49 protein-coding genes, 2 tRNA genes, 1 pseudogene, 1 riboswitch and 1 other annotated feature (1 of these 54 running past the window's edge) are annotated in these 57671 nt (G+C 36.1%); of the genes and pseudogenes, 22 read left to right on the top strand and 30 right to left on the bottom strand.

The genetic code is table 11. The features are described 5' to 3' along the window. Window positions 1–106 precede the first annotated feature (106 nt). The gene (locus BU038_RS01320; RefSeq protein WP_107604472.1) at window positions 107–703 is read right to left on the bottom strand and encodes a histidine phosphatase family protein; all 597 of its coding nucleotides are present in this window, start codon (window positions 701–703) and stop codon (window positions 107–109) included. A gap of 296 nt (window positions 704–999) precedes the next feature. On the opposite strand from BU038_RS01320, the gene BU038_RS01325 reads away from it, so the two are divergent. The 3 genes from BU038_RS01325 to BU038_RS01335 all read left to right on the top strand — a co-directional run bounded on the left by BU038_RS01325 (window position 1000) and on the right by BU038_RS01335 (window position 3138). Continuing rightward, entirely contained in the window at window positions 1000–1956 is a 957-nt protein-coding gene (locus BU038_RS01325) for an NAD(P)-dependent oxidoreductase (protein WP_107604473.1), read from the top strand. Between the two features lie 12 nt (window positions 1957–1968). Next, on the top strand, window positions 1969–2328 hold the full coding sequence (locus BU038_RS01330; protein ID WP_107604474.1) for a cupin domain-containing protein: 360 nt from the start codon (window positions 1969–1971) through the stop codon (window positions 2326–2328). Between the two features lie 186 nt (window positions 2329–2514). Beyond that, window positions 2515–3138 carry a LysE family translocator gene (locus BU038_RS01335; RefSeq protein ID WP_107604475.1) on the top strand — a complete coding sequence of 208 codons (624 nt, stop codon included), beginning with the start codon at window positions 2515–2517 and terminating at the stop codon, window positions 3136–3138. Window positions 3139–3193: 55 nt separating this feature from the next. Here the strand turns inward: BU038_RS01335 and BU038_RS01340 are convergent, their stop codons facing one another. Beyond that, entirely contained in the window at window positions 3194–5497 is a 2304-nt protein-coding gene (locus tag BU038_RS01340; protein ID WP_241963127.1) for a CDP-glycerol glycerophosphotransferase family protein, read from the bottom strand. A gap of 318 nt (window positions 5498–5815) precedes the next feature. On the opposite strand from BU038_RS01340, the gene BU038_RS01345 reads away from it, so the two are divergent. Both BU038_RS01345 and BU038_RS01350 read left to right on the top strand, forming a co-directional pair. Continuing rightward, entirely contained in the window at window positions 5816–6340 is a 525-nt protein-coding gene (locus BU038_RS01345; protein WP_107604477.1) for a VOC family protein, read from the top strand. Window positions 6341–6466: 126 nt separating this feature from the next. Next, on the top strand, window positions 6467–7207 hold the full coding sequence (locus tag BU038_RS01350; RefSeq protein WP_107604478.1) for an SDR family NAD(P)-dependent oxidoreductase: 741 nt from the start codon (window positions 6467–6469) through the stop codon (window positions 7205–7207). A 373-nt stretch (window positions 7208–7580) separates the two neighbouring features. Here the strand turns inward: BU038_RS01350 and BU038_RS01355 are convergent, their stop codons facing one another. The 3 genes from BU038_RS01355 to BU038_RS01365 all read right to left on the bottom strand — a co-directional run bounded on the left by BU038_RS01355 (window position 7581) and on the right by BU038_RS01365 (window position 10102). Then, window positions 7581–8411 (bottom strand): CPBP family intramembrane glutamic endopeptidase, encoded by an 831-nt coding sequence (locus tag BU038_RS01355; RefSeq protein ID WP_107604479.1) that lies wholly within the window; start codon window positions 8409–8411, stop codon window positions 7581–7583. A gap of 42 nt (window positions 8412–8453) precedes the next feature. Beyond that, window positions 8454–8789, bottom strand: coding sequence for a helix-turn-helix domain-containing protein (locus BU038_RS01360; protein ID WP_107604480.1), 336 nt, complete (start codon window positions 8787–8789; stop codon window positions 8454–8456). Window positions 8790–8905: 116 nt separating this feature from the next. Beyond that, window positions 8906–10102, bottom strand: coding sequence for a PD-(D/E)XK nuclease family protein (locus BU038_RS01365; RefSeq protein ID WP_107604481.1), 1197 nt, complete (start codon window positions 10100–10102; stop codon window positions 8906–8908). Between the two features lie 334 nt (window positions 10103–10436). Between BU038_RS01365 and BU038_RS12405 the strand changes: the two genes are divergently transcribed. Both BU038_RS12405 and BU038_RS12600 read left to right on the top strand, forming a co-directional pair. Then, window positions 10437–10997, top strand: coding sequence for a hypothetical protein (locus BU038_RS12405; protein ID WP_107604482.1), 561 nt, complete (start codon window positions 10437–10439; stop codon window positions 10995–10997). Between the two features lie 39 nt (window positions 10998–11036). After that, on the top strand, window positions 11037–11609 hold the full coding sequence (locus BU038_RS12600) for a hypothetical protein (RefSeq protein ID WP_241963128.1): 573 nt from the start codon (window positions 11037–11039) through the stop codon (window positions 11607–11609). A 152-nt stretch (window positions 11610–11761) separates the two neighbouring features. On the opposite strand, the gene BU038_RS01380 is transcribed toward BU038_RS12600, so the two are convergent. Beyond that, on the bottom strand, window positions 11762–12955 hold the full coding sequence (locus BU038_RS01380) for an FAD/NAD(P)-binding oxidoreductase (RefSeq protein ID WP_107604483.1): 1194 nt from the start codon (window positions 12953–12955) through the stop codon (window positions 11762–11764). 316 nt (window positions 12956–13271) lie between these two features. Here BU038_RS01380 and BU038_RS12605 point away from each other — a divergent pair, with 316 nt between their 5' ends. Continuing rightward, entirely contained in the window at window positions 13272–13745 is a 474-nt protein-coding gene (locus BU038_RS12605; protein WP_241963129.1) for a GmrSD restriction endonuclease domain-containing protein, read from the top strand. After that, complete coding sequence (locus BU038_RS01385) at window positions 13746–14960, top strand: HNH endonuclease family protein (RefSeq protein ID WP_241963130.1); 1215 nt, start codon at window positions 13746–13748, stop codon at window positions 14958–14960. 200 nt (window positions 14961–15160) lie between these two features. Here BU038_RS01385 and BU038_RS01390 read toward each other — a convergent pair whose 3' ends face one another. The 11 genes and pseudogenes from BU038_RS01390 to BU038_RS01445 all read right to left on the bottom strand — a co-directional run bounded on the left by BU038_RS01390 (window position 15161) and on the right by BU038_RS01445 (window position 26010). Next, window positions 15161–16837, bottom strand: coding sequence for a trypsin-like peptidase domain-containing protein (locus tag BU038_RS01390; protein ID WP_107604484.1), 1677 nt, complete (start codon window positions 16835–16837; stop codon window positions 15161–15163). A 322-nt stretch (window positions 16838–17159) separates the two neighbouring features. Continuing rightward, window positions 17160–17435 (bottom strand): annotated as a pseudogene (locus tag BU038_RS01395) (MMPL family transporter); the annotation flags it as partial. Window positions 17436–17509: 74 nt separating this feature from the next. After that, entirely contained in the window at window positions 17510–18661 is a 1152-nt protein-coding gene (locus tag BU038_RS01400) for an AlbA family DNA-binding domain-containing protein (RefSeq protein ID WP_241963131.1), read from the bottom strand. A 230-nt stretch (window positions 18662–18891) separates the two neighbouring features. After that, the gene (gene rlmH, locus BU038_RS01405; protein ID WP_107604487.1) at window positions 18892–19371 is read right to left on the bottom strand and encodes a 23S rRNA (pseudouridine(1915)-N(3))-methyltransferase RlmH; all 480 of its coding nucleotides are present in this window, start codon (window positions 19369–19371) and stop codon (window positions 18892–18894) included. Between the two features lie 457 nt (window positions 19372–19828). Further along, the gene (locus BU038_RS01415; protein WP_031262349.1) at window positions 19829–20629 is read right to left on the bottom strand and encodes an MBL fold metallo-hydrolase; all 801 of its coding nucleotides are present in this window, start codon (window positions 20627–20629) and stop codon (window positions 19829–19831) included. 298 nt (window positions 20630–20927) lie between these two features. Beyond that, a complete protein-coding gene (locus BU038_RS01420; RefSeq protein ID WP_107604488.1) occupies window positions 20928–21716 on the bottom strand; it encodes a two-component system regulatory protein YycI in 789 nt (262 codons plus the stop codon). Further along, the gene (locus tag BU038_RS01425) at window positions 21713–23047 is read right to left on the bottom strand and encodes a YycH family regulatory protein (protein WP_107604489.1); all 1335 of its coding nucleotides are present in this window, start codon (window positions 23045–23047) and stop codon (window positions 21713–21715) included. Before BU038_RS01425 ends, BU038_RS01420 begins: the two co-directional genes overlap by 4 nt. Beyond that, window positions 23037–24773, bottom strand: a complete 1737-nt coding sequence (walK, locus tag BU038_RS01430; RefSeq protein WP_107604490.1) for a cell wall metabolism sensor histidine kinase WalK — start codon at window positions 24771–24773, stop codon at window positions 23037–23039. The genes BU038_RS01425 and walK overlap by 11 nt, the downstream gene beginning before the upstream one ends. Before the next feature lie 11 nt (window positions 24774–24784). Next, entirely contained in the window at window positions 24785–25483 is a 699-nt protein-coding gene (yycF, locus tag BU038_RS01435; protein ID WP_002480279.1) for a response regulator YycF, read from the bottom strand. Between the two features lie 374 nt (window positions 25484–25857). Then, window positions 25858–25930, bottom strand: a tRNA-Asp gene (locus BU038_RS01440). 5 nt (window positions 25931–25935) lie between these two features. Beyond that, window positions 25936–26010: transfer RNA gene (locus BU038_RS01445), tRNA-Glu, on the bottom strand. A 107-nt stretch (window positions 26011–26117) separates the two neighbouring features. On the opposite strand from BU038_RS01445, the gene BU038_RS01450 reads away from it, so the two are divergent. After that, on the top strand, window positions 26118–27011 hold the full coding sequence (locus tag BU038_RS01450) for a YitT family protein (RefSeq protein WP_107604491.1): 894 nt from the start codon (window positions 26118–26120) through the stop codon (window positions 27009–27011). Between the two features lie 112 nt (window positions 27012–27123). On the opposite strand, the gene BU038_RS01455 is transcribed toward BU038_RS01450, so the two are convergent. The 5 genes from BU038_RS01455 to BU038_RS01475 form a co-directional block, all read right to left on the bottom strand. Beyond that, entirely contained in the window at window positions 27124–28410 is a 1287-nt protein-coding gene (locus BU038_RS01455; protein ID WP_107604492.1) for an adenylosuccinate synthase, read from the bottom strand. Between the two features lie 383 nt (window positions 28411–28793). After that, on the bottom strand, window positions 28794–30191 hold the full coding sequence (gene dnaB, locus BU038_RS01460) for a replicative DNA helicase (RefSeq protein WP_107604493.1): 1398 nt from the start codon (window positions 30189–30191) through the stop codon (window positions 28794–28796). A 31-nt stretch (window positions 30192–30222) separates the two neighbouring features. Then, a complete protein-coding gene (gene rplI, locus BU038_RS01465; RefSeq protein WP_107604494.1) occupies window positions 30223–30672 on the bottom strand; it encodes a 50S ribosomal protein L9 in 450 nt (149 codons plus the stop codon). After that, window positions 30669–32636 carry a DHH family phosphoesterase gene (locus tag BU038_RS01470; protein ID WP_107604495.1) on the bottom strand — a complete coding sequence of 656 codons (1968 nt, stop codon included), beginning with the start codon at window positions 32634–32636 and terminating at the stop codon, window positions 30669–30671. Before BU038_RS01470 ends, rplI begins: the two co-directional genes overlap by 4 nt. A gap of 14 nt (window positions 32637–32650) precedes the next feature. Then, on the bottom strand, window positions 32651–33577 hold the full coding sequence (locus tag BU038_RS01475; RefSeq protein ID WP_199219675.1) for a DUF2232 domain-containing protein: 927 nt from the start codon (window positions 33575–33577) through the stop codon (window positions 32651–32653). Window positions 33578–33793: 216 nt separating this feature from the next. Between BU038_RS01475 and BU038_RS01480 the strand changes: the two genes are divergently transcribed. Both BU038_RS01480 and BU038_RS01485 read left to right on the top strand, forming a co-directional pair. Beyond that, complete coding sequence (locus BU038_RS01480) at window positions 33794–33985, top strand: hypothetical protein (RefSeq protein WP_107604497.1); 192 nt, start codon at window positions 33794–33796, stop codon at window positions 33983–33985. A gap of 137 nt (window positions 33986–34122) precedes the next feature. After that, entirely contained in the window at window positions 34123–34353 is a 231-nt protein-coding gene (locus tag BU038_RS01485) for a hypothetical protein (RefSeq protein WP_002480287.1), read from the top strand. Between the two features lie 278 nt (window positions 34354–34631). Here the strand turns inward: BU038_RS01485 and serS are convergent, their stop codons facing one another. Both serS and hutH read right to left on the bottom strand, forming a co-directional pair. Beyond that, window positions 34632–35918 carry a serine--tRNA ligase gene (gene serS / locus BU038_RS01490; protein ID WP_107604498.1) on the bottom strand — a complete coding sequence of 429 codons (1287 nt, stop codon included), beginning with the start codon at window positions 35916–35918 and terminating at the stop codon, window positions 34632–34634. Between the two features lie 99 nt (window positions 35919–36017). Then, window positions 36018–36222: a binding site (T-box leader), on the bottom strand. A gap of 89 nt (window positions 36223–36311) precedes the next feature. After that, window positions 36312–37826 (bottom strand): histidine ammonia-lyase, encoded by a 1515-nt coding sequence (hutH, locus tag BU038_RS01495; protein WP_107604499.1) that lies wholly within the window; start codon window positions 37824–37826, stop codon window positions 36312–36314. Between the two features lie 432 nt (window positions 37827–38258). Here hutH and BU038_RS01500 point away from each other — a divergent pair, with 432 nt between their 5' ends. Beyond that, window positions 38259–39083, top strand: coding sequence for an NAD(P)H-hydrate dehydratase (locus BU038_RS01500; RefSeq protein ID WP_107604500.1), 825 nt, complete (start codon window positions 38259–38261; stop codon window positions 39081–39083). Window positions 39084–39170: 87 nt separating this feature from the next. On the opposite strand, the gene gyrA is transcribed toward BU038_RS01500, so the two are convergent. From gyrA to dnaA, 6 genes are all read right to left on the bottom strand, one after another. Continuing rightward, window positions 39171–41858, bottom strand: coding sequence for a DNA gyrase subunit A (gene gyrA, locus BU038_RS01505; RefSeq protein ID WP_107604501.1), 2688 nt, complete (start codon window positions 41856–41858; stop codon window positions 39171–39173). A 61-nt stretch (window positions 41859–41919) separates the two neighbouring features. Further along, the gene (gene gyrB, locus BU038_RS01510) at window positions 41920–43848 is read right to left on the bottom strand and encodes a DNA topoisomerase (ATP-hydrolyzing) subunit B (protein ID WP_182676001.1); all 1929 of its coding nucleotides are present in this window, start codon (window positions 43846–43848) and stop codon (window positions 41920–41922) included. Window positions 43849–43860: 12 nt separating this feature from the next. Further along, window positions 43861–44973, bottom strand: a complete 1113-nt coding sequence (gene recF / locus BU038_RS01515) for a DNA replication/repair protein RecF (protein ID WP_002480293.1) — start codon at window positions 44971–44973, stop codon at window positions 43861–43863. Beyond that, complete coding sequence (yaaA, locus tag BU038_RS01520; RefSeq protein ID WP_199790672.1) at window positions 44970–45179, bottom strand: S4 domain-containing protein YaaA; 210 nt, start codon at window positions 45177–45179, stop codon at window positions 44970–44972. Before yaaA ends, recF begins: the two co-directional genes overlap by 4 nt. A gap of 367 nt (window positions 45180–45546) precedes the next feature. Continuing rightward, window positions 45547–46683 carry a DNA polymerase III subunit beta gene (gene dnaN, locus BU038_RS01525; RefSeq protein WP_057510713.1) on the bottom strand — a complete coding sequence of 379 codons (1137 nt, stop codon included), beginning with the start codon at window positions 46681–46683 and terminating at the stop codon, window positions 45547–45549. A gap of 257 nt (window positions 46684–46940) precedes the next feature. After that, window positions 46941–48305, bottom strand: a complete 1365-nt coding sequence (gene dnaA / locus BU038_RS01530) for a chromosomal replication initiator protein DnaA (protein ID WP_107604503.1) — start codon at window positions 48303–48305, stop codon at window positions 46941–46943. Between the two features lie 643 nt (window positions 48306–48948). Here dnaA and rpmH point away from each other — a divergent pair. The 9 genes from rpmH to BU038_RS01575 form a co-directional block, all read left to right on the top strand. Next, on the top strand, window positions 48949–49086 hold the full coding sequence (rpmH, locus tag BU038_RS01535) for a 50S ribosomal protein L34 (protein WP_000240855.1): 138 nt from the start codon (window positions 48949–48951) through the stop codon (window positions 49084–49086). A gap of 142 nt (window positions 49087–49228) precedes the next feature. Beyond that, entirely contained in the window at window positions 49229–49582 is a 354-nt protein-coding gene (rnpA, locus tag BU038_RS01540; protein ID WP_023014874.1) for a ribonuclease P protein component, read from the top strand. A gap of 133 nt (window positions 49583–49715) precedes the next feature. Continuing rightward, entirely contained in the window at window positions 49716–51095 is a 1380-nt protein-coding gene (gene mnmE, locus BU038_RS01545) for a tRNA uridine-5-carboxymethylaminomethyl(34) synthesis GTPase MnmE (RefSeq protein WP_096754688.1), read from the top strand. 15 nt (window positions 51096–51110) lie between these two features. Further along, window positions 51111–52985, top strand: coding sequence for a tRNA uridine-5-carboxymethylaminomethyl(34) synthesis enzyme MnmG (gene mnmG, locus BU038_RS01550; RefSeq protein WP_107604504.1), 1875 nt, complete (start codon window positions 51111–51113; stop codon window positions 52983–52985). Next, the gene (gene rsmG, locus BU038_RS01555) at window positions 52986–53708 is read left to right on the top strand and encodes a 16S rRNA (guanine(527)-N(7))-methyltransferase RsmG (protein WP_002480300.1); all 723 of its coding nucleotides are present in this window, start codon (window positions 52986–52988) and stop codon (window positions 53706–53708) included. A gap of 46 nt (window positions 53709–53754) precedes the next feature. Beyond that, window positions 53755–54597, top strand: coding sequence for a nucleoid occlusion protein (gene noc / locus BU038_RS01560; RefSeq protein ID WP_070625486.1), 843 nt, complete (start codon window positions 53755–53757; stop codon window positions 54595–54597). A 122-nt stretch (window positions 54598–54719) separates the two neighbouring features. Beyond that, a complete protein-coding gene (locus BU038_RS01565) occupies window positions 54720–55715 on the top strand; it encodes a hypothetical protein (protein ID WP_107604505.1) in 996 nt (331 codons plus the stop codon). Between the two features lie 238 nt (window positions 55716–55953). Beyond that, window positions 55954–56862, top strand: a complete 909-nt coding sequence (locus BU038_RS01570; RefSeq protein ID WP_107604506.1) for a hypothetical protein — start codon at window positions 55954–55956, stop codon at window positions 56860–56862. A 97-nt stretch (window positions 56863–56959) separates the two neighbouring features. Next, window positions 56960–57071: riboswitch (SAM riboswitch) on the top strand. A gap of 82 nt (window positions 57072–57153) precedes the next feature. Beyond that, window positions 57154–57671, top strand: partial view of an aminotransferase class I/II-fold pyridoxal phosphate-dependent enzyme gene (locus BU038_RS01575; RefSeq protein WP_057510716.1) — the beginning only. 643 nt of this gene lie beyond the right edge of the window; only the first 518 of its 1161 coding nucleotides appear in the window; the start codon lies at window positions 57154–57156; the stop codon falls past the right edge of the window.

The following is a 57671-nucleotide window of genomic DNA, read 5'->3' on the forward strand; positions in this document are numbered from 1 at the left end:
CTACTGATTGCCTGCAAACAAATGAGGGGAATAGTTGTTGGTAAAATGTAGATAATTTCCTTTATGAAAAGGAGATGGAAACCACTGTTATCCATCTCCTTTTATTTTACATAATTTTAATTTCCGTAGGATAAATAGCTTCCACAAATGTAAAAGTTTCATCCTCATATTCAAATTTTAAAATACAACAATTAGTAATCTTAATTTGTTTTACCGCTTCTATCGGTAAACAATAATGCGCAAATAAGAATAAAATATCTCCATGACTCGCTGCTACTACATTGCGATGGGTTGTCTCTTTTAAAACTTGATGCAATGTTTTTACAGTACGCGTTTGAACTTCTTCCATCGTTTCTCCGCCATATGCCGCAAAGAATGAACCAAAATCAACTACGCCATTTTGATGTGGCGGATTTAATAGTTCTGGCTCTCCTTCAAACAATCCATAATTCCATTCTTTAATCCCTTTCAATCTTGTATAGGGTTCATCTGGAAATAGAATTTCTATCGTATCAGACGCACGTTCTTGTGTAGAAGAAAATAATTCATAATCTGTCAGATTTAATTGATCGAAATACAACTTTGCTTGTGCTGCTTGTTGTTTTCCTAATTCTGTTAACGGTGAATCGGAAGCGCCTTGAATTTGATGTTTCTTATTAAACAATGTTTGTCCGTGTCTGATTAAATACAATGTCTTTTTCATGCTGTCTGCTCCTCACTTTAGTTGTTTCATAATCAGTATGTCTTTGTTTGTACTAAAAATGATTGTTGTTCCCTTTCATCATAGCGAATCTATTACACCTATAGTGAGGTACTTTATTACGAATTTGATACATCTTTTAGTGGGTTTTATCTGATTATGCAGTGGTTTTGTTCATTTCGCACAAAATAGAGGTGCGAGTTTAGCACTTTGTACACTTCTAATATTCTCGTTCCATGTTAAGCTTAAGATAAAGATTGTGAAAGTTTTCACAAAGTAAATAAAAGGAGCGATTGAGTATGACAAAAGTATTAGTAGCAGGTGCGATTCCAGAGGCGGGACTAAATCAATTAAAAGAACATTTCGAAGTAGATATGTATACTGGGGATAAATTAATCACTGAAGATGAATTGATTGAGCGTATTAAAGATGCGGATGGCTTAATCAGTTTATTATCTACAAATGTAAGTGAAAAAGTTATTGAAGCTGCACCGAACTTAAAAATTATCGCAAACTATGGTGCGGGGTTCAACAACATTGATATTCAAGCAGCAAGAGCACGTGGTATCGATGTTACTAATACCCCGATTGCTTCAACTAACGCGACAGCTGATCTGACAATGGGTATCTTATTAGCGGTAGCACGCCGCATCCCTGAAGGCGATCAGTTATGCCGTACAAAAGGATTCAACGGCTGGTCTCCTCTCTTCTTCCGAGGACGTGAAGTATCAGGCAAAACCATCGGTATCATCGGTCTAGGTGAAATCGGCTCAGCAGTGGCACGTCGCGCAAAAGGCTTCGATATGGATATTCTTTATTCTGGTCCATCTCGACATGAAGAGAAAGAACAAGAACTTGGCGCACGTTATGTATCACAAGATGAACTGTTGAAAGAAGCTGACTTCGTCGCAATCAACTGTTCTTATAACGAAAACATGCGTCACATGATTGATTATAACGAAATTAAAAAAATGAAACCAACAGCGTACTTAATTAACGCATCAAGAGGTCCAATCGTATATGAAGCTGAATTAGTTAAAGCTTTACAAGATGGTTTAATCGAAGGTGCCGCATTAGACGTCTTCGAATTCGAACCAGAAATTACTGAAGAACTAAAATCTATGGATAACGTGGTCATTACACCACATATCGGAAACGCGACATTTGAAGCACGCGATATGATGGCTGAAATTGCCGCAGGTAACGTTGTCAAAGCGCTCACAGGTGAAACACCGGATTATATTGTAAATAAATAGGAGTGATAATCAATGGTCGACACACACCAACGCTTTTTTAACATGAAAGATCTACCACGCTTCTCTGAGGAAGCAGCACAAAAGACAGTCTTTTATCAATCTGAACATTCAGCAGGTGCCGTTTGGTGCATGAAACCAGGCCAATCTCTACAATGTCATACCCACCAAAACGCAGATGATGTATGGATTGTGACACAAGGCGAAGGCACATTTTATACAAATGGCGGTCAGGAAAGAATCATCAAAGCAGGCGACATCATTGTATCACTACCTGGCGAAGCACACGGTATGACGAATACAGGAGACGAAGACTTTATCATGCTTGGTTTCGCAACACCCATGCCATTAGACTTTATTCCTTACGAACACTAAGTAAACCAACCCAAACTACTATATTAAAATAAACCATAACCTAACCCATCTTGAGATGAATGATATTACCACCCATAATGTCATTCATCTTTTTTATGTTTTGATACTATTTGAAATTTCTCATCTCATAGAATGATAAGTCATGCTAAGATAGAGGCATTACAATTTTCAAGGGAGTGCTCGATTATGGATTCACTGATCAGTTTCATTTTGATTTCATTGTTAATTATCGTTATTCCTGGCCCTGACTTCTTTATTGTGGCTACGAATACAATGAAAGGCAGTACTAAAAATGGTGTAATGTCCGCCTTAGGTATTTCTTCTGCACATGTCGTCTACTCTGCAATCGCGGCATTCGGTTTAATCTTTATTTTAACGAGCTCTTATTATGCATTTATCACAATTAAGTTTCTTGGTGCGATTTATATTGCTTACTTAGGTTTAAAAACTATCTTAAACGCACGTAAGACAAGCCATATTACTACATCATCAACTTATCCTATCAGACACATCAGTTTGTTTAAATCGTTCAGACAAGGCTTTATGAGCACAATTTTGAACCCTAAAGCGATTCTCTTTTACATATCCATCTTGCCGCAGTTTGTGACTAAAAGTGAAGGGTCTTTAAAAATCATTGCCCTATCGGCACTCTTTATCGCACTCGTATTCATTTGGTTTTTCATATGCAGTTTCTTATTTACGCATATCAAGAAACTCTTCAATCAACCTACTTTCAAAATGGTCTTTGACTATATCGTCGGTGTCATTTTAATCGGATTGGCAATCAGTATATTAAAATTTGAACAATAAAAAGTACGCAGATTCATCATGTGCGAATCTGCGTACTTTTATATCTATATTATTTCTACAACACACCATCATTCACTAATTCACGAATCACACGTTGTGTATTATGATTATCATGGAAAGCATTAATGCGTCTGTAATTGTTTAAGACCTGTTGTGGTAATTGATAGTTGTTGTTGATTGCTGCGTGCACTGCTTCAATTAACTCATGTTCATTGTCCGCAACTACACCTGGTACATTGTCACGATTAGCCGGTGTCGTACCGCCATGGTTCGTAATAATAGACTCAAATTCTTTCCAGTAGAATATCGGATACGCCCCATGGTTAATCGCATCAAAAATAATTGAAGAAATATCCGTAATAAATATCACTGAATTCTTAAGCGTATCTGTCGGATCTTCAATGAATAAACGATTGTACTTTTTAAAATGATTTTTCGCATAGTGCGCGAACTTATTATGCGCCGCAATCTGCAAGCGATCTAACATGCCCGCATTTTCAAACGCCTTAATAACTTCCATAATGGATTGATAATAAGTTGTTTCTTCAATATGACCATTAAAGACAGCCGCCTCTTCCCAAGGTCTCCAAGTCGGCATATACGTAATTTTATCGGCCCCTTTGTCTAACTGTGCATTATCAAATTTCGGCAGGCCTGTCACCATAATTTCAAAGTCATTATAATCCATCTCATTAAAAATCTTAGCTTCTAATTCTGAACTAACTACTGTTTTGACAATATTGTTGGTCATGTTTTTCTTGTGGAAACCTACTTGTTTCACATTGTCTCTCGGTTTTAAAAACGTAATCCCATGTTGTAAGAAGTATAATGGTGTCGCTTTAATCTTTTGATTCAACTTATCGTCAAATAATCGTGTATTAATCACATGATTACTTAACTCACTAGCAATAAAATAATCTGCCGCAAACACATAAAGATAATTACGGAAACTAAAGCGTTCAACCAGCTTATCGCCCCATTGACGTTTCATCGTTTTATATTGAGGTGAAGTCTTATCTAAGATAAAGACATTTTTAGATGTGAATTGTGGATTTCCTGCCGCAGCTTCAAAGACATATTTGCCAGATTCTACTGCTTTTGAAGCTTCTTTTTCAAAGTAGACATTTAAATGCTGCTTACGATGCCACAATTTATAGAGCGGCGCAAATTGATATGCGAGGTTGATTTTGAATTTATGCCATGGTTGATAAATTTTCAAAGCTGGCAGATTGCCAAAACTTAAGTTATTCGCCGCATTACGACGTAATATAATCGCATGACCTCTTGTGTTAAATGACAGTAAGACGTTACGTGTATCATGAAGTTTTGGACTTTGATGCAGCGCATGGAATCTACGTCCATGAATGCCTGTAAATACTGTATTGTGGATTTCTTTTAACTGACGTAACTGTTTGATTTTAATCTTAGCTTCAAATGTATGATGACTTGTCCATTTGATTGTCGCTAAATATTCTCCTTCTTTTGTCATTAAGCTATCAGGCTGTATTTGCGCATTGTAATCAATCTTTCCGGATAAAACAATATGACGTCCTTTCTTCTTAACATCAATCGTACTGAATTGATACAACAAGGCTTTTTCATTATCTGTTTTGATACTGAGCTTTTGATTACGATAGTTAATGATATAAAATTTATCGTCTAACTTGAGGAAAATCGGCTGATCTACATACGGTATAAAAGCTTCATCGAGTTTAACATCTCTTAATTGATTCAAATGATTAAGTCTCACAACTTGGGTATGTGAAGCGTGTGTGATAACGAGTTCATTCGCGCTTTGAAAATCCACACCAATGTCTGACGTCGTCAACATCTTTAAATCGTGTGTCTTAAACGAAAAATCTTTCTTTGAATTTGTATACTCTAAGAAAGTAATGTAATTTTCATATTTAAACTTCATGAATATCGCAGGATCACCTTTTTGATTCACCTGTCCAATCACAAAAGGTTTACGTCCTTTTTCAAATAATGCCGGTCCGAGCTCGACTGTTTCATCCGTATTAACATCTGTCACTTGATAACTATACTGTGTTTCTTCTACATTGAATCGTCTGTGATACGTTTCAATCTGCAAGTGAAGACTCCCTTTAGTCTTGCCGTTTAAATAAGGCGTGAGATAAAGTTTTCCTTCTTTCACATGTATATAATAAGCAGTCTCTTCTTTTTCTATTATCGCAACCAATCCATTTTTTAAGGTCGCTTTGCCTAATTCAATATCTTTGTCTGTTAATTGATGTTCACGGATTGTTACTGTTTGTCCATTTCGAATTTCTAAGCGAATCATATCAGGTAAATTCGTTTGAACAGAACCAAAATCCACATCAAATTTACTTAATTTCATCAACTTTACTTTACTCCTTATTTCTTTAATTCTCTCAATGCTTTACGTCTAAAGTGTTTGTCGGGAATTTGTTTATGAATGATGTTATGATAGATGATAACCATCAACTAAGAAGGTATAAGTACCTTACATCTTATTTTTTACACAAGCACCTCACACATCTTATCAGATTAAAATGGGTTTGACTAAGTTTTCGTTTGTTTTTAATAAATAGCTTTATTAAGACAATTATTGAGTTGAACATATACGGCTTAAGCTTAAAATGAATGGATCAGGTAATACTACAAATAGAGAGAGATTAAGAAAGAAGTGATGATAATGGCGATTACGCGAGGAATTAATCATATCGGGTTAACTGTGCCGGATATTGAAGCGGCCACACGTTTTTTCAAAGAGGCGTTAGACGGTAAGGTGGCTTACGATAGTCAAACGGAAATGGATCAACCTCGTGGCGGTAATGATGTAGAACGTTTCTTAGATCTTGAATCAGGTGCTAAGATTATTAAAAAGCGTATGATGGTTTTCGGTAATGGCCCGAATATCGAAATGTTTGAGTTTGTCCATGCGCATCAACAAGCTCCCGCTGCGCTTCAAGATATCGGATTTACACATCTTTCCTTTTATGTAGACAATTTTGAAGAAGCACTCGAGCGTATGGTAGAAGCAGGTGGTGAACCCGTTTCTGAACCGCATGAAAATACACGCTATGAAGATTCTGTCGGAAACAAAACTATCTATATCAAAGCACCTTGGGGCAGCTTAATCGAGCTTCAAACTATCCCAAATGGTTACTATTATCCAGAAGATAGTGAAGCTGAAGTTTTTATTCCTAAAGAAGACTAAATCGTGTAATTAAGATATCTGAATGTAACTTATATAGTGTTGGCGGATAAGCTGTTTTGATGATATTAAGTCTGTCATATCTTAAGGTAGATGTACTGTATATATTATAAAGAAAGGTGATTTACTTTGGGTAAACTAGATAATAAAGTCGCAATTATTACTGGCGGGTCTTCAGGTCTCGGAGAAGCGGTCGCAAAACGATTCGCAGCTGAAGGCGCTAAAGTTGTGATTGTGAATCGTCATAAAGAGAAAGGCGAAAAGGTGCTCAAAGCAATTGAAGATAATGGCGGCACAGGTCTTGCGTTAGGCGTAGATGTGACGTCTAAAAATTCGGTGGAGGAAGCGGTTAAAACAATCAAAGATCAATTCGGCACAATTGATATCTTATACAATGGTGCTGGTGTTCATGATGGTTATAAAGATGCTTTAGAAACAGATGAAGACACATTTGATTTATTAATGGGTGTAAACGTGAAAGGTGCTTACCTCTTCACACACGCTGTATTACCTACATTCTTAGACAATAATAGCGGTGTCATCATCAATGTAGGTTCACAAGGTTCATCTATGGCAGGTGTTGGCGGTAGCACGTACGTCACAACAAAACACGCAATTGCCGGCTTCACTAAACAACTTGCTTATGACTTCGGACACAAAGGTATCCGCGCCAACCTCTTATCACCAGGATTTATCGAAACTCCTATGACAGAGGGTGTTGATGAACAACGTACGAAAGAGATTCCAGCTCAACGTGCTGGTAAACCAGAAGACCTCGCAGCAGCTGCAGTCTTCCTTGCCTCTGATGAAGCAGCTTATGTCCAAGGCGCTGAACTTAATGTAGATGGCGGTTGGACTGTAGGTAGATAAGACAAGCAATACACCAATATCAACTAATCTATAATAAATAAAACTCTGCAGCATCACTGACTCATTCAGTGTACTGCAGAGTTTTTTCTTTCAAAATATCAATACCGCAATAAATAATAAATACCAAATGCTACAAGATAAATAACTAAGAACATCACAAAGTTCAATACTATCTTTACAGGCCATGATTTTGAGCCAAAACATTGTTTAGTTATTGTAGAGCTAATGAACGTTGCGAAGAATACGGTAATACCTATGAAGATTACTAGTGACATGTCTTTCATACACAGAGAACACCTTTCTTAGTTCCCTTAATAATTATCCCAATTTAACTTTAACATATTATGAAATTATAATATTATCTTAAGTTTTATCAATTTCCCAGACTTTTAGAAAATTTACGATACGCTATCAAGATAAAAATAATAACTGTATATCCCGCTATTGAGATAAGCGATGCATCTATACCGTATTCCCCACCTGTAATTAATGGATTAGTAGATTTTATAATATACTGGATTACGCCATATTCAATGTTTTGATCTGTTACTGTAATTAAAGCACTTAGGTTCCAAATTATATGAATAATGATACTAGCCCAAACTGAATTAAAGAGATATACTGCTAGACCATACATAATTCCAGCTGTTGTTATAGAAACCATGAGTAGTACTAGACTTATACCTTTTAATTGGCCATTAAACAAATGAACTATTCCAAACAAAATAGATGTTGAAAGAAGTGCTATGTAGATGTTTGTTTTAACCTCTATATATTTTAATAAGATACCTCTAAACATTATCTCTTCAACTATCGGAGCAGCAATCCCACCAATTATTACTATCTCGATAATCATAGCAATATACTCTTGATCATTTTCTAACTTTGTAAAAATTAATTGTCCCGGTATGAACACAAGATAGGTGCCCACAACCAAAATAAATAATAATCCCCCTAATAAACTGCTTAATATATGGAATCTAAATGGTGTAACTCTAAAGTAAGCTAGAGGCTTTTTTAATAATTTGTTAGCTATTAACTTGAACAATAACCATGCCACTATCACATAAGTTACGCCGTGAAATAAACTTTCAAAGGACCAAAGATCCAAAATATGCCATAAAATACCAACGTTTTGAGCAATTACTGATACTACAAATAACAAAATAAACACGCTTGCTATTTTCACAATGTTTTTAAACAATTTTCAAACTTCCCTTCAGACATAATAAAGGGACTTTATACATTAATTAAAAATCTGAGATAGTGTACCGCTTATGATTAATAAGATGATGATAACTAACCACCATTTTTGCGAGATAAATTCAAAGAAATTCATAGATTTATAATGCTCATTTTCCACATTCTTGTCATTCTTCATTTCATTTTCACCTAAAACTAATTCATCCAGTGTCACACCAAAATAATCAGCTAGCCTAATCAACATTTGAATATTTGGTTCTAAGTTACCTTGTTCCCACTTCGAAACAGATTGCCTAGTAGTATGTAACTGTTCTGCTAATTTTTCTTGAGTCAAACCTTTGCTTTTTCTCAAATTTCTAATGTTCTCAGATAATTTCATGTATATTAGTCACCTCTCTCTGTTCAAAAATTATCATTGTTACATGTAATTGTCTGTCGACATAATAGCGCAAATTGTCTCCAATTTTGATCATATTGTATATCAGTTGTTATTACTCATACTTTTTCGTTAATAAACCCTTCTATTAGCTTCTCTTCTAATTTATTTAAATCGCTCTTAAGAAACTTATCAAACGCTTGTTTAACTTTTTCTAACACTTCTTCATGACTCATTACGTCTTCATTAGAGTGTGTATAAAAATTCTTAGAGTAAATTGTATGATGTTTGCGTGTTAATTTTTTTCTGAAGACTTTAAATACCTTACTATGTTGAAGTGCAATATTAAGCATGTCCGTCCTTACTTCATTTTCTCCTGGACCAATCAATAAAGTAATCCCTGTGAAATGACTATTATTCTTAATCTCAAACAGAAGGATTCTACCACTATCAGTCCAAGGGATTTCAGTATTATTTTTCGGCATAATACGGTCTAAATTTTTAGTAGTAAATCTGATATAACCTTTACTGCTTTGATCTAAGATTAAGTTTTCATGTTCAGGTATATATGCCTGCAGCATTTTAGAAATTTCACTTAATGTATCTGGTTTATATTCATAGATTAAATCCAATGCTCTCTTATGTTTGGCATAAATCTCACCACAAATTTTTTCTAATGCTTCGTCTCCCACAATGTGCCTCCTTAAAATATCAATATACTGTTCAATAAAATCTACTGCTTGTGGATGCATCATTGCTTTTTTGTTCACTATAGTTTCATCGATGCATTCAATGATTTGGCTATAAGAGATATTGGACCATACCTCAACGTTACTTGCTTCCTCACCATGTGGTGTTAAGAATATGAATAACTTTTCATAACTGCTATAGAATTGTTCCACCTTGTCTTGATACTTCTTCAATTGATGTTTAGATTCTTTACTCCATATCTTGTTTTCAATCACCACAAGTGTTTGATTTTGTTCTGACACGACTAGTAAGTCAATGTTATTCCACTCTCGTAATACTTTTGCATCGTCAAAATCATTTAATAATAACTTAAAGGTTGTTTGTTGATCTTTTTTGGACTCTGAACATTCAATATAAGTTCGAATTAAACTTTTAATAAAGGCATCATCCAGCCCATGAATCTCATTTGGATTCAATAACCAAGCCAACGTATTACTGTGGCGTATTTCAGTGTTTACGACACCGAGTATTTCAAACAAATTAAACTGGTTGGAATACTTTTCAATTTCCTTCAAAGAATCAATGTCTTTCAGAAATTCCATTAATGCTTGTTCATCATTATTCATTCAGCTGCTCCTTGATGTTTTCTTTATCTATATTTAAAGCTTATTTTTGTCAGCTATGCCGTTTATAGACACAACTTCTAATTTATTCATTTATTATATCATCAATACTTTCAAATTAAGTATCGCTTTTCTTAAGTTATTTAAGCGGATTTATCCACTTATTTTCATCCATCTTAATAAAGAGAAACATCTACTTTGTTAGTTATTTCAATTTAGCAACTCTAACTTTATTACATAAAACTAAAAGGTTCTCTATTTATTAAAAAAGTTCTATGAAATTTTTGATTAATAGATTATTCTATTATTAACAACGTTAAAGATGGGAGATAGTGTATTGAAAAAGATTTTTGTTAGTTTAGGGATTGTAGCACTTGTAGCTGCATTAGGCATTGCGATTGTCTTTGCGTATGGCAGCTATAAAGATTTGGAACTGAAAAAAGAAGAAACTAAAGTAGCTGAAGAAAAAGAGAAAAAAGCAAAAGAGAAACAAAAGAAAAAAGAACAAGAAGACAATCAAAATAACACTGAAGCAGTGAATAGTGAAGAAAGTAATACTCAAGAAGCATATGACCAAACACAAAATGATACTACCGCTTCCCAAGCACCACAAGCACCTGTAAAAGAAACACAACCTGCACAAGATCAAAACAATAATAATCAAGCATCTTCTAAAAATACATCAGAATCATCAGACAGCTCTTACGATGCAGATGAGGCTTACGCTAAACAAAAAGAAATGTATGAAAAAGCTGCCAGAGGAGAAATTCCTGAGCCAAGTGCACAACTTTCTGGTGACAATTCAAAATTAATGGAACGTGATCCAGGTACGCTTACGAATGATGAAGCTGAACAAAGAGATAGAAGAACGAATGCGATGGAAGCGGAAGGACAATAATTTAACATTACAATGAACATACACGAGGAGAAATAAAATATGAATAAACTTTTAATAACTTTATCCGTCGTATTAGTACTCGGAATCATAGGTGCTGTGGGTTTCTTTGGATACAATAAATATCAAGAAGTCGAATTAGAGAAAAAGAAATTAGAAACACAATTAAAAGAAGCCGAAGAAAATGAGGATAGCGTAAATGATGAATCAGAAACTGAGTCTGATAATACTGAGAATATAGGTCAGTCAGATGAAACAACAAATAATAAACAAGAAGCACAAGCTACTGACGGAAGCGAAACTGTTAAAGTACATGAAGGTTCTTCACAACGAATGACTAGCAAAGATGAGTTCGCACATTTAAAAGTCAACAGAGACAATGTCTTCGATTATTTAATTGCTGCCATTAATCAAACTGAAGGCGGGGACGCTTCAAAAATTAAGTTTCAACAACCAGAATTTTCTGCTCAAGGCGAAGGTATATGGAAAATTCCTGCGAATAATAAATCAGGACATGGTTCATATACTTTCTTAGTTGAACAAGATGGAACTGTTTCTTTTTGGGATGGCATGATGAATGATAAGTTCGATGAAATACATGTGACTTTACCTTAAGTATATATAAGAAGCTGAGAGATGACTCACAGCTTCTTTTTTATATCTTCGCTACCATTTTGATTTTCTTTTAGGATAATTAAAAAGCTACAAACAACGATTTGTTGTTCATAGCTTAAAAATACATATTGAATATCAGTTTTTATAAAAGATCACATTAACCCTTTTAACATACCGTACCAGTACATTCTTGGTAAGATATCTTTCTTCAAGATATACATACTTCTACGTTCTTTAGCTTGGTTAAACGGCATCGTTTCTCTTGGTTTCTTATTATAGTCGAACTCAGCTAACATCATTGTGTTATAACTTGTCACGATTGGACATGATGTATAACCATCATAATGATGTGTCAGCATTTCTTGATTCATGACTTGTAGTAAGTTATTCACAACGACTGGTGCTTGTTTTCTAATTGCGGCACCTGTTTTAGATGTCGGTGAGTTAGAAGCATCGCCTAATGAGAAGACATTGCTGTATGTCTTGTGCTGCATTGTCGTAGGATCAATATCTACCCAACCTGCATCATCTGCTAGCGCACTGTCTTTAATAACATCTAAAGGTCCCATTGGCGGTGTGACATGTAACATCTCATAATCTAATGTTTTAGTCTCACCTGTTTGTAAGTTTTCAAATGTTGCTTTTCTTTGTTCGCCATCAATTGCGATCAGATTGTGTTGATAATCTACATCAATATTTCTTTCTTCCACAATACGCTCTAATGGTTTTTTATATTTCTCTACATCGAAAATCGCAGGTTTAGCACTTTCAAAGATAACATTCGCTTGGTTACGCATATTATGTTTTCTGAAATAATCATCAGCTAAAAACATAATTTTCATTGGTGCGCCGCCACATTTAACTGTTGTGTTAGGGTTTGTGAATATGGCATTGCCACCTTTAAAGTTAGACAATTGATTCCATGTCTCTTTCGCATACTCTGGTGCATAGTTAGAGCACACACCATTTTTCCCAATATTTTCTTTGAGTCCTTTCACATCAGACCAATTAACTTGTAAGCCTGGACATACCACTAAATAGTCATAACTGACTTGTTTCTCGTTATCTAATTGGATGTTGTTTTCTTCAGGGTTAAATCGCTGAACAGCTTGTTTAATCCAATCTACACCGTTAGGAAGTACTTGTTTCATACTTTTACGTGTAGATTCTAATGTTGATACACCAGCGCCTACTAATGTCCATAACGGTTGATAATAATGATCTGACGCTGGATCAACAATTGCGATTTGTCCTTTTAAATCTTTCCTCTGTCTTAAAAGTCGTGCTGCCACTGTGATACCAGCTGTACCGCCACCTATAATAACTACTTTATAATGTTGAGCCATCTTTAACACGTTCCTTTATTTAATAATTGATGACTGTTCTAGATTCATTTCTTAAATATACCTATAGGGGTATATTAGAATATATATTACCATTTGTCAAATACCCCTATGGGTATTATTTTTATCTCAATGACATATACATAAAAGATTCTATTTAATATTACAAAAAATAATCCTATTATATATTTTACCCTCACTGTTACAAGAAACACTTAATCAACAAATCTTAAAACAAAAAGACAACTATTCTTGATCTTCTTTAATTGTATTTATACAATTAAATTAATGAAATACAATTCACATAAAGAGGTGTAATATGGATTCTTTACTAAAAGCTGATGACAAAAAATTAAATGAATATTTATTGCTATCAAATGGAAAGTTTAACATCCCTTATACTCAAAGACCTTATGAATGGAGCAATTCACAAGTTGAGAGACTTTTTAATGACATAATTGCTATTCATCAAGGCGATAAAGAACAACACATCTTAAACTTTATAACTATTTATCTAGAAGATGATCACCAAAATATTTATGATGGTCAACAAAGAACCGTTACGCTTTTATTATTTATATGTGCAATTATCGACAAAATCAGTAAAATGGGCGATGTCTCTACCGCTAATAAATTGAAAGAAGAATTTATAAAAAAGGATGATTGGAGACATAACTCAGCGAATAATACCAAAATCATTTTCACTAAAAATGAGACAAACGAATTTTTCGAGAGTTACATTATTGATAATCAAGAAAATATAGACATCAGCATTTCAGATCATGAAAAGTAATTGAAATCTAATTATGATTATTTAAAAAAGTTGATTAATGAGTATGTTGAAAAAAACCATCTAAGTGTAACAGATTTTCCTCTAACTATAGAAAATATTACCGAAAAAATGTACGTAATCATATTAGAGACACCTAACGAAGACATTGCTAATCAAATGTTTGAAACTTTGAATAATATTGGAAAAAAATTAGTTGATTTTTATGTATTGAAAAATGAATGTGTGAAAAAAATATCTGAAAGTGAAACCTCTAGATATTGGAATGAAATTGAAGCCAATACTGATTTATTAGACAAGAAAAAGTTTTTAACACAATTTATCTCGATTTATAATGGGAAAACATCTAATCAAAAAGTTTATGAAACCATTGAAAGATTAAAAAAACTAAAAAATCCTCAAGCTGTGCGAGAATTATTAGAGGATATGAAAAGTGTATCTAAGTACTTTTTTGAACTTCACGAGCCTGAACAACGTAAGAATACAAATGATTCAAAGGAAGATTTATCAGATTATATTAAATTAGTAGAAAGCTTAAAGATTTTTAATGCTATACAATATAGACCGGTTATTTTAGCGATGAATCTAAAGCGTTATAGTTTAAAAGATATTAACCAAGTTTTACAAGTATGCTTAACTATTCAAATCAGAAATATCTTTATTGCAAATGACAGCCCTAATAAACTTGAAAATTTTTACCCTGATTTAGCGAAAAAGATATACGAAAGCCATAAAAATATTACCTCACCTATCATTTCAGAATTACAAAATAAAATCATTTCAGATAACCAAACAATACAGTATTCTAAGCAACTACGCATATCAAAAAGTGATGGTAAAAAAATAAGATATATCCTCAAAACAATTTATGACCTTGCCTTTAGCAATGAAATGATTGTTAATAGCAACACGCAATATGTAAACTTAGAACATATCTTACCTCAAAACCCAAAAGAATGTAGCAAGTGGAGAAAAGAATTTGATGAAAAAAGCTTTGATGATTATATTAATTCTCTTGGGAATCTTACATTAATTCTTGGTAAAAAGAATTCTTCTCTTGGAAACAAAGAATTCTATGAAAAGAGAGTCTTGTTAAAAGAAAGCAAAATCTCTCAAAATCATGAAATTGCTGATAACGATTCGTGGGGTAAAAAAGAGATTGAAGATAGAACTGAGTATTTAGCGAATAAAATTATACAAATTTGGAAGAAGAATTAATTTCAATTTATCTAACTTAAAAACTGCTCTATATCATTGCTGTAAAACCTTTAACAGCGATGATATGGAGCTTTTATAATTCTCTTTAATACTCTCAAAACAATATTTTTTCATTTGTCCGTAACTAAAAAAGCTACAAACAACTTCACATTGTTCGTAGCTTAAAATACATATATTGGAATCAAAATTTCTATCACATTTTACTTAATGTTCTTGATAACTTCTTGGCGCAATTTACCTCTTAATTCTGCCATCGTATTCAGGTTGTACTTTTGATATTCTCCTGAAGCAATTCTAAAAGCATGTACACCTAATACTTCATTTTTACTATTTAATACTGCCCCACCTGAAGAACCCGGATCAGCCATCATCTGATAATAACCAATAGGGTTCACATTACGTGCCATCATAGAGTATTTACCAGTTGAATAGTACATCGTACCCATTGGATCATTTTTAAACTTTCCAGCGGGTAAACCATAATGATACATACGGATGGGTGTATTTGCTTTGATTTTCGTAATTGATGCTTCTGGTGCGATTTTACGTACTGTCATATATTTAGATAAATCTTCTTTCGTATATAACAAAGCGACATCTCCATATTGAAGCATCTTAACGCCAGTAACGGTAACAGTACGCGCCACTTTTGAACCTTCTCGTAATAAATCTATTCTTAGATTTTGTACTTTTGAAGGTGTCATCGGTTTACGTGCTTGTGAATCGTTAACCACATGATTCGCAGTTAGAATTGTGTGTTTTCCAATTGCGGTACCTGTGCCATAAGTCAACTTTTTAGTCGTTGGATTATAGTTAAACACCGTCGCAATATTAGCTGCTTTAGCTGTTGTATGATTAATCGTTACGCCTTTATTACCAGACGCTTTCATAATTTTTAATGCATCATTAATACCTGATGCATAGGTAGTCTGCCCGAAGTCTCGAACATTCTCGCTACCAGGTATATCTTTTGGCCAACGTTTAGGTGCTTGATTATAGTAATTACTTACTGATGCTTTTGGCGCAACCTTTGGTACTGGCTTTGGAGCTGCTTTAGGTTTCGTTGTGACTACTACTGTTTTCTTTTTAACAGGTGCTTTCTTAGCTGTTGTAGATAACAATTGAACTTTTTTCTTTGGCACTGCTGATGCTTTCTTCTTAGAAACAACCGGTGCCTTCTTCTTACTTACGGTTTTAGCTTTTGGTTTTGATTTAGTATTTGCTTTTGGTTTCGCTTTCACTGCTTTAGATTTTAACACCACTTTAGATTTCTTAGTTACAGTTACTTTTTTAGTAACTTTTTTAGCAGTTGGTTTAGACTTTTTAACTGAGCTTGATAAGTGTTGTGGTTTGATACCTTTTGGACTCGTATAAGTCGTTTTAGCCTTTGTTTGTTTAACTTTTAGAGGTGCTGCTTTTGTTGATTTAACTGGTTGAGTTTTAACTGGAGCTGCTTTTTTAATACTTTTAACTGGTGGCGATACTTTAGTATTCTGTTTTGTGATTACATTAGATGTTTTTTGAAGTGATTTATTAGGTACAATCGGAGCTGTTTGTACCGCTTCAGTTGATACAACTTGAGGTTGTTTTAACTCTGGCTGTTGCTTTGGCATTACTGGAGAATTTGGAGCTTCAACGTTGTTTTGTGTAGAAAGTTGCGGCTCATTCTGTGAGAGGTTTGTAACTGGTTCATCGTTTACATTAGCTTCTGCTTTATCAGACGTAACAGCTGCTCTCTGATCAACTTGTTTCTCGAACTCTTGATTCGTTTCTGATGCATATGCGTTGTTATTTTGAAACACTAACACGCAACCCATGAACATTAAAATTAATAAAAAACTGTATACATATTTACCCATTGAGAATCCTTGATTCATCAGACCTCATCCCCTTATTTCTATCTATGAAATGGGCACACCCTTATTTCCTCATAAGCATATCCTTTTTAACTAGGTATAGCAATATATTTTTAAAGATTTAATTGACTATTTTTAGTAGTTAAAATAAGTAAGCGATATCGGATAATAATTAAAAAAATTCGATTGAGAAATAACCGTTAGGTTATCTCATCAACCGAATTTATGAGGTTTCTATTCATGATTATGAAATAGTAATTGAGTCATTATTTTATTTATAACGTCACTGCTTTGTCTCATGTCCTTTTTGATCTACCACGTAGTCTTGAGGTGGCATCATTGATTCTAAGGCATGTCCTTCTATATCTACTTTTGGAAGGATATGTTTCAACCATTTTGGTAAGTACCATGATGCTTTACCAAAGAGTACTGTAAGTGCTGGAATAATCATTAATCTAACGACAAACGCATCAAACAGTACACCAAACGCTAACGCAATACCCATTGTTTTAATCATGACATCTTCTTGCGTTACGAATGCCATGAATACACTGAACATAATCAGTGCAGCTGCGATGATAACTGGACCACTTTCTTTAATACCTACTTTGATTGAATGCAAAACTTAAACTTGAGCATATATAACTACCTCCTAAATTATGATATATTTACCATCATTAAATAGGATTTCAATTAAAGTTTTCTATATTTTTCAAGTTCATTTTTCAAAATTATCATTGTTTTAATTTTGGTAATGATATCATCCTTCTCCATATCATCTAAATGATGAATAGAATGAACTTTTTTAGTATTGTTTTTAATACTTTGTTTAATCCAATAAAAGTTATCTTTTACATAGTCTTCAAACCATTCCCGTTCTTTTTCAGTTTCGAAAATTAAAATACATTCTAAAAACTTATCTCTGGCACTGGTTTGTTCCATTACTTCTCTATCATACATAAACAAATGAAGATTGTACAAAATGCTCCCTTTAATAAAATATCGGTAATCAAGAGTATCATATGGAGTATAATTTGAACTGATTGCACCAAATTCTGGTACAGGTGTTAGATATTGACCTGAATCTAATGCTATACACTGTGAACCAAAAAGAACAGTACTATTATATCTGCACTCATAATATGTATAAACTGAATTGTTGTTTGTTTGCAAATATGCATAAAATGGAGGAATTAATTTTTCATAGTTTTGTTCTTCTTCAACAATACTGTTAGAGCAGACTTTATACTCTGGTGAGTTATTATAAAAATAACCTTCATTATTTTCTATCCATTCATCAGGGAATAAAAGATATTTTTTCAATTTTTCTATTGGTGACAGATACAAACCAAAATGAATTTTCCATAATAATTCAGTATCTAAAGGGTTAGCTGTTTTATCAATATCTGTATTCTTATCTCCTGTGCGTGTATAAATACTCCCAGCATTTATAATTCTTTTTTTTCCGTTGTTATCCTCATAAGATTTACTTAAATAATACGGAGCATAACCTTTTGGATTAATTATAATTACATCAATTTCTTTATCGCAATAGTTAATAGTTAAAAGTTTGATATGAGGATATCGCTCTCCTGCAAATTCTTTTCCTCTAATAAACGATATGAGTTGTTCTTGGTTTCGTCTATTAGGATCATCTTTTACTCCCTTTACATATCCATTATCTGCAACACCAATAATCAAATATGCTTCTCGATTTTCTAAATTATTAGATAAACATATAATATCATGTAAAAGATTAACTGTGTTACTCGTATATGATGCTTTAAAATCCCAATACTCTCCTTCTCTATTACTTTGTATTAAATTCAAAATCTCTTTTTCCAACAATAATATTCTCCTTACTTTATTGAGTCTCAAATTCTTGTTTACAAGAACGTTAGTTCTTATTCGTTAACACTTACTCTAAAGTATATATATATTTAAGTAAAAAATTAAGAAAAGGTATTGAAGGTGTATTGTTACGTAACAAAGGAAACACTTAGTTTTGAGATGACTTCTAAATAAAACCAATAATTATTATTAAAAGTTAACTTTTAATAATAAGCTTGTTTTCATCACTTATGATACGCTTCCCCACGCATAATCTTGAATGCTCTATAAACTTGTTCAAGTAAGATGACACGCATCATTTGGTGTGGGAAGGTCATTTTACTGAAGGATAGGGCGTAGTTGCTTCTGTCTAGAACGTCTTGATGCAAGCCGTTTGATCCTCCGATGATGAAAGTGAAATCACTTTGACCTTGAACCATACGTTGTTGAAGGTTTTTAGCTAATCCTTCTGATGTTAACATGTTGCCTTTGATTTCTAATGTAATGACTGTGGATTGTGGTTTTACTTTCGCTAACAGACGTTGTCCTTCTTTTTGTTTCACTTGTTCTATTTCTTTATCGCTCATATTTTCTGGTGCTTTTTCATCAGGAACTTCGATGATTTCTATTTTTGTATAGGCACTTAAGCGTTTTTGGTATTCTGCAATGGCTTGTTTCCAGTATTTTTCTTTTAATTTGCCTACGGCAAGTACAGTTATCTTCATCACATTCTCCTTATATCTGAATAGTTATTCTAGTTATCCACAGGTTATCCACCTATTCACAGCTTACTGTCTTAATAAGTGGCTAATGTATATAAATTCACTGCTATTCTTGTGTATTTTACCCACATTTCTGTGGTTAACTTGTAGATATGTGGATAACTCTGTTAATAATGTGGGTATTTCTCTGTGGATTGTGCACAAATGTGGGTAACTTATCCTCATTTTGTGCATAACTTTGAGGTCAGTCTTACATAGTTATTCACAGTTTTACGCTTTCTTTACACAAAATTGTGAATAACTACCCTACGTGCACACTACCTTAGAAATTATACATTTTATCCTTAAGTTTTATCTACACTTTTCCCATTTTTTATTATGACTTTTGCGTGTTTTTTACGTTTCTTCATAAAAAAACAGCCAATGAAGTGTTTCGCTCCATTGGCTGCCTCTAACTTATTTATATTGTATAAATCGGTGTTGGTTCTGCTTTATCTGTGTCACATAATAAGACTTCTTTGTTTGTATCAATATCATGATGGTTTAAGACTTGTCCTACACTCATACGCGCTAAGTCTTTCATATTGTTATCTTGTGATAAGTGAGAAAGATAAATACGTTTTGTGTTGCCAGTAATAACGTCACACATTGCCATCGCCGCATCTTCATTTGAGACGTGTCCCATGTCTCCTAAGATACGTTGTTTGGTTTTCCAAGGGTAACGACACATGCGTAACATATCTACGTCATGGTTACTTTCAAACATGAAGGCATCACTGCCTCTGATCATGCCTTTCATACGATCCGAAACATAGCCTGTGTCTGTAATCATCGTAAATTTTTTGTAGTTGTTGTGGAAAATATAGAATTGCGGATCAATCGCATCATGCGACACATTGAATGATTCAATATCAAATCCAGCTAATGAGTGTGTTTCATATGGATTGAAAATGAATTTTTGATCCATTGGAATCTTGCTGTCTTTCTTTTCAATCGCTTGCCAAGTTTTTTCGTTCGCATAAATCGGTAATTTATATTTACGCGCAAGCACACCTAATCCTTTAATATGGTCAATGTGTTCATGCGTGACTAAAATCCCATTTAAATCTTGAATGTTTTTATCAATCTTACTGAAGAGTTCTTCCATTTTCTTGCCAGTTAATCCAGCATCAACGAGCAGGCTTCCTTTATCACTTTCTACATAAGTGGCATTGCCTGTACTACCACTCGCAAGTACGCTCATACGTATCAAGCGATTCACCCTTTCTAAGTTTCTAACTGTTTCTATTTTATTTTGTACATCCGAATACATTTTAATTATTATCTCAAATTATGAGAGGTTTGTTAAAGATACGGCTTGGTCATACTGCCGTTTGAGTGGCCGAACAGTGCCGGACCTCATCATTTTCAATTTTTACTTATCTATTGTACACCTAATTGATAGGTCTGCCCACCATATCATCTGAAATAGTTTCCTACATTGAACATCCTATGTATAAGAGGAATACCATCAGATTGATCTCATGATACTCCTCTTTGTTTGGTTTATATATTGTTTTTTATCTCACAATAATCTTCGGATTTTTTGAAGTTGCTTCAACATAATACGTTTTCGTTTTCGTACTGCCAGCGTGATTAACCTTAATCTCCCAACTTGCTTGGAGAACTTGAACATTGGTTTCTCTCACTACTGAGTAATATCCTAAACGAATATTAGTGACCGCATCATTACGTTTTAAATAACGGTTAAAGTATAAAGCCTCAATCGCATTACGTGCACTGATGACCTGGTGCGCTTCGTTATTTTCACCTTTTGAAGTACTGAGTTCGTGCATTGCTGTTTGACGATAATTGCTTGCTTCTTGGTCATCATTGATTTTAAACTTCAACATTGCTTTATCATTGTTCATAATCGGCAAACCATTAAAAGTTTGTTCGAACGTTTCTTCGTTATCATCTGTACTAAATAATTGGTAATCTTCACCTTTATAAATATTTTTCTTCATGTACATTTTAAGGCTTGTTACTTGATCATTGCTGACGCTGATAGGTGGGCTAATATCACCTTGGGCAACTTTACCCTCATCTTCTGTTTTAACGTCGTCTTTTGATTTCGCGTAATTTGTGAAGTCTTTAGAACGGCCTGTGACCAATTGGACTTTCAATCCTCTGACATCCGGTAATTCTTTAGGAATACTGATTTCTTCTTGTCTAAAGTTGACCTCATTATTCCCTTCAGCATCATTGATATACGATTTATTGATTTTATTCACATACATCACAGCTAACATAATATTGATGATGAGGAACACGAAAATGAAGAGTGTCTTTGCGTACTTCCAATTCATGACTTAAGCCCTCCATTCTCGTAAGCATACCATTCACCATCATACTGCACATACCATTGCGGCACATACTCACTATTACGCTGTACCTCCATGTCATCTTCTTCTCGATCTTTCATGGTATAACCAATAGTAATATTCGTTACTTTCTTAAAGTCGATATTTGGGTTATTCGCTAAGTCAGAACGTACTGTTTCAGCTCCAGGCAGCTTTTTCTTTTCTCCACCACTATCAATCGTGATATTGCTTTTTAATAAAGAGCGTCCGTAACTGAAAATACCTTTTTCACCCCAAGCTACTTGGATGGTGCTTAAGTTATTTTCATTAAACACAGGCACACCATTTAAAAACATTTGATAAGTTAACTCACCAGTTTCATCATCCGTGTCAAAGAGACGGAAATCATCTGTAAAACCACCATGTGAGTTAATAAAGTCAAATGTGCTAGGAATCGTTTCTAACATATTCTTAGATTTTGACTCATCTTCAGATAAGTTCATATAACGATAGAGTTCATTTTTAGAATCGTATGTTGCGACACCTGTATTATTATTGTATGTCGTATTACCGCTTTTCGTACTACGTACCACTACTGAATCATTAAAGAGAATTGAATTCATTGTTTCCACACTGATGTGGTTAAAAATTGTACGATACGTTTTTAAATGTTGCGGCTTTTCAGGCGCAAAGATATGCGTTGCCGCATCGATTGTATTTCGATTCGTAATAATATCTGCGAACGGTACTAAATTCGGTTTGATTTTACCTACTAAATCATTAACCTTGTTGCTTGGAATAGATGTCGTCATACGCATCACACGGTGATGGTCACTGCTGATGGCATAAATGACTGCTGTATCCTTCTGTTCTGCATCAATCAATAAACGATTGAACTCATACTTATTTGAGACCTTCGCATCCATATTCAAGACTTGACCTAAATACATAGATAAAGGCATATCATATGCGAAATCTAACACCAAAAAGTTATCGCTTAGTTCTGGAATAAATAAGTTATGCGCATGATAGACTTCATGAGCATCTTCAACTTCTTGATTCTTTAACACCTTCACAATATTACGATTAATCGTACGGGTTTCTAAAGCACCTGTGAACTTATCCTCGTTCGAATACACCACTTGATAAGGCGAAATGACACTCGCCATAGGTTCTGAGTTCGCTTTGCCGATGGTATTCTGATTTGTTTTCTTATTATCTTGGCTTTCAAGATTCGCAAGGTCTGGTGAGAAATTCCACATTAAATACGTGAGCACAATACTCATTAACACTAAGAGTGTGAGGATAACGGATTTTGCTGCTTCTTTATGCCTCATCCCAATCACCATCTTCTATAACTTCACACGGTAATGTGATGAAGATTGAGGTACCTTGTCCCTCGACACTATTTGCCCAAATACGTCCGTTATGTGCTTCCACAATTTCTTTCGAAATCGCAAGACCTAAACCTGTACCGCCCATCTTACGTGTACGTGCTTTATCGACACGGAAGAAACGATCAAAGATTTTATCCACTTTATTAATCGGAATACCAATACCATTATCTTTAATACGAATCGTCATGCGGTTATACAATGGATTCGGTTTCACGTGAAACTCAACGCGCTTGCTGCCACGTGAGTATTTCATCGCATTCGTAATGACGTTATCAAATACTTGCGTCATCTTATCCGGATCAATTTCCGCAAAGATTGTTTCATCAGGAATGTCACGCACAAACGTTACATCTTTTGAAGCCATCTCGTGACGGTTGATGATTTTATTGATGAACATATTGAAGTCCACAATTTCTTTAGTGATTTGTTCTGTATCATTATCCATACGTGATAAATTCAATAAGTCATTCACCAAGCGAATCATACGTACCGTTTCTTCTCTTGTTACGGATAAAAACTGCGGTGCAATCTCAGGATCTTGCCATGCGCCTTCTTCTAAAGCTTCTAAGTAACTGTTCATCGAAGTTAAAGGTGTACGCAACTCGTGCGAAACATTCGCAACGAATTCACGACGTTCTTGTTCCACTTGTTGTTGTTCCGTTACATCATGTAACACCGCAATATAACCTGTCACAAAGCCAGTGTCTTGTACAATCGTACTGAAGCTGACACGCGCAATAATACCTTCCGCTTCATTAATATCTAATAAGAAGCTATTATTATTTTCTTGCATCTCATCTAACGCGAATTCATCTTCTAAATCTAAGACACCCAGCATGTTGTAACCCATGACATCTTCTTTTGACATACCTAACATCTTCAATGCCATATCGTTCACAATACGCACACGTCCACGTCTGTCCGTCGCAATGACCCCATCACTCATATGTGTGATAACTGAGTCCAAACGACGTTTCTCACTTTCCGTATTCGCTTGTGCTTCTTGGACACGTTTCGACAAGTTGTTGAAGGCTAGTGCCAATTCACCGATTTCATCATTACCATAGATTTTCACACGCTGCGTATAATTACCTTTTGACATTTCAACCGTTTGGTTACGCATATCCGTAATCGGTTTAGTAATCGTACGCGCAATGAAGAATCCGAGTAACCCTGTGATGAATAAAGAAATCGCAGTACCTACAATGAAGATTTGGTTAAAGTTGTTTAATTGGTCATAAACACTGTCGATATCCGCTTCAATATAAATATCACCGATGACACCTTTAGACGATTTCACAGGCAAGTTATAAATCCATACACGCTGTTTACCTTTACCATAGTCTTTCAACATCGTATGGTCATTCGCTTGTCCTAGTGAGAGCGCCTTTTGAATAGAGGTATCATTGGCTTTTTGATTAATGATACTGTTAGAAGATTGTTTCGTCGACGCGACTATAATTTGATCTTTATCAATATAGTTGATTTGTTCAATTTCTTGGCGGTTCGCATATTGCGAAATATTGTTTTTAAATGTCTGTGTTAATTCACGTTCCAGATTATTGGTGAAATATAAACCGATAATCTGCATCCCGATAATAATCAACAAGACATAAACAATTACGAGCTTCGTGTGAAGGGACTGAAATTGTTTAAGCCATTTCATATCCTATGGCCTCAGTCGTGCTGCTGCAAGAAGTATCCGACACCGCGGCGTGTCACGATATATTCTGGATGTGACGGATCATCTTCGATTTTTTCTCTTAAACGACGGATTGTAACATCGACCGTACGTACGTCACCGAAGTAATCATAGCCCCATACCGTTTGCAGTAAGTGTTCACGTGTCATGACTTGTCCCATATGGTTCGCTAAATAATGGAACAATTCAAATTCACGATGTGTCAATTCAATATCTTTGCCGCGTTTCTTAATAGAATACGCATCTGGGTAGATGACAATATCTTTAATTTTAATTTCGTTCGGCGCATTGTTTGCTTCTTGCGGTTGTGTATATTGACGACGTAAGTTCGCTTTCACACGCGCAATCAATTCACGTGTACTGAAAGGTTTCGTCACATAGTCATCCGCACCTAGCTCTAAACCAAGTACCTTATCAATTTCTGAGTCTTTTGCCGTTAACATAATAATCGGCATTTCATATTTCTTACGTACTTCACGGCAGACTTCCATACCATCTCTGCCTGGAAGCATAATATCTAAGAGTACGATGTCTGGTTCTTCTTCATAAATTAAGTCAATCGCATCATTTCCATCGTATGCACAAAAGACTTCATAACCCTCTTTTTTCAAGTTAAATTCTAGAATATCAGCAATAGGTTTTTCATCGTCTACTACAACTACTTTTCTCGCCATAATCCTAAACCTCATTTCTAATCATAATCGTACATGAATAATTTTATTTAGACATAAGTATCTACTATATAATTTACCATTTCTAGCACGCCAATTCTATTTTTCATACCAAATTAATTCTATTATTGACTATCTATTTTTTCGGGTAAAAGACATTTTATGAAGGTATTGTAAATTTTATGTGGAGTATTGAAATGGGGTTGTCTAAAAAGAGAGGATTCATGCATGTTTATGCTATTGTAACATTTCATTACATTTTATACCTTGATTTTGTTTTTTAATAGCACGTCATCTAATTATAAAACTAACTATCTTAAAGGTAAAACAAGAAAAAGACAAAATAAAAATGCCCACCCTATTGGATGAGCATTGTACGGTCTCGACGGGAATCGAACCCGCGATCTCCTGCGTGACAGGCAGGCGTGTTAACCGCTACACTACGAGACCTAAAATGGTGACTCCTACGGGACTCGAACCCGTGTTACCGCCGTGAAAGGGCGGTGTCTTAACCGCTTGACCAAGGAGCCGTTTTTCAAGCACAAGATAGATTATAGCACAGCTCTTTAAAAAAACACAAGCAATTTTTTAAGATTTTTTGTATAATTTTTACATAACCCATTTTAGGAGGCAAATTATGAATCAATCCACGCACTCTGGGGGTCATACAAAGAAAGAGAAAAAACTGTCTCTCACACAAATTATTATACGTATCCTTTTCTTAACGATAGGTTCAATGCTTACGGCAGTAGGACTTGAACTCTTCTTAGTTCCAAATAAATTGTTAGATGGCGGGATAGTCGGTGTTTCGATTATCTTATCTCATTTAACAGGTTTATCACTCGGTGTGTTTATCTTTATTCTTAACTTACCGTTTTTCTTCTTAGGTTATAAACAGATTGGTAAAACCTTTGCGGTATCTACGCTTTATGCGATTACTGTCTTATCTATCGGAACTATGTTGCTCCATGATATTCCTGCAGTCGTTAGAGAACCCTTATTAATCACAATCTTCGGTGGCGCCATTGTCGGTATCGGTGTCGGTTTAGTTATCCGTGCCGGCGGTAGTATGGATGGTACAGAAATTATGTCGATTCTTGTGCATAACCGTCTGCCATTTTCAGTCGGAGAAATCGTGATGATTTTCAACTTCTTTATTTTCGCAGTTGCTGGTTTTGTATTCACATGGGAAAGTGCCATGTATAGTGTTGTCGCTTATTTCATCGCATTTAAAATGATTGATTTAATCTTAATCGGTTTAGATGAATCAAAAGCGGTTTGGATTATCAGTGATGACTATAAAGAAATCGGAGAAGCCATTAACGACCGTTTAGGACGTGGTGTGACATACTTACACGCAGAGGGTGCCTATACAGGCGATCCGCGTAAAGTCGTCTTCACGGTCATCACACGTGTTGAGGAAGCAAAATTAAAAGAAGTCGTCATTCAAATCGATCCGAACGCCTTCTTATCCTTCGGTAATGTTTCTGAAGTACGTGGTGGACATCACCGTAAGAAAAAAATTCATTAAACTTTATCATAAGCTTTATGAATACAAAAAATGCAATGCAGGTTCATGCCCGCATTGCATTTTTCTATTTCATTTATTGTAAGTTGCTGTAATTACAACTCATTATTTTAAATTATGACCATAATGGTTTTAACATATTTGTTTGTGTACGGTCTGGACCTACAGAGAAGATTGAGATGCCTACGTTACATAACTCAGAAATACGTTCTAAGTAACGACGTGCATTATCTGGTAATTCTTCTAATGATTGTACGCCTGTAATATCTTCAGTCCAACCTGGTAATTCTTCGTAAATTGGTTTACAACGGTTCAACGCGTTTAAGTTTGCTGGGTATTCAGTGATTTCTTCACCATCTAACTCATATGCAACACAGATTTTAACTGTATCTAAACCAGTTAAAACGTCGATTGAGTTGATAGATAAGTCTGTAATACCACTTACACGACGTGAGTGGCGTAATACTACTGAGTCGAACCAGCCGACACGACGTGGACGTCCTGTAGTTGTACCATATTCACGACCTACTTCACGGATATGATGACCATCTTCATCGAATAATTCAGTAGGGAATGGACCATCACCTACACGTGACGTATACGCTTTACATACACCGATAACTTTAGATACTGATGTTGGTCCGATACCGCCGCCGACAGTTACGTTACCAGCAATCGGGTTACTTGATGTAACGAATGGGTATGTACCGTGGTCGATATCTAACATTACCCCTTGTGCACCTTCGAATAATACACGTTCATTAGCTACAAGTGCATCATCTAATAATTTAGGTGTGTCTGTTACATATTCTTTTAAGCGTTGTCCAGCTGCATAATATTCTTCGAAGATATCTTCGAAAGCTGGCGCTTCTTCATTAAACATACCTTTAAAGTATGCTGCTTTGTGTTCAAGATTTGCTTTTAATAAGCGTTCGAATGTTTCTTTGTCTAATAAATCCGCCATACGGATACCAATTCTTTGTGCTTTATCAACGTATGCTGGGCCGATACCTTTCTTAGTCGTACCGATTTTGTTATCACCACGAAGACGTTCTTCATACTCATCTTGTAATAAGTGGTAAGGCAAAATAACCTGTGCACGATTTGAAATACGCAAATTATTTGTTGGAATGCCGCGTTCGTTTAATGCGTCCAACTCTTTTAATAATGCAACCGGATCAACTACCACACCGTTACCGATAACAGATAGTTTATCTTGATAGAAAATGCCTGACGGCACTAAGTGTAATTTATAAGTTTCTCCGCCGAATTTAATTGTATGTCCTGCGTTATTTCCGCCTGAAAAACGTGCAATAACGTCCGCTTGTTCTGCTAAAAAGTCTGTGATTTTACCTTTACCTTCGTCTCCCCATTGTGTCCCAACAACTACGATTGATGACATAAGAGCACCTCCAAGTTATTCTCAATTAACCATTCAATATTCTATCAATTGTAAGCGTGTAATGCAAATAGAAAACGAACATTAAATATTACAGATTTTTGGCAGTTGAGTGAACGCGTAAACTTGCATAAAAGCGATATAAAACCTTTAACACCAATGTTTTACAACCATTTTTACACTTTTTATTACACATACTTATTGACAATATAATCTATTTAAATCGACTTAAACCCGTACATTATTGATGTGTTAATGATTATTGTACGTAAAAATATTTTTAAATTCTTTTCTATGTTGCCTTGTTTTTTCTAATTTCCCATTAAAAAAAGACCAAAACGCGCGTTTGGTCTTTTCAAATTCATCTATGATTTCAGTTTTAATTTTTACATCATATCTGCATGTGCATAGTCAATGTCCGTGAATTTATTGTATTGCTTCATGAAGTGCAGTTTAACAGTTCCTGTCGGGCCGTTACGCTGCTTGGCAATAATAACTTCAATTTCACCATTATCATCGTTTGTGACAGGTTCCATGCCGCCATCGTCATCTTCTTCACCGTCTTCACGATTATAGTAATCATCACGATATAAGAAAGCTACGATATCCGCATCTTGCTCGATAGAACCTGATTCACGGATGTCACTCATCATCGGACGTTTATCTTGTCGTTGTTCAACGCCACGAGATAACTGACTTAGTGCGATGACCGGACATTCTAATTCACGTGCAATGGCTTTTAATGTTCTTGAGATTTCTGATACTTCTTGTTGACGGTTATCAGACATACGAGAACCGCTTCCCATAATCAACTGCAAGTAGTCGATCACAATCATATCTAAACCATGTTCTTGTTTGAGTCGACGACATTTAGAACGTAAATCTGTAATTCTGATACCTGGTGTATCATCAATAAAGATTTTCGTTTTAGATAACTTACCGACTGCCACTGTGAAACGATTCCAGTCTTCATCTGTCATCGTCCCAGTACGTAAACGGTTCGAGTCAACATTTCCCGAGCTACAAATCATACGCGTTGCTAATTGGTCTGCGCCCATCTCTAGTGAGAAAATACCAACCGTATAATTACTTTCATGTGTCGCAACTTTTTGTGCGATATTCAATGCGAAGGCAGTCTTACCTACTGAAGGACGTGCAGCTAAAATGATTAAATCATTTCGGTTAAACCCTGCAGTCATTTGGTCTAAATCACGATAGCCTGTCGGAATACCTGGTGTTTGACCGCTGTTTTGGTCTAACTCTTCAGCATTCTCATAAACTTGTCCTAAGACGTCTCTGATATCTTTGAACCCTTCAGATTCTCTTGTAGATGCAAGCTCTAAAATCTTACGTTCTGCGTCACTTAAAATGTCATCTAATTCAAGTTCTGAATCATAACCGTCTTTCGCGATTTGGTCTGCGACACGAATTAAATTACGTTTCGCAGCTAATTTATAAACAATCTCGCGATAGTACTCAATATTTCTTGTCGTCGGCACATTGCTTGCGAGCTCCGCAAGATATTGCGGTCCGCCCGCTTCACTCAATGTCCCTTCAGATGTCAGCTGGTCCATTAAGGTTACGACATCTATTTCACTATTTTCCTCAAAGAGGTGCATCATCGCACGGAAGATGTGTTGGTGAGCGCCTCTATAAAAGGACTCAGGAAGTAAGACTCCCTGAGTTTCCCCCATGAGCTGTGGATCAATAATAATGGCACCTAAGACAGATTGCTCAGCTTCGTTGTTATGCGGCATCTGGTTTTGTTCATACATTCCATCCATTTTTTGATTACACCTCTAATTATTTCATTGCTTATTGTTGCTCAACAGTGTGAACACGGATTGTACCATCGACTTTTTTGTCTAATTTTACTGGTACATTTGTATAACCTAAGGCATGGATACCATTAGGTAAGTCCATTTTACGTTTATCAATTTTGATATCGTGTTGTTTTTGTAACGCTTGTGCAATTTGTTTTGTGCTGACAGAACCGAATAATTTACCGCCTTCACCTGATTTAGCTGTGACTTCTACTTCGATGTCTTCAAGACGTTTTGCTAATGCTTTCGCATCTTCGATTTCTTGTTCTCTTTCTTCTTCAGCACGTTTGTTTTTAAGTTCTAATTGTTTCAAGTTGCCTGGTGTTGCTTCTACTGCAACATTTTTCTTGAATAAGAAGTTTTGTGCGTAGCCTACTGGTACGTCTTTAACTTCACCTTTCTTACCTTTACCTTTAACATCTTGTGTGAAAATTACTTTCATTGTCCTTCACTCCTACTAATTTGTTCATCTATTGCTTGTTGTAATTGTTCTACTGCTTCATCTACTGTTACACCTTTAATTTGCGTGGCAGCATTTGTTAAATGACCGCCGCCGCCTAAAGCTTCCATTGTCAGTTGGACGTTGATAGAGCCGAGTGAACGGGCTGAAATACCTACTAAGTCGTCTTCTCGTCTAGCCACTACATAAGAGGCCTCTACACCATCTAAACTTAACAATTCGTCTGCTGCTTGTGCAACTGTAACAGGGTGATAGATTTTATCATTAGATCCATGTGCCACCGCAATACCATTGCTTTGCAGTTTCACAGTACGGATAAGTTCTGAACGATTAATGTACGTATCAATATCATCTTTCAAGAAATGTTGCGTCAAGATCGTATCTGCACCATGTGCCCTTAAGTAACTTGCCGCATCAAAGGTTCTTGAACCTGTACGTAATGTGAAGTTACGCGTATCGACAATAATACCTGCATACATAATCGTTGATTCTAGTCTTGTCAGACGTTGTTCTGTCGGTTGGTATTCAAGGAGTTCCGTCACAAGCTCTGCTGTAGAGCTGGCATAAGGTTCCATGTATACCAACAATGGATGAGAGATAAAGCTTTCACCACGACGGTGATGGTCGATTACGACTTTACGGTTCGCTTTATTTAAAATGTTCTCATCTAATACCATTTCTGGTTTATGCGTATCGACAACAACTAATGTCGTTTTCGATGTCATAATATCCCATGCATCATCTGATGTGATGAAACGTTCTTTTAATTCTGGTTTCTTATCAATCTCATCCATTACACGACGTAATGTCGGATCAATATCTTCTTCATTTAACACAACATAGGCATCTAAGTTATTCATCATCGCAAAACGTGAGACACCAATAGCAGCTCCGATTGCATCTAAGTCAGGACGTTTATGTCCCATAATGATGACTTTGTCGCCTTCCATCAAGATATCTTTCAAGGCATGTGAGATAACACGGGCACGCACACGCGTACGTTTTTCCATCGGGTCAGTCTTACCGCCATAGAATCTTACATTACCATTGATATGTTTGATTGCGACTTGGTCACCACCACGACCAAGTGCTAAGTCTAAACCTGATTGTGATAATTCCCCTAAGTCAATCAAGTTCTCTGAACCTTCACCGACACCAATACTTAATGTCAGTTGTGCACGATAACCCACACTCTTTTCACGTAAATTACGTAATAAGTCGAAATTTGATTCTTCTAATTGGTCAAGAATACGACGGTTTAAATACGCCACGAATTGGTCTGAACTATAACGCTTGAAATAGATATCATACTCAGAAGCCCAACGGCTGATGACACGTGTAACCATAGAGTTGATTTCAGAACGTTGTGTGTCGTTCATATTTTGTGTGATTTCATCATAGTTATCAAGGAATAAGGTTGCGATAACCGGTTTAGATTCCTCATATAATTCATACGTGTGTACTTCTTCGGTAATATCAAAGAAATATAAGACGTGTTCATCTTCTGAATAGCGCACACGATAATGATAGTTGCCATCTGTAATTTCAATCTCTTGCGACTTCTCTAATTGTTTCAGAATGTTCGGATACACTTCATTTATCGGATCTGAGATAACATTACGATCCAATCGTTCAGACATGAAATGGTTCATCCATTCTACATCTTCATTCTCATCAAGAACAATGATTCCAATTGGCAAACTTTTAATCGCGATACTATTGCCAGCTGATATCTGTCCGCTTAAATCATCTACATAATGATCTAAACGTAAGAATGCATTACGTAACGCAAATGCACTGATAATAATCATCACAAGTAAGACTGCAGTTGCGATACCAGCAATCAATTGGTTGAAAATAAACCAAACCACAACTAATGCGATTGCAGTTAATACCATGAGCAAGAAAGGAATAAACAGTGCTTTCTTCGTAGATTGACGATTCATTCTGTCACCTCAAATCATTTTTTAATAAATCGTTTTAAGTTGAAAGTAATATCTACAACACCAAGTAAGCCGATAATCGGAATTACAGGTGTCAGTAAAAATCCTATAATCATTAATAAAATGCCCACACCTACAGGTAAACGTTTCGCTTTCGCAAAGTAAGCAATGAAACTTAAACCTTGAATGAACATAATAAATGATAGGATAACCTGCATATTTAAAACGATACTTTGGAACGTGCCAGGTTGCGTTGCGAACATGACACAAAGCAATACTATAAAGTAAATATATGCGAGTACACGTTTAAACTGCCATGCATATAACGGTTTAAACACTGGGGTTGCTATTTTGAACTTACCTAAAATTGGAAACGATACAATCAAGTTAATAAGTATCATGATAAAAATAACAATAATCGTATAACTTGGTAATTGAACTGCTAATTGTCTAAAACCTTCTTCTAACACACTACGTGAAGAAGCATCTAGCCCACTCATTGCCATTGCTTGATACATTTGATCTTTAAATGGCTTCACAAGCACTTGTGAAAGCGGAAGTTTATCGAAGACTTGAAGCAGCATAAAGCCTGCCAAACTGATAATACTCATATATGTAGTTGAAATATAGAGTATACGTTCTTTCGATGTACGTTCTTTTAATAATTGCCCTATAATCAAACTCAAAATCAAAATGAAGATGATATAGCTCAGTACACCTTCACTTCCCAACAGGACAGTTAAAACAACTGTGATCAGTGCGGCAATACCGAAAGACATAATAGACTTATGCCATAGAATAATACCAGGCACCGTTGCAACGAAAAATAAGATGAGTCCGGCAACCGGTATAACATAGGTGACTGCCGCAACAATCAGCAATGCCAATGTTGCAAGTAGCGTCGCCTTCAGGTCTATTTTTGCAAACAAATTCGCCACTCCTATACTTTAGTAACTATAAGAATTATTTTAACATAGTTGGCAAGAATCACCTACTTGATATCACTAGCTCCCTACATGTTTTTAACTGTGTAGATAAAGTTTAATTCCTTCAGTTGTTTCTTATCAACTATACCCTTTATTTTATAATGTTTCCCTTTAGAAAAGTGAGGTATATAATAAATAAAGTATTTATATTATAACAACTTCGGAGGAGATTTTATGACAACTGGAAGTATCATTACATATTCCATCGTAGGTTTATTATTAATTGCCGCAATGATCATTTTATTTATTGAAACAAAAAAACCGAAACAAGTAAGAAGTCAAAAAATGACGATCATCGCATTATTACTCACTACCGTATCAACTCTAATTATCTTCATTTTTAGTTTGATTCAATCACTCTCTTAACTAAATAAGAAAGGCTTGAACTCTATCCATTTGTTAAATTTTTATTAATTCCCGAAAACGCTATCGTAATATATTGCAAACCACGTTATAATGAGAGTGATAAAAAAAGATTCAAAAGAAGAAGGAGTACCAGAAGTATGCAGAAAGTTTTCTTAGCTGGAAGCAGTCTTGCACTGTTCTTCACCAGTATTTTATGTTTCGTATTGCATGCCTTAATTAAAATGAGCATTACAGGTCTCATCTTTTTAAACGCAGGAAATTTTCTGATTCCATTAGGTTGTGCATTTGTGACACTAAGCATTATGAGTGTCATCGCATTTCTATATGTTGATACCGCTGAGCAATCAGAAACACAAAACCAAGAGTAATCAAGTTAGACTGACGCTTGTCTGCAGTAAGACACCCATTCGTCTACAAACTCTTTAACAGCAACACTTTTAAACTATTCTATTTCAACCGATTATCCTTAGAGGGTAGTCGGTTTTTCTTTGTATTTTAGGAAATAATAGGGTGGGAAATATTAAAATTTCATATAAAAAGAGGACGCTATGTTGGTAAGGCATAGCGTCCATGTGGTAGGTAAATATATATATTGGAACGAGGTTGGATCATCTTAATTCGTTTTCCAACTACTCGATGATCCCATTTATTTTGTTGCAGGGCCGATTTTTTCTTTTCCGCCCATGAACGGTACCAATGCTTTAGGAATCGTAATTGATCCATCAGCGTTTTGGTAATTTTCAACAATTGCCGCAAACGTACGACCTACTGCTAAGCCGCTTCCGTTCAATGTATGAACTAATTCAGGTTTAGCATCTTTGTCGCGTTTGAAACGGATGTTAGCACGACGTGCTTGGAAATCTGTCATGTTAGAACATGAGCTGATTTCTTTGTAATCTTGATAACTTGGAAGCCAAACTTCTAAGTCATATGTTTTACTTGAACTGAAACCTAAGTCGCCAGTACAAAGAATGACACGACGATATGGTAATTCAAGTTCTTCCAAGATTGCTTCTGCGTCGCTTGTTAACTGTTCTAATGCATCCCAAGAATCTTCAGGTTTTTCAAAACGTACCAACTCAACTTTGTCGAATTGGTGTAAACGGATTAAGCCACGTGTGTCACGTCCGGCAGAACCCGCTTCACTTCTGAAGCAAGCTGACTGTCCAGTGAACTTGCCTGGCAATTTATCTGCAGACAAGACTTCTTCGCGGTAGAAGTTAGTTAACGGTACTTCCGCAGTAGGAATCATGTAAAGTCCTTCTTTTTCAATCTTGAATAAGTCTTCTTCGAATTTTGGAAGTTGACCTGTACCATACATAGAATTTGCATTCACAAGTTGTGGTACCATCATTTCAGTATAGCCGTGCTGTGTTGTATGTTTTGTTAACATATAGTTCATTAATGCACGTTCTAACTGTGCACCTTCATTTGTTAAGAAGACGAAACGCGCACCAGATACACGTGCAGCACGTTCGAAATCTGCCATACCTAATTCTTCAACTAAATCCCAGTGTGCTTTCGCTTCGAAGTCGAATTCACGAGGCGTACCCCATTTTTTCACTTCGATATTTTCTTCATCAGTTTCGCCTTCTGGCACATCATCATGCATGATATTAGGGATTGTAGATAATTTATAATGTAAATCATTGTCTACTTCGTTTAACTCAGTATCGATGTCTTTGATTTTGTCGCCAAGATCTCTCATTTGTTTAATGACATCGTCCGCATTTTCTTTATTGCGTTTTTTCTCAGCGATTTCACCGCTTACTCGGTTACGTTCAGCTTTCATTTCTTCTGCTTTACCGATTAACTCACGGCGTTTACCATCAAGTTCTAATACTGTGTCCACGATTTGTGGGTCCATTCCGCGTAATCTTACTTTCTCTTTCAAGCGATCCGTTTCGTTTCTAAACAATTTAATATCTAACATGTGTCAGTCATCCTTTCAAAATAAGTGTCGGGGTATTTAAATTTTAATTAATAATATAATGAGAGCAGCTAAAAAAGTATAAAAAAATACCACGCCCCTACAAGGGACGTGGTATTACGTGTTGCCACCCTATTTAACAGTATGTATCAAATCAATTGATGCACACTGCACTCTCTCTAAAATAACGGTTAAACCGGTTGTTCTCTCAAATGCAGGTAGATTCGTCACTTAGTCTTAATTGCTTATTCACACCAACCATAAGCTCTCTGGAATTAAGGACTAGGATTACTTATCCTGCGAACAATGTCTTATGAACTTAACTTCACTATAGCAAATACTTATTTAAAATGCAACTCAAATTTAAAATTTTTCTGAATTCAAGAAAAATTCATGTTATTTGCATTCTGCATCAGTATACGCTGCTTGCTGTAAATAACGTGAGACTTGCGTGATATCATGATGGAATTGACGATCTTCTGTAATCGATGGCGTAATGTTTCTTAGCGTCTCATATTTTTCACGTGAACGCGGTGATAACTGAGCAATACCTTTTAATTCCACCGCTTGCAACGCAATAATTAATTCAATCGATAACACTCTACGCGCATTATCCACAATTTGATAACCATGTCTTGAACCGATTGTACCCATAGAGACATGATCTTCTTGGTTCGCAGATGAAGGAATAGAATCCACACTCGCAGGATGTGCTAGTGTTTTATTTTCTGATACTAAACTTGCTGCTGCATACTGCATAATCATCGCACCACTTTGTAAGCCAGGTTCAGGACTTAAGAATGCAGGTAAATCACCATTCAATTGCGGATTCACTAAACGTTCTAAACGACGCTCTGCGATATTCGCGAGTTCACTTACCGCAATTTTCAAGAAATCTAACGCATATGCGACAGGTTGACCATGGAAGTTACCACCTGAGATGACTAATGTTTCATCACCTTCATGGAAGATTAATGGGTTATCATTTGCCGCATTCATTTCACGTTCTAATTGTTGCTTCACAAATTTCAATGTTTCAAAGCTTGCGCCGTGTACTTGTGGAATACAACGTAATGTATAAGCATCTTGCACTCTGATTTCGCCTTGTGTCGTTGTTAGCTGAGAGTCTTCTAACCAATACAACATACGATCTGCGACTGCACTTTGTTCAGGGAAGTTACGTGCATCATGAACTTCAGGACGATAGGCATCTGTAATGCCATTTAACGCTTGATGTGTTAGCGAGGCAATCCATTCTGATTGATAAGCTAGAGCTTCCGCTTCAATCCAGCTGATCACGCCTTGTGCTGTCATTGCTTGTGTCCCGTTAATCAATGCTAAACCTTCTTTGGCAGATAATGCTAAAGGTTCACGTCCTAATTCATGTAATACATCAGCACTGTCTTTCTCTTCTTGTTGATAAAAGACTTTACCTTCTCCAATTAGAGCTAGCGCAAGGTGAGATAGAGGTGCTAAATCACCTGAAGCGCCTAAAGAACCTTGTTGTGGAATAATTGGAATAATACGTTCATTAATAAAATAAACTAATTGATCGACTAAATCAGTCGTAACACCTGAATGACCTTTCAACATTGTATTCAAACGTAAAATCATCATCACAAGTGCAACATCATGAGAAAACGGATCACCTGTACCGCAAGCATGTGAACGAATCAAGTTTACTTGAAGTTGGTTGTATTGTTGTGGATCGATTAAGACATCACTAAACAAACCGAATCCTGTTGTAATCCCATAAATCGTTTCTTTATTTTTAATAATATCTTCTACAATGGCACGGCTTTGCTTTACGCGTTCCATCGCATCAGATGAGATTGTTACCTTATCTTGCTGGTGTAAAAATTTTTTTATATCTTCAATTGTGAGCGATGCTCCGTTTAATTCTAGTGTCAATTGAATTACCCCCTCAGAAAATAAATGTATACAATTATCCCAAGTATACGCTTACATTTTTAGTAGGACAATAGATTCTGCCAAAGCCGTAGCGTGTTAATACGTCACTAGTTTAGCACGCTAAATTTTCATGATGACTTTCTATCAAAATAGAAACAATGATAAAGACAGTGGGGAATCATATGTTCTTACTTACTCTCACAAGACTTTACAAAATGTTCATTAAGTCTTAGAAGAGAAAGTGTTGACTTACCTAAACGATAGGTATAAGATGTTGTAATGCATTGAGAAACAATTAAAACTACAGGTATGAAAGGCTCACTCCATTGACTAGGGTGTGCTTAAATTTTATAAATAATCAATACATCGAAAACCTAAAGCTCCATTGTATGAAGCTTAAGTGTAAAATGAATGGGTTATGGAGGGATTATGGTGGAAATTTTAACAGATGTTACGATTCCAAAACGAAAAGATGAGACACATAAAGGAGATTACGGCAGAATCTTATTAATTGGCGGAAACGCAAATTTAGGCGGCGCAATTATTATGGCTGCACGTGCATGTGTGTATAGCGGAAGCGGTTTGATTACAGTTGCGACACATCCGACGAATCATGCGGCTTTACATTCTCGCTGTCCTGAAGCAATGGTTGTCGACATTAATGATACGAAGATGTTAACGAAACTAATCGAAACATCAGACAGTATTTTAATCGGCCCTGGACTTGGTCTAGACTTTAAAGGTAATAATGCGATGACATTCTTACTTCAAAATATCCAACCGCATCAGAACCTGATTATTGATGGTGATGCGATTACGATTATGAGTAAATTAAAAGTAGAAGTGCCTAAATGTCAAAATGTCGTGTTCACACCGCACCAAATGGAATGGGAAAGATTAAGCGGCATTCCAATTGAAGAACAAACCTATGAACGTAACCGTGAAGTTGTAGATCAAATGCACTCTGCAGTGGTCTTAAAACAACATGGTACAGAAATCTATTTAAAAGATAATACGTATAAACTAGAAATCGGCACACCCGCTATGGCAACTGGCGGCATGGGTGATACATTATCTGGTATTATCACAAGCTTTATCGGTCAGTTTGATGACTTTGATTACGCGGTTAAAACTGCGACATATGTGCATAGTTATATTGGTGAACACTTATCTAAAGAGATGTACGTAGTTCCACCATCTAACTTAATTGCGGAAATTCCATATGCGATGAAGCGTTTAGAAGAAAAAGAAGATTAAACTTAATCTATTAACAGTAATAAAAAAAAGCTTTCTGCTTAACCTAGTGGTTTTGCAGAAAGCTTTTACTTTATCTATTACTATCTATTATTCTTCGTCGTTATCTTCATCATCTTCTGAATCTGCGTTTTTAATATCTTCGTTCACACGATCCATGAAGTCTTGTCTTAATTCTGTACGTTCACCGTCTTCTTCTACAGTTTCATCTAATACTTCTGTGTGAATTGTACGGTCATCATCTTCTGATTCTACGACTTCTTCACTAATTGTTGGTGTTGGTCCATTTTCACCTGGATTTGTTTCATCTTCAGAAGTACCTTCTAATTCATCTTCTGGTTCTTCTTGAACTTTCGCTACAGTAGAAACAAATTGTTCATCGCTCAAGCGGATTAATCTTACCCCTTGTGCTGAACGTCCGTTTTGTGAAATGTCGCCGACATCGATACGGATAATCACACCATGATTTGTGACAATCATTAAGTCTTCTTCGCCTGTTACTGTTGTGATGCAGACGATATCACCGTTTTTCTCAGTAATCGTAGCTGTTTTGATACCTTTACCGCCACGGTTAGATACACGGTATTCTTCAAGCGGTGTACGTTTACCGTAACCATTTTCAGTGACTACTAATACTTCATCTTCACTATCACCATTTGCGACCGCAAGTCCTACGACTTCGTCACCTTCACGTAAGGTAATACCTTTCACACCAGCTGCTGTACGGCCAAGCGGACGTAAGAGTGATTCTTTGAAGCGGATAAGTGACGCACGTGATGTACCAAGTAAGACATCTTTTGAGCCATCCGTAAGACGTACCGCTACTAATTCATCTTCATCTCTGAAGTTGATCGCAATCTTACCGTTTCTATTGATATGTGAGAAGTTGCTTAGAGATGAACGTTTCACAATACCATGTTTGGTTGCGAAGATTAAGAATGCATCTTCTTTCTCTAAGTCTTTTACCGCAATCATTGTGCTGATGACTTCATCATTTTCAAGTTCAATTGCGTTGATAACTGGAATACCTTTAGACTGACGTGAGAGTTCCGGTACTTCATAACCTTTCAGTTTATAAACACGACCTTGGTTCGTAAAGAACAACACATGGTCATGCGTGCTCAACGAAACAATCTGACTCACGAAGTCTTCTTCTAATGTATTCATGCCTTGAACACCGCGACCGCCACGATTTTGTGCACGGTAGGTAGAAACAGGTAAACGTTTGATGTAGTTATTATGACTTAATGTAATCACAATTTGTTCTTCTGGAATTAAGTCTTCATCTTCGATTTGGTCTAAACCGCCAAGTTGAATTTCAGTACGACGTTCATCACCATAACGTTCTCTGACTTCGATTAATTCATCACGAACAAGTTGTAATAATTTTTCTTCGTCAGCAAGAATTGCTCTTAATTCTTCGATGTACGCAATCAAGTCGTTATATTCAGATTCAATTTTGTCTCTTTCTAAACCTGTTAAACGTCTTAAACGCATATCTAGAATAGCTTGTGCTTGACGCTCAGACAATTTGAAACGTTCTTGTAAACGTTCCATTGCTACTTTATCTGTATCAGATTCACGGATTGTTGTGATGATTTCATCAATGTGGTCTAACGCAATACGTAGACCTTCTAAGATATGTGCACGGTCTTCAGCTTTTTTCAAGTTGTATTCAGTACGTCTGCGTACGACAACTTTTTGATGCTCTAAGTATTCGACCAATGCTTCTTTTAAGTTAATTAATTTCGGTCTGCCATTGATTAAGGCAATCATGTTTACACCGAATGAAGTTTGTAATGGTGTTTGTTTGTATAAGTTATTTAGAATAACACTCGCATTCGCATCTTTACGGACATCAATTACAACACGTACGCCAGTACGTAAACTTGTTTCGTCACGTAAGTCTGTAATACCGTCGATTTTTTTGTCGCGTACTAATTCTGCGATTTTTTCAATCATACGTGCTTTGTTGACTTGGAATGGAATTTCAGTCACAACGATACGTTGACGACCGCCGCCACGTTCTTCAATTTCAGCACGTGCACGCATTTGAATAGATCCGCGTCCTGTTTCATAAGCACGACGGATACCGCTCTTACCTAAAATTAAACCAGCAGTCGGGAAGTCCGGCCCTGTAATATCTTCCATCAATTCTGCGATTGTGATATCAGGGTTATGACTTAAACTTAATACACCATTGATGACTTCTGTCATGTTGTGTGGTGGGATGTTTGTTGCCATACCTACTGCGATACCTGCAGCACCGTTTACTAAGAGGTTAGGGAAACGTGCCGGTAAGACTTCCGGCTCTCTTTCCGTACCGTCATAGTTATCGATAAAGTTGATTGTATCTTTATTGATATCTCTTAATAATTCAGTCGCAAGTTTTGTCATACGTGCTTCTGTATAACGCATTGCAGCTGCCCCATCGCCATCCATGGAACCGAAGTTACCTTGACCGTCTACAAGAGGATAACGATAGCTGAAATCCTGAGCCATACGTACCATGGCTTCATAGATAGATGAGTCACCGTGAGGGTGATATTTACCCATTACGTCACCTACGATACGTGCGGATTTCTTATACGGTTTATCAGGCGTCATCCCTTGTTCGTTCAACCCATACAAAATACGACGATGTACCGGTTTCAAACCATCTCTGACGTCTGGCAAAGCACGAGATACGATAACACTCATCGCATAGTCTAAGAACGATTCACGCATCTCGTTACTAATATTTCGTTCAATTATTCTTGATTCAGGATATTCAGCCATCAAGATTGCCTCCTTAAGTTATTAATTCCGTAGCTGTTTCGCTGATTCATAGCTTCCAAAATTAGAAATCCAAGTTTGCGTAAACCGCATTTTCTTCGATGAATTGACGACGGTTCTCTACAACATCGCCCATTAACATTTCGAAAGTTAAATCCGCTTCAATCGCATCTTCTAATGTTACTTGCAGCATTGAACGATGCTCTGGATTCATTGTTGTTTCCCATAATTGATCTGCATCCATTTCACCTAAACCTTTATAACGGGCAATAGACCATTTCGGTGTCGGCTTCAATTCAGATTTCAATTTCTCTAATTCACGTTCGTTAAAGACATAGTACTTTTGTTTACCTTGTGTCAATTTGAATAAAGGCGGTTGTGCAATATATACATAGCCCGCTTCAATCAATGGACGCATGAAACGATAGAAGAATGTCAATAACAGTGTTCTGATATGCGCACCATCCACGTCAGCATCTGTCATGATGACGATTTTGTGATAACGTGCTTTCGAAATATCGAATTCTTCTCCGATACCGGTACCGAATGCAGTAATCATAGAACGGATTTCATTGTTATTTAAGATTCTGTCTAAACGTGATTTTTCAACGTTCAAGATTTTACCACGCAGCGGTAAAATCGCTTGTGTTCTTGAATCACGGCCAAGTTTTGTAGACCCCCCGGCAGAGTCACCTTCGACGATGAAGATTTCACTTTCTTCAGGGTTTTTACTTGAACAGTCAGCTAATTTACCAGGTAAACTTGAAACCTCTAACGCTGATTTTCTACGTGTCACTTCACGTGCTTTTTTAGCTGCGATACGTGCACGAGAAGCCATCATACCTTTTTCGACAATAATACGAGCAACTTGTGGATGTTCTAATAAGAATCGTTCCATATCCTCTGTGAAAAGTCTGTCTACGATTTGACGAACTTCAGAGTTACCAAGTTTCGTTTTGGTTTGTCCTTCGAATTGAGGGTTACTGTGCTTAATTGAAACAACCGCTGTTAAACCTTCACGTGTATCTTCACCAGATAAACGCTCTTTATCATCTTTCATAATGCCTTGTTGGATACCATAGCTGTTCAATACACGTGTCAACGCACGTTTAAAGCCGTCTTCATGTGTACCGCCTTCGTAAGTATGGATATTGTTGGCATAAGATAATAAGTTTGTTGAGAAACCGCTGTTGTATTGCAATGCAATTTCAACTTCCACGTCGTCTTTACGGTCATGTAAGTAAACCGGCTCATCAAATAAAGGCTCTTTATTCTCGTTGATTAACTCAACGTAAGATTTAATACCGCCTTCATAGTGATATGAGTCTTCTTTTACTTCTTCACCGCGTTCATCACGTAAAGTAAGCTGAATACCTTTGTTTAGGAAAGCTAACTCACGAATACGTTTTTGAAGCAATTCATACTGATATGTTGTTGTTTCAGTAAAGATTTCAGGGTCAGCTTTAAAGCGAATTTCAGTTCCTGTATGCTCTGTTTCGCCAACCACTTTCAAATCATATTGTGGAACCCCGCGTTTATACGCTTGGTTATAAATTTTATTATTACGGTGTACAAACACTTCTAATGTTTCAGAAAGTGCGTTAACAACTGAAGAACCTACACCATGCAGACCGCCTGATACTTTGTATCCGCCACCGCCGAATTTACCACCGGCGTGTAGTACAGTTAAGATAACCTCAACTGCAGGACGACCCATTTTTTCTTGAATATCAACTGGAATACCACGGCCGTTATCTGTTACACGAATCCAGTTATCTTTCTCGATAATGACTTCGATTTTATCAGCATAGCCAGCTAATGCTTCGTCAATACTATTATCTACAATTTCCCATACAAGATGGTGCAGACCTCTTTCTGAAGTCGATCCGATATACATACCTGGACGTTTACGAACGGCTTCAAGTCCTTCTAATACCTGTATTTGTCCAGCACCATAATCTTCCGTGTTGTTCACATCTGACAATGCTTCCACCTTCACTTTCTATCACTTGATAATTTCACCTTGATTGATTCGGTAAAGTTTTGCATGTTTCATAATTTCATGATCAATACCTTCTACAGACGTTGTAGTCACAAATGTCTGCACCTTATCTTGAATTGTACTCAGCAGGTGAGTCTGACGAGAGTCATCTAATTCACTCAGCACGTCATCAAGCAATAAGATAGGGTATTCGCCGACTTCTTTGTTAATCAGTTCAATCTCAGCCAGCTTAATTGATAATGCAGATGTCCGCTGTTGACCTTGTGAGCCATAAGTCTGAGCATCCATCCCATTAACGTTAAAACCTAAATCATCACGGTGTGGACCATAAAGTGCCACGCCGCGTTCTATCTCTCTGTCCATATTGTCAGCCATCAATTGCTGCACTTCTTCAAACAAAGCCGCTTCATCCTCAGTATCAGACAGTTTCAAGCTTGGACGATATTTAACCTCTAAACTTTCTCTGTTATCTGTAATACTGGCATGAATCGGTTGTGCAAGCACTTCTAATTCCTCGATAAAGTGCGCACGCTTCAAAGTGACTTTAAGCGCATATTCCGCAAATTGCTGATTTAATACCTCAAGCATTGTGCGGTCTGTTTTCTGCTTAATCTGAAGCTGTTTTAAGTAATTGTTCTTTTGTTTCAAAATCCGTTGATATTGAGACAAATCATTCAGGTAAACCGCAGACATCTGACCCAGCTCCATATCAATAAAGCGACGTCTGACTTGCGGTGACCCTTTGACAATATTCAGGTCCTCTGGGGCAAAAAGAACAACATTCAAGTGTCCGATATATTGTGTCAGACGATGTTGTTCTAAATGATTTACTTTAACCTTTTTGCCTTTTTTAGTTATAAACATGGTTAATGGCATCTTCCCATGTCTGTAACTCAGCTCACCTTCTATTTTAGCATACTCAGCCCCAAAGCGTATGAGCTCTTTATCATTTGAAGTCCGATGGCTTTTTGCTAATGCAAGTGTGTAAATGGATTCTAATAAATTAGTTTTGCCTTGCGCATTTTCACCAATCAAAATATTCACATCTGGATGGCAATCCAATGCGACTTCTTCATAATTGCGATAATTTTCAAGTTGGAGTGCATTTAATTTCATTGGTCACCTTGATGAGCAATTACAAAAGAACCCACTTCAGGAATTTCAATTTGATCGCCATCTTCGAGTTTTTTGCCACGACGTGTTTCACGTTCACCGTTTAAGAAAACTTCGAAATCTTTTAAAAACCATTTTGCCTGTCCACCTGATTCAATAATGCCTTCAGTTTTCAGGAATTGTCCTAAAGTAATGTCACCTTCAACCATGATTTTTTCAGTCAACACACTCACTCCATTTCTTTATAAGGTCATTAATATATTATACCTTTTTTCGTAATAAATTTCATGTATGAACGGTTGAAATCTAGCGTTTTCTCATCATTTTTTCACGTTAACCTCATAATTTGATTTTTTTAGCGTCTTTAATTCTCATTTTTCGCATTTTAAAAGGTGACATTGAACATTTAAAGCTCATCGATATTTTTATCCTAAATAATTTTAAAGTGCATTCAGCGACATCTGAGACACTTTAAAATGAATTCCACGTTGTTATTTTGGATCTGTCATAAAAAAACGGAAACCCTTCAAGAGGATTTCCGTTTTTTAAAGTGAATGTCACCTTTTATTTTTGAGATTAATACGTTCTGATTGGCAAGATTAATTGCACAACTGAATCGTCATCTTTTGGTTTTAAAGTGAATGGTTTCATCGTACCGAAGAATTCTACTTCAACTTCGTCATTATCGATTGCTTTTAAAGCATCCATCATGTACTTAGAGTTGAATGAAATTTTCAAGCTGCTGCCTTCCACACTATTTGCGTCTACATCTTCTTTTACCGTACCAATTTCTGGTGATGTAGAAGAAAGCTCAACTTCTTGATTGCCAGTGCTTAATTTGATGACGTTATTACCGCCTTCACGTGCAAGCAATGACGCACGATCAATCGCGTGATAGAAATCACTGTTGCTCATTTCAATTTTTGTTTCGTAGTTCTCTGGGAATAAACGAGACGTATCTGGATAATGTCCTTCAAGTAATCTTGAAATGAAATTGATGTTGCCGACTTTAAATAACACTTGGTTAGATGCAAAGAAGATATTGATGTCATCTTCTGAATCAGTGACAATTTTATTGAGTTCAGCTAAAGCTTTACCTGGAATGATGACATTTTTATTTTCAATGTCTTCGTCTTCTAGTTTTAATTTACGAACTGCTAAACGGTGTGAGTCAGTGGCAGTGCATATTAATTCATTATCTTGAATCAACCAGTTCACACCAGTTAAAACTGGCCGTGTTTCTGAGGTGGACACTGCGAAGTTTGTTTGTGCGATTACGTTTTTAAGTACTTTGATTGGTAATTGAATTGCGTCATCTTGAGAAACTTGAGGTAATAAAGGATATTGATCTGGGTCTAAACCGCTCAAGTTGAACTCTGAGTGACCTGAAGTAATCAATGTTTGGAATTGCTCATTTGTTGATAACTTCACATCTTTGCCTGGTAATTTTTTAATAATGTCTACAAAGAAACGACCAGGAAGTACAACGGATCCTGTTTCAGCAATCGTTACAATCTCTTCTCCGTCAACTTCTTTAGGGATTGAAATTTCAATTGAAATCTCTGAATCTGAACCTGTTAAAATAATGCCTTCTTCTTTAGCATCAATCTTGATACCAGTTAAGATTGGCAATGTTGTTCTTGGTGAAATGGCTTTTAGTGTGTCATTTAATTGATTTATGAAATAGTCTCTTTTAATAGTGAATTCCATCATAAATTTTAAACTCCTTCCAGTCGTTTATAAATTAATTATATAGGTTTTAAAACCGTAGTAATAGTAGTAGGGGCTGTGGATAAGTGGATAACCGAGCTAAAACCTTGGCACGTAAAGTTATGCACATGTGGATAAACTGTGTATGGTGTGTACAACTTTTGCACATTGTCCACAATGACGATTTTCGCTGCTGTATTATAACAGCTTCGATTTCTCACTTATTTTTACCCGAATTGCTAGTAAAATTGTTTAAATGTTTACTGATTTCGAATTTCTTTCTCCAAATTTTCCACTTCTTGTTTGAAAATCGGATCTTTTTCCATATCTACCCGAATTGTTCTATGAGCATGAATCACAGTTGTATGATCACGTCCTCCGAACTCTTCTCCGATTTTAGGAAGGGAGAAATCTGTAAGTTCGCGTGATAGATACATCGCGATTTGACGCGGATAGGCAATGGATTTTGTACGTTTTTTCGCAATGAAATCTTCTTGGCGCACATTGTAATATTGACCGACTACTTTTTGAATATCTTGGATTGTGATTTTCTTAGATTTCGGTGTTTGAATAATATCTTTAAGTGCTTCAGCAGTCAGTTCAGTCGTGATGGGTTCGCCTTGTAATCTGGAATAGGCGATGACGCGAGTTAATGCACCTTCTAATTCACGAATGTTCGACTGAATTTGATTTGCGATATAGGTTAAAGATTCTAATGGAATATCCACATCTTCTTCCTCTAATTTTTTCTGCAGAATCGCCATTCTTGTTTCATAATCAGGCGGTGTGATATCAACGATTAAGCCCCATTCGAAGCGTGAACGCAGACGATCTTCTAATTTTGAAATTTCTTTTGGTGGTCGGTCACTTGAAATCACAATTTGTTTTTCTGCTTGGTGTAAGTCATTGAAAGTATGGAAGAATTCTTCTTGTGTTTGTTCTTTGTTTTGAATGAACTGGATATCATCAATCAATAGAACATCAATGTTTCTGTATTTTTCACGGAATTGTTCCGTTTCGTTATCACGAATAGATTTGATGAATTCATTCGTGAATTTTTCACTTGATGTGTAGATGACTTTAGCATCTTTATTATTTTGTAGAACATAATGACCGATGGCATGCATCAAGTGGGTTTTGCCTAAACCTACGCCTCCGTAGATGAAGAGCGGGTTGTAAGCTTTTGCGGGTGCTTCCGCGACTGCAAGACTTGCAGCATGGGGGAAGCGGTTCCCAGGTCCGATAACAAAAGTTTCGAATGTGTTATGTGCGTTAAACTGATCTTCGCTGCTGCTTAGGAAACCGGGAGTTTCCGTTTCTTTTTCTGGTTGTTTGTCTTTTTGATCATCTTTAAGTTTTTTATCAGCTGTTAAATCGCTTTGAATGACAAAACGAGGTTTAAGCGGCGTTCCAATCGCTTTTTCAAACAAATTTTCTACAATATCCATGTATTGCTTCTTTAGAAAATTTTGAATGAAGTTATCTTCGACTAAAATAATCGCTTCGGATTTTTCGATGTCGATCAGCTTTGTTTTTGGAGGCTCAAACCAAGTTGAGTAACTGACTTCTGCCAATTCGCTTTTAGCTAATTCAAGAACTTTTTCCCAAATTTCTTCTTTTGACATATAAACTCCATCTTTCTTTAAAATTTTTTGACTTATACACAAAATCACACCCCGTGGATAACTTTCCACACAGGCTGTTAATAATTATCCACAAGTTAATCACAATCGGTGGATAACTTTATTTGATTTTGTGTTATACACAGAAAAAATGTTGATAATTGTAAGTTGTAAACCGTTTATTTATCAAACCTTACAAGACTTATCCACACAATTATACTTATTAACAAATCTACCTGTCAAACTCTTGTGGATATGTGGTTTTTATGTGCAAACGTCTGTGTATAGTAACATAATTATCCACAGAATGTCACTGTTCATCTGTGAATAAGTGGATAACTTTTTGGATATATCTCCCTTAAAATGTACTTGCTTTATAAGGTTGAATTTGTTATATTTTAGTAGTTGCTTGAATTATGACTAAGATATTGATAATTGAACTAAGTAAGGTAAGCCTTTTGATATAGATGCTTAACCTTTCGCAGACACCGTAGAAATACTTCGGTGATACTTGGTAGAAGGCTGTAATATCTCGGTTATATTAGATGAGGCTGTAGATGCAGATCTTTTCCAAGACTCTCATCACATTTGTTAGATGAGAAAGCGACTATAAATGAAGATAGATTCGATATGGAGGTGTTTTTACATGGTAAAACGTACTTATCAACCAAATAAACGTAAACACAGTAAAGTTCATGGTTTCAGAAAACGCATGAGCACTAAAAATGGCCGTAAAGTATTAGCGCGTCGTCGTCGCAAAGGCCGTAAAGTTTTATCAGCATAAGATCACTGACCTATCAGTGGTCTTTTTTTTGCTTTCATGCAGGTAAAAAAGATACACGGGTTGGAAAATACAGTTCTGATTCTTTACACTAGAACGTAATGATAGGGTAGGGGAGCAGCAAGAATAGAAAAATAAGTGAGTGATGGAAGTGGAAAAAGCATATCGCATTAAAAGAAATAGCGATTTTCAAACGATTTATAGAAGAGGAAAGTCATTCGCAAATCGCCAATTTGTCGTTTATGTCATGCCAGATAAAAATTTGACTCATTTTCAATTAGGAATCAGTGTTTCTAAAAAACTCGGCAATGCAGTGACACGCAATCGTATTAAAAGAGCAATCAGAGAAAATTTTAAAGTACATAAAGAAGATATGATTGCGAAAAAGATTATTGTTATTGCAAGACAACCTGCAAAAGATATGACTGTACTGGAAATTCAAAAAAGTTTAGAGCATGTACTTAAAATTGCAAAACTATTCAATAAGAGAATAAAGTAGACAAACCGAAGTCTTATATCAGACAAACGTGAGTCTAACCTCCATAGAATTCGAACACATATGTGGCAATTCACAATAAAAGTCATTACAATTATAGAGTTAGAAATTTAAGTAGAGGAGGCGAAGCAGCATGTTGGATTTAGATACAATTACCAGTATTTCTACTCCGATGGGAGAGGGTGCGATTGGTATTGTCCGTTTATCAGGAAGTCGTGCAATCGAAATCACTGATAAACTCTATAAAGGAAAGAAACCATTAGCTGAAGTAGATTCGCATACAATTAATTATGGACATATTGTCGATCCTGATACGAATGAAGTAGTAGAAGAAGTAATGGTATCCGTGCTGCGTGCACCAAAAACATTTACAAGAGAAGATATCGTAGAAATTAACTGTCACGGCGGAATCTTAACGATTAATCGTGTGTTAGAACTTACAATGACGGCTGGTGCTAGAATGGCTGAACCTGGGGAGTATACAAAACGCGCATTCTTAAATGGCCGTATTGATTTATCTCAAGCTGAAGCAGTCATGGATTTCATTCGTTCTAAGACAGACCGAGCGTCTAAAGTTGCGATGAATCAGATTGAAGGACGTTTAAGTGATATGATCAAACGTCAACGTCAATCTATCTTAGAAATCCTAGCACAGGTTGAAGTGAACATTGACTACCCAGAATATGACGATGTTGAAGATGCGACAACTGAATTCTTATTAGAGAAATCAGAAGAAATCAAATCAGAAATCGATCGTCTTTTAGCTACAGGTACACAGGGTAAAATCATGAGAGAAGGACTTTCGACAGTTATAGTCGGTAAGCCTAACGTCGGTAAGTCTTCTATGTTAAATAACTTGATTCAAGACAATAAAGCGATTGTGACAGAAGTTGCGGGTACTACGCGGGATGTCTTAGAAGAGTACGTCAATGTGCGTGGTGTACCACTTCGTCTCGTCGACACAGCAGGCATCCGTGAGACTGAGGACATTGTAGAAAAAATTGGTGTGGAACGTTCACGCAAAGCTTTAAGTGAAGCAGATTTAATCTTATTTGTCTTAAACTATAATGAAGCATTGACTGAAGAAGATGTTAAATTATATGAAGTCATCAAGAATGAAGATGCGATTGTCATTGTGAATAAAACAGATTTAGAACAACATCTTGATTTAGATGAAGTTCGTGATATGGTCGGAGATATGCCAGTTATTGAAACATCTATGTTAAAACAAGAAGGCATTGATCAATTAGAAGAACAAATTCGTGACTTGTTCTTCGGCGGTGAAGTTCAAAACCAAGATATGACTTACGTTTCAAACTCAAGACATATTTCATTGCTGAAACAAGCACGTCATTCGATACAAGATGCAATAGATGCAGCAGAAGCTGGTATCCCTATGGATATGGTTCAAATTGATTTAACAAGAACTTGGGAGATTTTAGGAGAGATTATCGGTGCTTCTGCAAGCGACGAATTGATTGACCAGTTATTCAGTCAGTTCTGTCTCGGAAAATAAAAAGGAGGACAAAGTATGGCTTTGGATTATGATGTAATTGTCATCGGTGCTGGGCATGCCGGTATTGAAGCAGGACTTGCTTCTGCACGACGCGGTGCCAACACATTGATGTTGACAATTAACTTAGATAACGTTGGCTTTATGCCATGTAACCCATCAGTAGGGGGACCCGCTAAAGGGATTGTCGTTCGTGAAATCGACGCACTCGGTGGTCAAATGGCTAAAACTATTGATAGAACGCATATTCAAATGCGTATGTTGAACACAGGTAAAGGACCTGCAGTACGTGCATTACGTGCACAAGCAGATAAAGCTTTATACCAACGTGAAATGAAACGTGTATTAGAAGATGAAGAAAACTTGCATATCATGCAAGGGATGGTAGATGAATTAATTATTGAAGATGACGAAATTAAAGGTGTCCGTACGAATATCGGTACAGAATACCGTTCAAAAGCCGTTATCGTCACAACAGGTACCTTCTTACGTGGTGAAATTATTTTAGGTAACTTGAAATATTCAAGTGGCCCTAACCACCAATTACCATCTATTACACTAGCGGATAACTTACGTGAACTTGGCTTTGAAGTCGTTCGATTCAAAACAGGTACACCGCCACGTGTAAACTCAAAAACAATCGATTATGATAAAACAGAAATTCAACCAGGCGACGATGTAGGTCGTGCATTCAGTTTCGATACAACTGAATATATCTTAGATCAATTACCATGCTGGTTAACTTATACAAATGATAAGACACACCAAGTGATTGATGACAACTTGCATCTGTCAGCGATGTACTCAGGTATGATTAAAGGTAAAGGCCCACGTTACTGCCCATCTATTGAAGATAAATATGTGCGTTTCCATGATAAACCACGTCACCAATTATTCTTAGAACCAGAGGGTCGTGATACGAACGAAGTATATGTTCAAGGTCTTTCAACAAGCTTGCCAGAACATGTACAACGTGAAATGCTACAAACAATTCCTGGTTTAGAAAAAGCAGACATGATGCGTGCTGGTTATGCGATTGAATATGATGCATTAGTACCGACACAATTATGGCCGACACTTGAAACTAAGAAAATCAAAAACTTATACACTGCAGGTCAAATTAACGGAACTTCAGGTTATGAAGAAGCGGCTGGTCAAGGTTTAATGGCTGGTATTAATGCTGCAGGTCGTGTATTAGGCACAGGCGAAAAAGTATTAAGCCGTTCTGATGCTTATATCGGTGTCTTAATTGATGACTTGATTACGAAAGGTACAAATGAGCCTTACCGTCTATTAACATCACGTGCAGAATATCGTTTATTATTACGTCATGATAATGCAGACCTACGTTTGACTGACCTAGGTCATGAATTAGGTTTAATTTCAGAAGAACGTTATGCACGTTTCAATGAAAAACGCGATCAAATCCAAGCAGAAATCGATCGTTTATCTAACATTCGTATCAAACCGAATGAACACACACAATCTGTGATTAAATCACGCAACGGTTCTCCATTAAAAGACGGTATCTTAGCAATTGAATTATTACGTCGTCCAGAAATGGATTATCAATCGATTCTTGATATTTTAGAAGAAGAACATCAAATTCCAGCTGACGTTGAAGAACAAGTTGAAATTCAAACGAAATATGAAGGTTATATCAATAAATCATTACAACAAGTAGAAAAAGTAAAACGTATGGAACAAAAGAAAATTCCACACGACTTGGACTATAGTAAAATTGACAGCTTAGCAAGTGAAGCACGTGAAAAATTAGCAGAAGTTAAACCATTGAACATTGCACAAGCGTCACGTATTTCAGGCGTTAACCCTGCTGATATTTCAATTTTACTGATTTATCTAGAACAAGGTAAGCTTGAAAGGGTGAAATAGATGAGTGTTGAATGGTTGGCTGACAAGCTAGAAACACATGGCATTACATTGAACGACCAACAAAAACAACAGTTTCAAACTTATTATGAAATGCTTGTAGAGTGGAATGAAAAAATGAACTTAACAAGCATTACAGATGAATCAGAAGTGTATTTGAAACATTTCTATGATTCAATTACTGCCGCATTTTATGTGGATATGACAAAAGAACTTAGTATCTGTGATGTAGGTGCAGGTGCTGGGTTCCCAAGTATCCCATTAAAAATTGTCTTTCCACAGTTAAAAGTGACAATTGTAGATTCGTTGAATAAACGTATCCAATTCTTAAATCATCTTGCCGATGCTTTAGGGTTACAAGGTGTCAGCTTTGTACATGAACGTGCAGAGAACTTTGGTAATACGCGTGGAGACAACCGGGAGTCTTATGACATTGTGACAGCACGTGCAGTTGCACGTCTGACAGTGTTAAGTGAGTTATGCTTGCCGTTAGTGAAAACAGGCGGCCATTTCGTAGCGATGAAGTCTTCTAAAGGTGAAGAAGAGTTAGAAGAAGCACGCTTTGCGATTGGGGTCTTCGGCGGCAGAGTCGAAGCGGTTGAAACTTTTGAATTGCCTGAAGATGCAGGTGAGCGCCAAATTATCATCATTGAAAAGCGTAGTAAAACGCCTAAGAAATATCCGAGAAAAGCCGGAACGCCTAACAAATCTCCTTTACTAAAATAAAAATAAATATTAGTATATAATTATATTTAGAGGGAGAGATTGCGGAATGAAAAAGCCTTTTTCTAAACTATTCGGTTTAACAAATAAAGATGAAGAAATGACAGGCGCTACTGAAGATGAACGCAATAATCATGTTGAATCAATTCAAATTGAAAAGATTGTGCCGAACCGCTATCAACCAAGACAAGTCTTTGATCAAAGCAAGATTAATGAACTTGCGGAATCCATCCAAGAACATGGATTGCTACAACCGATTGTGGTACGACCGATTGAAGAAGGAATGTATGAAATCATAGCTGGGGAACGTCGCTTCAGAGCTATGAGCAGTATTCATATGGCTTATGCAGATGTGATTATTCGTGATATGACGGATGAAGAAACAGCAGTCGTCGCTTTAATAGAAAATATTCAACGTGAGAATTTATCAGCAGTTGAAGAAGCAGAAGCCTATCAGAAACTGTTAGAGCTTGGAGACACGACACAAAGTGAATTAGCGCAAAGTGTCGGTAAAAGCCAAAGCTTTATCGCAAACAAGCTGCGTTTACTGAAACTTGCTCCTAAAGTGCTTACGAAACTTTCAGAAGGCAAGATTACAGAACGTCACGCACGTGCTTTGTTAAGTTTATCTCACGAAGAACAAGAAGAAATGGTCCAAATTATTATTGATCAACACTTGAACGTGAAACAAACAGAAGCGAGAGTCAAAGCCAAAGTAGGACCTGAAAAAGTTAAAGCTGTGCCGCTTCAATTCGCCAAAGATTTGACGAAAGCACGCGAAACTCTACAAAACAGCTTTGAAACTATCGAACAAAGTGGAATCCGTGTCGAACAAAAAGAACGCGACCACGATGATTATTTAGAAATTAAAATCAGAGTATATAAACGTTAACAACCATTCGCCTCGTTGCGAGTGGTTTTTTATTTTCTTAAATAAAAAGTGAACAACTAATAGCTTTTTGTATATAATAGAAAAGGATGAGATATTGAAAGTGAAGGAGAATTAAGACATCTATGAAATTACAGCATTTATTTACTTCAGCAGCAGTTTTAACCCTTTTATTAGCTGGATGCAGTCACAATGAAAAACAAAATGATTCTGCAAAGCAAGAAGCAAAAAGTAAAACGGATAATAAAAAAAGCGAACACAAATCAACTTCCAAAAAAGAAAATGAAGCAAACAAAGATGCGCAACAAATAGAGAAGACAGTCAGCCAATTAACAATTAATGAGAAAATAGCATTAGCAATGTTTTTACCACAAGAAAAAACAAACTATATGATATCAGCTGATGAGTTATTGAATCATTCATATATAAGATATACGCATGGTGTAGATCTTGGTAAGATGTTAGGCGATAAGGCAACAAAACAATCTATTCAAGAGTATCATTTAAATAAAATGTTACCTGAAAGAATTACAGATGTGCCACAAAACGTAAAATTTTATGAACCTGAAGAAACTAAGCAAAACTTTGCTGAGCTATTTGGTTTTACAGGAAACCAGATTATTATTGCAGGTAGTCAAAGTCCTAAGACTTATGATGAAATTTTAAAAGAACGTGGAACTCATATCTATAACTTAGAAGATTTATACAAACAATATGGTCATAATCCAAACTTTAAAAAGGTCGTAAGTTTGGTTAAAGTAAGCGAATCAGTGAGAAATCCAGAGAGTGATAATGCATCTTCTTCTAAAGAAACAGATAATGCTACTTCAAATAATAAACAAAGAAGAAAGTTAAGTCCTGGTGATGTATATACACCAGATGGTAACATGAATAGTCAAGTTGCAATACACAAGGTAGAAGAATATATAGGACATAAACTAGATCCACGAAAATATGAATTTAATGGGCCTCCTAAAAGACATTTCGTTGATGATTACACATTGGATCATACATGGACTGTTAATTTTAGAAATTTAGAAACACATACACAGTATAATTATTCAGTTGATAAAGATGGAAAAGTAGAAAAACTAGATAACTTTGGTACGCCACCAGAGTAGTACTTGGTTCTGCAGTATAATACTGCAGAACTTTTGTATTTGGTAGGATCGGCTACTTATGGTAAAAAATCCTCTTTATTTAAACTTTTAAATTAAAATTGTCAGAGTGTCTTTTGAAAGAGTAATAAATAATCATACTTAACTCGATTACTTTCTTTTAATTTAGGACAATATGTGTCCCGTATCTTCTATATAATGAAATTATATATTCAAATATACAAAGAGGAGCAAGCTATCTATGAAATTTAAACATGTATTGACTACCGCTGCAGCACTTTCAATATTACTGGCAGGTTGCGGCTCAAATGAAAAACAAGAAGATACGAAAAAACACGAAGAAAAAGAGAAAGCAAATCATCAAAAAGCAGAGAAAAAAGAAAACACACAACATGAACAAACAACAAAACATGAGAAGTCACATACTCATAAACAAACAACAGAACAAGCTATCAGCCAACTGACACCGCAAGAAAAAGTCGCTTTGGCGTTATACGCACCTAAAACAGCTGAATTTACAGTGACAGCAAATGAATTATTAAACCATAGTTATGTTCAAAATACGAATGGAGGTTCGCGACAACGAGAAATTCAACAGTTAACACTTTATACAGGTAGTTCTGAAATCGTAACTAATAAACCTCAAAATATGGTGATTTATGGCACAACTAATTCTAAAGGTCCATTTGCGGCAGTTATTGGTGTGAGTGATACACAAGTGTTGGTATCAGGGACACAAGGTATCAATCCATATCAACAGTTAGCAAACATGGGAGCAGTTTATAACCTTAAAGATCTATATAAACAATACAAAGATGAACCGAACTTTAAACAAGTGGCAAATTTAATCCGAATCACAAATCAAGATGCACAATCAGTAGCACAAGAAAGTAATAGTAATTCAAGCTCTGAAAGTCGCTCATCTTCTTCTGAAGGTAAAGTCACACGTGCGAATGTAATTGATAAAGTAGAAGAATATGAAGGCCACAAACTAGATACAAGCACGTATACGTATAAAGAACCTGAACAAAAGAGTGATGGAAGCTGGGGCTTCTCATTTGTGGATAAATCGGGTGATTTAGCAGGATCATACATTGTAAAAGCAGATGGTTCAGTGGAAAAATTTGATTCTAAAGGACAACCTGAATAATAAATAGTGACTCTACGGCTTTTAGTGAGCTGTAGAGTTTTTCATTTCAACTTAAATTGATAAATATCAGAATTTTTAGTACAATAGAAGTCATTAAAACTTATCTAGAGAAGTAGAGGGAATTGGCCCGATGACGCTTCAGCAACAGAAGATTCAACCATTGAATCTGACTGTGCTACATCCAACAAGTATAACTTGAAAGATAGGTGCCATATACATAGAAAGCTATATGTCGCTTATAGGTGATATATAGCTTTTTTAATAGGCGTATCAAACAAAGGGGGAACTTAAATGGTGATTTCAAGAAGATTAGCGAAGATACCAGATAGTTATTTCGGAAAAACAATGGGGAGAAAGATAGAACATGGTCCGCTTCCTCTCATCAATATGGCAGTAGGCATCCCAGATGGGGAAACGCCTAAAGGCATTGTCGATGAATTTGCGAACGCATTACGTGTGCCTGAAAACCAGAAATACGGTGCGTTTCATGGTAAAGAGAGTTTTAAACAAGCAATTGTTGATTTCTATAAACGACAATATAATGTCGAATTAGACAAAGATGATGAAGTCTGTATTTTATATGGCACAAAGAATGGATTAGTTGGTTTGCCGAACTGTATCGTTAACCCTGAAGATTATGTCTTATTGCCAGACCCGGGTTATACAGATTACCTAGCAGGGGTGTTGTTCGCAGATGCGAAACCTTATGCGTTAGAGTTAGAACCGCCATATTATCAACCTGACTTTGATAAAGTACCAGGGGAAGTCTTAAGTCAGACTAAATTGATTTATTTAACGTATCCAAATAA

It is taken from the genome of Staphylococcus simulans, from assembly GCF_003043455.1.
GTDB classification, from domain to species: domain Bacteria; phylum Bacillota; class Bacilli; order Staphylococcales; family Staphylococcaceae; genus Staphylococcus; species Staphylococcus simulans_A.

Bases quoted from the DNA above. Each gene is read 5' to 3' on its own strand.
- BU038_RS01320 (WP_107604472.1), bottom strand. From the start codon at position 703: ATGAAAAAGACATTGTATTTAATCAGACACGGACAAACATTGTTTAAT.
- BU038_RS01325 (WP_107604473.1), top strand. From the start codon at position 1,000: ATGACAAAAGTATTAGTAGCAGGTGCGATTCCAGAGGCGGGACTAAAT.
- BU038_RS01330 (WP_107604474.1), top strand. From the start codon at position 1,969: ATGGTCGACACACACCAACGCTTTTTTAACATGAAAGATCTACCACGC.
- BU038_RS01335 (WP_107604475.1), top strand. From the start codon at position 2,515: ATGGATTCACTGATCAGTTTCATTTTGATTTCATTGTTAATTATCGTT.
- BU038_RS01340 (WP_241963127.1), bottom strand. From the start codon at position 5,497: ATGAAATTAAGTAAATTTGATGTGGATTTTGGTTCTGTTCAAACGAAT.
- BU038_RS01345 (WP_107604477.1), top strand. From the start codon at position 5,816: ATGGCGATTACGCGAGGAATTAATCATATCGGGTTAACTGTGCCGGAT.
- BU038_RS01360 (WP_107604480.1), bottom strand. From the start codon at position 8,789: ATGAAATTATCTGAGAACATTAGAAATTTGAGAAAAAGCAAAGGTTTG.
- BU038_RS01365 (WP_107604481.1), bottom strand. From the start codon at position 10,102: ATGAATAATGATGAACAAGCATTAATGGAATTTCTGAAAGACATTGAT.
- BU038_RS12600 (WP_241963128.1), top strand. From the start codon at position 11,037: ATGAATAAACTTTTAATAACTTTATCCGTCGTATTAGTACTCGGAATC.
- BU038_RS01380 (WP_107604483.1), bottom strand. From the start codon at position 12,955: ATGGCTCAACATTATAAAGTAGTTATTATAGGTGGCGGTACAGCTGGT.
- BU038_RS12605 (WP_241963129.1), top strand. From the start codon at position 13,272: ATGGATTCTTTACTAAAAGCTGATGACAAAAAATTAAATGAATATTTA.
- BU038_RS01390 (WP_107604484.1), bottom strand. From the start codon at position 16,837: ATGAATCAAGGATTCTCAATGGGTAAATATGTATACAGTTTTTTATTA.
- rlmH (WP_107604487.1), bottom strand. From the start codon at position 19,371: ATGAAGATAACTGTACTTGCCGTAGGCAAATTAAAAGAAAAATACTGG.
- BU038_RS01420 (WP_107604488.1), bottom strand. From the start codon at position 21,716: ATGAATTGGAAGTACGCAAAGACACTCTTCATTTTCGTGTTCCTCATC.
- BU038_RS01425 (WP_107604489.1), bottom strand. From the start codon at position 23,047: ATGAGGCATAAAGAAGCAGCAAAATCCGTTATCCTCACACTCTTAGTG.
- walK (WP_107604490.1), bottom strand. From the start codon at position 24,773: ATGAAATGGCTTAAACAATTTCAGTCCCTTCACACGAAGCTCGTAATT.
- yycF (WP_002480279.1), bottom strand. From the start codon at position 25,483: ATGGCGAGAAAAGTAGTTGTAGTAGACGATGAAAAACCTATTGCTGAT.
- BU038_RS01450 (WP_107604491.1), top strand. From the start codon at position 26,118: ATGAATCAATCCACGCACTCTGGGGGTCATACAAAGAAAGAGAAAAAA.
- BU038_RS01455 (WP_107604492.1), bottom strand. From the start codon at position 28,410: ATGTCATCAATCGTAGTTGTTGGGACACAATGGGGAGACGAAGGTAAA.
- dnaB (WP_107604493.1), bottom strand. From the start codon at position 30,191: ATGGATGGAATGTATGAACAAAACCAGATGCCGCATAACAACGAAGCT.
- rplI (WP_107604494.1), bottom strand. From the start codon at position 30,672: ATGAAAGTAATTTTCACACAAGATGTTAAAGGTAAAGGTAAGAAAGGT.
- BU038_RS01470 (WP_107604495.1), bottom strand. From the start codon at position 32,636: ATGAATCGTCAATCTACGAAGAAAGCACTGTTTATTCCTTTCTTGCTC.
- BU038_RS01480 (WP_107604497.1), top strand. From the start codon at position 33,794: ATGACAACTGGAAGTATCATTACATATTCCATCGTAGGTTTATTATTA.
- BU038_RS01485 (WP_002480287.1), top strand. From the start codon at position 34,123: ATGCAGAAAGTTTTCTTAGCTGGAAGCAGTCTTGCACTGTTCTTCACC.
- serS (WP_107604498.1), bottom strand. From the start codon at position 35,918: ATGTTAGATATTAAATTGTTTAGAAACGAAACGGATCGCTTGAAAGAG.
- gyrA (WP_107604501.1), bottom strand. From the start codon at position 41,858: ATGGCTGAATATCCTGAATCAAGAATAATTGAACGAAATATTAGTAAC.
- recF (WP_002480293.1), bottom strand. From the start codon at position 44,973: ATGAAATTAAATGCACTCCAACTTGAAAATTATCGCAATTATGAAGAA.
- yaaA (WP_199790672.1), bottom strand. From the start codon at position 45,179: ATGGTTGAAGGTGACATTACTTTAGGACAATTCCTGAAAACTGAAGGC.
- dnaN (WP_057510713.1), bottom strand. From the start codon at position 46,683: ATGATGGAATTCACTATTAAAAGAGACTATTTCATAAATCAATTAAAT.
- dnaA (WP_107604503.1), bottom strand. From the start codon at position 48,305: ATGTCAAAAGAAGAAATTTGGGAAAAAGTTCTTGAATTAGCTAAAAGC.
- rpmH (WP_000240855.1), top strand. From the start codon at position 48,949: ATGGTAAAACGTACTTATCAACCAAATAAACGTAAACACAGTAAAGTT.
- rnpA (WP_023014874.1), top strand. From the start codon at position 49,229: ATGGAAGTGGAAAAAGCATATCGCATTAAAAGAAATAGCGATTTTCAA.
- mnmG (WP_107604504.1), top strand. From the start codon at position 51,111: ATGGCTTTGGATTATGATGTAATTGTCATCGGTGCTGGGCATGCCGGT.
- rsmG (WP_002480300.1), top strand. From the start codon at position 52,986: ATGAGTGTTGAATGGTTGGCTGACAAGCTAGAAACACATGGCATTACA.
- noc (WP_070625486.1), top strand. From the start codon at position 53,755: ATGAAAAAGCCTTTTTCTAAACTATTCGGTTTAACAAATAAAGATGAA.
- BU038_RS01565 (WP_107604505.1), top strand. From the start codon at position 54,720: ATGAAATTACAGCATTTATTTACTTCAGCAGCAGTTTTAACCCTTTTA.
- BU038_RS01570 (WP_107604506.1), top strand. From the start codon at position 55,954: ATGAAATTTAAACATGTATTGACTACCGCTGCAGCACTTTCAATATTA.